A 56386-nucleotide genomic window follows, 5' to 3' on the forward strand; every position below is an offset into this window, starting at 1 on the left:
GCCCGCGAACTCCACGGAGCCCTCAAAGCCGACCTACGAGCACTTGACGCGATATAGGAACGTCCACCCGGCAACGGCTCAGCGTGGACCAACCCCCAGCGACAGCTCAGAGTGGTCTCGATACGTCGCCCCACGCCTCGTCCCTCGGCGGAGCCGACTACTCGACCAGCGGAACGTTCCGCTGGTCGAGTAGTCCGAGCGAGCTTGCGAGGCTCGGACGTATCGAGACCACCCGGCAACGGATCAGCGCGGGCCTGCTCCCAGCGACCGCTTGGAGTGGTCTCGATACGCCGCCGCCCGCTCCTTCGTCGCGGCGTCGACTACTCGACCAGCGGTATCGCCGGTCGAGTAGTAGCGCCAGCGAGCTCGTCTCGACGGAGCGGGACCGCCCGACAGATCAGCGGGGGGCGGACGTGATGCTGCTCGCTCGCGCTGCGGGGGGAGGGGGGCGTGCCTACCGTGGAGGACATGACCACCACCGTCTCCGCCCTGTCCGTGCCCGACGCCGGGAAGCCGTTCGAGACCGTCGACCTCGAGCGACGCGACCTGAAGCCGAACGACGTGCGCATCAAGATCAGGTACGCCGGGATCTGCCACTCCGACATCCACCAGGCGCGCGACGAGTGGGGCGCCGGGATCTTCCCGATGACGCCGGGTCACGAGATCATCGGCTCGGTCGAGGAGGTCGGCTCCGACGTCACCGCCCACGCCGTCGGCGACACGGTCGGCGTCGGCTGCTTCGTCGACTCGTGCCTGGAGTGCGACGCCTGCCAGGACGGCGAGGAGCAGTTCTGCGACCAAGGCGTCGTGCAGACCTACTCCGCCAAGACCTACGACGGCGAGGTGACGTACGGCGGCTACAGCGAGCAGGTCGTCGTCCGCGACCACTTCGCGGTGAAGGTGCCCGACGGCGTCGACCTCGCCGGCACCACGCCGCTGCTGTGCGCCGGCATCACCACGTACGCCCCGCTCGTGCGCCACGGCGTCACGGAGGGCTCCCGCGTCGGCGTCATCGGCATGGGCGGGCTCGGCCACGTGGCCGTCAAGATCGCCGCCGCGCTCGGCGCGAAGGTCACCGTGCTCAGCCGCACCGACGCCAAGAAGGAGGACGGCCTCGCGTTCGGCGCGTCCGAGTACGTCGCCACCGAGGAGAAGGGGGCGCTGAAGAGGCTGCGCGGCTCCTTCGACGTCATCCTCAACACCGTCGGCGCGTCCGTCCCCCTCGACGAGTACCTCGGCCTGCTCGACCGCGGCGGCCGGATGATCAACCTCGGCGCCCCCAGCGACGCGCTCGAGGTCGGTGCCTTCTCGCTGCTGACCATGCGACGCGCCGTCGAGGGCTCGATGGTCGGCGGCCTGCCGCAGACCCAGGAGATGCTCGACTTCTGCGCCGAGCACGACATCACCGCCACCGTCGAGGTCATCTCCGCCGACCAGGTCGACGAGTACTACGACCGGGTCGTCGACGGCGACGTGCGCTACCGCGCCGTCATCGACGTCGCCACCCTCGCCCGGTGAGCCTGCGCACCAGCCTGCGGGTGGGCGACGAGGGCGTCCAGCCGTACCGGTTGATGACCGCCCTCGTCGTCCCCCGGCCCATCGCCTGGATCAGCACCGTCGACGCGCAGGGTCGGGGCAACCTCGCGCCGCACTCGTTCTTCACGGTCGCGTGCGCGGAGCCGCCGATCCTCGCGTTCACGTCGGTGGGCGAGAAGGACACGCTGCGCAACGTGCGCGAGACCGGTGAGCTGGTCGTGAACCTGGCCACGCAGCCCCTCACCGACGCCGTCAACGGGTCGAGCGCGCCGTACGAGCACGGGGTCGACGAGGCGGAGGCGCTGGGGCTGGCGACGGAGCCGAGCGAGCTGGTCGCGCCCCGGCGCGTCGTCGACTCCCCCGCGTCGATCGAGTGCCGGCTGCACTCGACCACCGAGCTCGGCGACTCGACGCTCGTGCTCGCCGAGGTGCTGCTGTTCAGCGTCGCCGACCACGTGCTCGTCGACGGCCACCCCGAGTTCGACCGGCTGGCGCCGATGACTCGCCTCGGCAAGGAGGAGTGGGCACCGCCCAGCGTCCCGTTCACGCTTCCCCGGCCGACGAGCACGCCGTAGGTCGCGGGACCGGTCGGTCCGGGGGCGGTGGGTAGTCTGCCCAGGTGCGCACACCTGGGTTGCTGGTCGCCGGGACGACGTCGGACGCGGGCAAGAGCGTCGTGACGACCGGCGTGTGCCGCGCGTTCGCGCGCCGCGGGCTCCGGGTCGCGCCCTACAAGGCGCAGAACATGTCGAACAACTCGATGGTCGTCCCGCTGGGGGGCGACGCGGACGGCGGCTTCGGCGAGATCGGCCGCGCCCAGTGGGTGCAGGCGCTCGCGGCACGGGCGACGCCCGAGGTGGCGATGAACCCGGTGCTGCTGAAGCCGGGCAGCGACCGTCGCAGCCACGCCGTGGTCATGGGCCGACCGGGCGGGGTCGTGGACGCGACGGACTTCGTCGAGGGACGGCGTCATCTCGCGCAGGCCGCCCACGCGGCGTTCGACGACCTGGCCGGCCGGTACGACGTGGTCGTGGCCGAGGGGGCGGGGTCGCCGACCGAGATCAACCTGCGCGCGTCGGACTACGTGAACCTCGGTCTCGCGCAGCACGCACGGATGCCGGTGGTCGTGGTGGGCGACATCGACCGTGGCGGGCTGTTCGCCGCGCTGCACGGGGCGGTGGCCCTGCTCGACTCCGCCGACCAGGCGCTCGTGGCGGGGTTCGTGGTCAACAAGTTCCGCGGGGAGGTCTCGCTGCTGGAGCCGGGCCTCGACCGGCTCACGGAGCTCACCGGTCGGCCGTTCCTGGGCGTGCTCCCGTGGGACCCGACGCTGTGGCTCGACTCCGAGGACGCGCTCGACCTGGAGGGGCGACGCTCCGGCACGGCGGGGGCCCTGCGGGTCGCGGTGGTGCGCCTGCCGCGGATCAGCAACTTCACCGACGTCGACGCCCTGGGCGTGGAGCCCGGCGTCGACGTCGTGTTCGTGTCGGACCCGCGCGACGTCGCGGACGCCGACCTGGTCGTGCTGCCGGGCACCCGCGCCACCATCGACGACCTGGCGTGGCTGAGGTCGCGGGGCCTGGACCGTGCCGTGGTGGCGCACGCGCGCGCCGGACGTCCGGTGCTGGGGATCTGCGGCGGGTTCCAGATGCTCGGACGCCACGTGCACGACCCTGACGCGGTCGAGGCGCCGACGCCGCGCAGCGTGGAGGGCCTGGGGCTGCTCGACGTGGAGACGACCTTCGGCACGGAGAAGGTGCTGCGGCTGCCGGTCGGGGAGGCGCTGGGCGCGACGACGACGGGCTACGAGATCCACCACGGCCGCATCGCGCGGGGTGCCGACGAGGAGTTCCTGGCCGGCGCGCGACGCGGCGCGGTGATGGGCACCATGTGGCACGGCAGCCTCGAGGGCGACGCGTTCCGGCACGCGTTCCTCGCGGAGGTGGCGGCTGCCGCGGGCACGACGCTCCCGGACTCCGACGTGTCCTTCGGGGCGCTGCGCGAGGCGCGGCTGGACCGGCTGGGCGACCTCGTCGAGGAGCACCTCGACGTCGACGCGCTCTGGACGCTTGCCCGCGACGGCGCGCCCGCCGACCTGCCGCTGCTGCCCCCAGGTGCGGGGAGCGTCGCATGATGCTGCTGCTGGGCGGCACGGCCGAGGCCCGCGCGCTCGCGCGGTCCCTCGAGGGGCTGCGGTTCACGTCGTCGTTGGCTGGTCGCGTCGCCCGCCCGCGGATGCCGGTCGGCGCGACGCGGATCGGCGGGTTCGGGGGTGTGGACGGCCTGCGGGCCTACCTGCGCGACGAGGGGGTGGCCGCGGTGGTCGACGCGACGCACCCGTTCGCGGCCGGCATCTCGCGCAACGCGGCGCTGGCCTGCGCGGCCGAGGGCGTGCCGCTGCTGCGGCTCGAGCGTCCGGGCTGGGCGACCCGCCCGGACGCGGAGCGGTGGCACTGGGTCGACTCCCACGAGGAGGCCGCGACCGCGACGGCGGCGCTCGGGCACCGGCCGTTCCTGAGCATCGGCCGGCAGGGTCTCGCGCCCTTCGTGGAGCCGTTGCGCGACGTCCCGGCCCTCGTGCGGGTGGTCGACGAGCCGGAGGTGCCGCTGCCCCAGGCCTGGACGCTGCTGCAGAGCCGCGGTCCCTACGACCTGGCGTCGGAGCGCTCCCTGCTCGCGGAGCACGCCGTCGACGTCGTCGTGACCAAGGACTCCGGGGGCGACCACACGGTGGCGAAGCTCGACGTCGCCGCGGAGCGCGGTGCCGCCGTCGTGGTCGTGCGTCGCCCGGCACCGCCCGAGGGCGTGGAGACGGTCAGCGACGTCGACGACGCAGCAGCCTGGGCGCGAGCGCACAGCTGAGGAGCGCACCGACGTCGACCAGCCACGCGAGCCGGGTGGCGCGGGCGACGTCGGCGGGGGCGGCCGGGCGACCGTCGCCCAGCGTGTGCCGGTCCTCGGTGCGCCCGAAGTAGACGTTGACGCCGCCCAGCTGCACGCCGAGCGCCCCGGCGAACGCCGCCTCGACGGGGCCCGCGTTGGGGCTGGGGTGGTGCCGGGCGTCGCGCGCCCAGGCACGGACGGCCGCCGAGGGGCTGCCGCCGACGATCGGGGCCGCCACCGCGGCGAGGGCGGCGGACAGCCGGGCGGGCACGAGGTTGAGCAGGTCGTCGAGCCGCGCGGCGGCCCACCCGAACCGCTCGAGACGCGGCGTGCGGTGCCCGACCATGGCATCGAGCGTGTTCGCGGCGCGGTACGCGAGCAGGCCCGGCACCCCGGCCACGGCCCCGGCCACGAGGGGGGCGACGACCGCGTCGGAGGTGTTCTCGGCCACCGACTCGACGGTGGCGCGCGCGACGCCGCCGGTGTCGAGGACGCTCGGGTCGCGGCCGACGAGGTGCGTGACGCGCTGGCGGGCGGCCGGCAGGTCGTCGGCGACGAGGTGGTCGTGCACGGCGAGCGCCTCGCGCTCGAGGGAGCGGCCGCCGAGGACGGCCCAGGTGCATCCGGCCACCACCAGCGTCTCGGCCACGGACCCGCGACGTCTCGCGGCGGCCTGCGCGACGACGCCCGCCAGCGCGCTGCCGCCGACGAGCAGGCCGACGTGCACGACGCCCGCGGCACGCCGGTCGGCGTAGGTCCGACGTTCGAGGGCGGCCGCCGCGCGACCGAACCCGGCGACCGGGTGGAGGCGCTGCGGGTCGCCGAGGAGACGGTCGGCGGCGAAGCCCAGGACGAGTCCGGCGGCCCTGGCGCCCGGTGCCGTCACGACAGCACCGCCAGCACGGCGGCGAGTGCGAGCTCGACCCCGGCACCGAGCACGTCGCCGGTGACCCCGCCGATGCGACGCCGAGCCCTCAGCAGGAGCAGCGTCAGGACGGCCAGGGCCGCCGCCGTGGCCGCGAGGGTGCGCCACCAGGGCACGTCGACCAGCAGGCCGCTGCCCACGAGCACGGCGGTCCAGACGGCCAGGGCGGCCAAGGCGGCGACGACCGGCACGGTGCCCGCGACCACGACGCCCAGCCGGGAGCCCTCACCGGCCGGCACCGGTCGGGCGCAGGCGAGCGCGAGGCTCCCCCGCGAGAGGAGCACGGCCGCGCCGACGAGCAGGGCGGCGTCGGACGCGGCGAGCGCCGCCACGCCCGCGGCCTGCAGCCCGAGCACCAGCACCAGGGCGGCGGCCCCGGCGGGCCCCACGTCGCCCGAGCGCATGACGGCGAGCGTGCGGTCGCGGTCGTAGGACGACGTGAGCCCGTCGGCGGTGTCCGCGAGGCCGTCGAGGTGGAACGCCCGGGTGCCGAGCGCGAGGAGCCCGACGACGAGCAGGCCCGTGACGAGCGGGGCGAGGCCGGCGGCGTCGGCGACCAGCACGAGCAGGGTGGCGGCCACGGCCAGCGGGAGGACGGCGAGCGGCGCGAGCAGCATCGCCCGGCCGGCGACACCGCGGTCGACCGGGCCGGGCGGCCGCACCGGCCAGGCGCTGAGCGTGCCGACGGCGAGCCGCCAGGCGTCGAGGGTCACGACACCGTCACCCGGACCTCGGCGTTCTCGGGCAGGCTAGGCGTGGACCCCGTCAGGAGGGCATGCGCGTAGGCGATGAGGTCGCCGTGGCTGACCACCAGGGTGCTGTCGAGCGGCGGACGGGCGAGGAAGGTGCTGATCCGCTCCACCACGTCGTCGACCGTCTCGTCCAGGCCCCGCTCGACGAGCAGCGGGTCCTCCACGACGTCGAGTCCCAGGTGGGCGGCGACCAGGTCGGCGCTCTCGCGCGCCCGGACCAGCGGCGAGCAGACCACGGCGGTCACGCCCGACTGCGTCAGCGTCCCTGCGGCGGCGACGACCTGGGCACGCCCCCGCTCGGTGAGCGGCGGGTGGGCGGTCCGGCCCTGCTCGCGGCCGGCGACGTTCCAGGTGGACTCGCCGTGGCGCATCCAGAACAGCCGGATCACGACAGGACGTCCACGACGTGCCCGACCACGGTGACGGCGGGTGCGCCGATGCCGCTCTCGGCGACGACGTCGGCGATGGTCGCCACCGTCCCGTCTACGCGACGCTGGCTCGGCAGCCCCGCGTCGGCCACGACCGCGGCGGGCGTGCGCGGGTCGAGGCCGCCCTGCACGAGGGCCTCCGCGATGGCCGGCAGCGTGCGCACGCCCATGAGCACGACGAGGGTGGTGCCGGTGGAGGCGAGCGCCTTCCAGTCGACGGTGCCGTCGGGGTGCCCGGGCGGCACGTGGCCCGAGACGACCGTGAAGCCCTGCGTGGTGCCGCGGTGGGTCACGGGGATGCCGGCCAGCGCGGGCGCCGACACCGACGACGTGACACCGGGGACCACCCGCACGGGGACGCCCGCCGCGACGCAGGCCAGCATCTCCTCGCCGCCGCGTCCGAACACGAACGGGTCGCCGCCCTTGAGCCGGACGACGCGACGACCGGCCTTCGCGTGCTCGACCAGCAGCTCGTTGATGGTCTCCTGCGGCGTGGACCGGCCGCCGGGCACCTTGGCCACGTCGACGACGAGCGCGTCGGGGCGCACGATCTCGAGCGCCGCGAGGGGCACGAGCCGGTCGGTGACGACGACGTCGGCCTCGGCGAGCGCGCGCTGGCCGCCGACCGTCATGAGGTCGGGGTCGCCGGGGCCGGCGCCGACGAGCACGACCTCGCCGACCTGCCCGGGCGGGGTGTCGCCCGACAGGGACGCCCCGGGCGTGACCGCGTCCTCCGGGGAGCCCGACGGCTGGTCCGGGCGACGCAGCACGACGTCGGCGGCGAGCACGTCGTCGAGGACGAGGTCGCGCGCGTGCCAGGCCATGAGGCCCCGGTCGGCGAGGTCCTCGAGGGTGGCGACCAGCTCCTCGGCGACCACCGTGACCGTGTCGCCCTGCGCGAGGTGCGCGGAGACGGCGGCCGCGGCACGCAGACCGCCGCCCACGACGAGCACCCGACTCACGGGCGGACCTCCTGCAGGACGACCTCGAGAGCTGCGAGGAAGCGGCGGGCGACGTCGGGCGCGCGGACGGCGACCCGCACCCAGCGGTCGTCGAGACCGGGGAAGGTGTCGGCGCGGCGGACGGCCCACCCCGCGTCCCGGAGGGCGCCGTGCACGCCCGGCCCGACCTCGGCCAGCACGAACGGCGCCGCGGACGGCAGGTGACGCACGCCGAGGGCGTCGAGACCGTCGGTCAGCACGGCACGGTCCCGGGCGACCTGCGAGGCGCGGCGGGCGGCCTCCGCGCGGGCGTCGTCGGAGGTGCAGGCGACGATCGCGGCGGTGGCGTGCGCCGACACCGACCACGGGGGCTGCTGGGCGCGCAGGTCGGCGACCAGGTCGGCGTCGCCGAGGACGTAGCCGGCGCGGACGCCGGGGATGCTCCAGAGCTTCGTGAGGCTGCGCAGCACCAGCACGCCCGGCAGACGTGCGTCGGCGAGCGAGGCCGACTCCCCGGGCACGGCGTCCATGAACGCCTCGTCGACCACGACGACGCGCCCCGGACGGACCAGCGCACGCAGCGCCCACGCCGGGTGCAGCACGCCGGTCGGGTTGGTCGGGTTGCCGACGACCACGAGGTCGGCGGCGTCGGGGACGGCGTCGGGCTCGAGCGCGAAGTCGTGCCCGAGGAGCACGTGGCGCGGCGTGTGCCCGGCCTGGCGCAGGGCGACGTCGGGCTCGGTGAACTGCGGGTGCACGACCACCGGGTGCTGCCAGGGTCGCGCCCGCGCGAGCAGCGTGAACGCCTCGGCGGCGCCGGCCGTGGCCAGCACCTCCTCGACCGGTCGGGTGTGCCGGTGGGCGACCGCCGCCTCGGCCTCGCGTGCGTCGGGATAGCGGCCGACGTGCTCGAGCGCGCCGCGCAGGGCGTCGTCGAGCCAGGTCGGTCGAGGTCCGTCGTGCACGTTGACGGCGAGGTCGAGGAGGCCCTCCGTCGCCTCCGCGTCGCCGTGGTGGCGGAGGGGGTCCACTGCGCTGGTCGACACGTCGGGACCACTCCAGGCCGTCGCTGGGGGTCGGCTCTCACTGAGCTGTTGCCGGGTGGTCTCGATACGCCGGTGCGAGGCTCGTCCCTCGCCCGCACCGGCTACTCGACCAGCGAGAGCCTCCACGCCACGCGGGAGGGCGTGGACGGCCGCCGCGAAGCGGGCGGCCATGCGGGGGTGGCCGGCCCAGTGGGTGTGCAGGTAGGACGCGTGCAGCGTCGGGCTGGCGAAGCCGGCCGGGCCGTGCGCGCTCGTCCAGGCGACGGAGAGGCCCGCGTCCGGGTCGTCCGCCCCGAGGTGGGCCGGGGTGACGTGCGTGCGGTGGAACTCGTGGCCCGTCACCCGGCCCCCGGTCGGCGCGAGCAGGTGCTCCTCGGGCGCGACGGCGGTGCGGTAACCCAGCGTCAGCCGCGGGGTCATGGCAGCGTCCGCGGGCAGCGCGCCGACCATGGGCGCGCCGTCGAGCGTGCGGCACAGGTACAGCAGACCGGCGCACTCGGCCACGGTCGGCACGCCCGCGGCGACGGCGTCGGCGATGGCGTGCCGCAGCGGCTCGTTCGCCGAGATGGTGGCGGCGTGCACCTCGGGGAAGCCCCCGCCGAGGTAGAGGCCCGACGTCCCCTCCGGCAGCTTCTCGTCGTGCAGCGGGTCGAAGACGCGCACGTCGCAGCCGAGGGCGTCGAGCAGCTCGGCGGTCTCGGCGTACCGGAACGTGAACGACCGGCCGCCCGCGACCGCGACGACGCGACGCTGCGGCGGCACGGCCGACACGTGCGGCGCGGTCTCCGCCGCCGGGTCCCACGCCTCGCCGGTGAGCGGCGGCGCGGACTGCGCGATGCGCACGACCTCCTCCAGGTCGACGGCCTTGGCCACCCGCGCGGCGAGCCGGTCGAGCGCCGCCACGGCGTCGTCGCGCTCCTCCGCCGGCACGAGCCCGAGGTGGCGCGACGGTGCCACCACGCCGTCGTCGCGGTGCACGATGCCCAGCACGGGCACACCCGTGCCCTCCAGCGCGCGGACGACCTCGTCGGCGTGACGGGTGGAGCCGACCTTGTTGAGGATGACCCCGGCGACCCGCACGGACGTGTCGAAGGTGACCATGCCGTGCACCAGCGCCGCGATGGACCGCGACGCCGACGACACGTCGACCACGAGCACCACGGGACTGCGGGTGGCCCGCGCGACGTGCGCCGTCGACGCGTAGCCGTCGGCGCCGAGCATGCCGTCGTGCAGGCCCATGACGCCCTCGACGACGGCGAGGTCGGAGCCCGCGGCGCCGTGCAGCAGCAGCGGCAGCAGCCGCTCCTCGCCCGCCAGGTGCGGGTCGAGGTTGCGGCCGGGCAGGCCCGTGGCCAGCTCGTGGTAGCCGGGGTCGATGTAGTCGGGTCCGACCTTGTGGCCGGAGACGCGGTGCCCCGAGCGCGACAGCGCGGCCATGAGGCCGGTCGCGATGGTGGTCTTCCCGTGGCCCGACGCGGGTGCGGCGACCACGAGGCGGGGCAGGTTCACCACTCGATCCCCCGCTCCGCCTTCTGCCGCCCAGGGCCCGGCACCCCTGCCGGACGTCGGGTCGACCCACGCTGGATGCTCACCACTCGATGCCTCGCTGACCCTTCTGGCCGACGTCCATGGGGTGCTTGACCTTCGTCATCTCGGTGACGAGGTCGGCGACCTCCAGGAGCCGGGGGGCGGCGTCGCGGCCGGTGATCACCACGTGCTGACGGCCGGGGCGCGAGGCGAGGGTGTCGGCGACGTCGTCGACGTCGACCCAGCCCCACTTCATCGGGTAGGTGAACTCGTCGAGTACGTACAGGTCGTGGGTCTCGGTGGCGAGCCGGCGCTTGATCTCGGCCCAGCCCTCGGCGGCGGCGACGGCGTGGTCGTCCTCGGTGCCGGACTTGCGCGACCACGACCAGCCGGACCCCATCTTGTGCCACTCGACGGGTCCGCCGACGCCCTCCGTCTCGTGCAGGCGGCCGAGGTGCTCGAGCACGCTCTGCTCGCCGACGCGCCATTTGGCGGACTTGACGAACTGGAACACGCCGACCTTCCAGCCCTGGTTCCAGGCGCGCATCGCGAGCCCGAACGCGGCGGTCGACTTCCCCTTGCCGGGCCCGGTGTGGACCATGACGAGCGGACGGTTGCGGCGCTGGCGGGTGGTGAGGCCGTCGTCGGGCACGACCAGGGGCTGGCCCTGGGGCATCAGGCCACCTCCTTGACGCTGCGGACGGCGCTGGTGAGCGCGTCGGCGCTCACCTCGCCGAGCGGCAGGTGCTGCGCGCCGAGGCGGTCGGCGAGCACGCCGGCCAGGCCGAGGCGGAAGCCGCCGGTCTCGCAGTCGACGACGACGGACGCCACGCGGGTGGCGCGCACGTGGTCGGCGGCGCGGTGGGCACGGGCCAGCGCGTCGGGGCCCGACGTGGCCCGGCCGTCGGTGACGACGACGAGCAGGGGCCGGCGCAGCGGGTCGCGGATGGCCTCCAGGCGCAGGGCGTCGGCCGCCGTGGCCAGACCCTCGGCGAGCGGCGTGCGGCCGCCCGCGGGCAGTTCCTCGAGCCGGCGCGCGGCGACGTCGACCGACGAGGTGGGCGGCAGGTCGAGCGAGGCGGTGGCGCCGCGGAAGGTCACCAGGCCGACCTTGTCGCGACGCTGGTACGCGTCGAGCAGGAGCGACAGGACGGCGGTCTTGACCTGCTCCATGCGGCGGCGCGCGGCCATCGAGCCGGAGGCGTCGACGCACAGCAGCACGAGGTTGGACTCGCGGCCCTCGCGCACGGCCACGCGCAGGTCGGCGGGACGCAGCAGCACCCGGCCGCCGTCGGCACGGCCGCGGGCGTGCTGGTGCGGGGCGGCGGCGCGCACGGTCTCGACGAGGTGCAGCGAGCCCGAACGACCCGCCGGCGTGCGCGCGCCGATGCGGCGACCGTCGTCGGTGATCGCCCGCGAGCGTCGGCCCGAGACCCCGGCACCGACGCCGTCGACCTGCAGCAGCCGTGCCCGCACGGGCTCGCCGGCTCCCACCGTCGACTCCTGCGCCTGACCGGAACCCTCCGGGGCGTCGCCCCCGGGCGGCGTGGGCGGGGTGGCGGGTGCCGAGGCGTCCGACGCGCTCTCGGGCGTGCCTCCAGGTCCGCCGTCGGGACCCCCACCGTCAGGGCCCCCGTCGTCGGGACCCTCGGGACCGTCGTCGGGCCCGCCTGCGGGCGGCTCGTCCGGTCCGAGCAGGTCGTCGAGCTGCGACTCGTCGAGGCCCGTCTCGTCGAACGGGTTGCGGCGTCGGCGGTGTGGCAGCGCCAGGCGGGCGGCGGCGCGGACGTCGTCGCGGGTGATGGTGGTGCGGCCGTGCCAGGCGGCGTGCGCGGCGGCCGTGCGTGCGGTGACGATGTCGGCACGCAGGCCGTCGACCTCGAAGGCCGCGCACAGCTCGGCGATCGAGAGCAGCGTGGCGTCGTCGAGCGCGACGTCGGCCACGAGCTGCTGCGCGCGGCTGATGCGTTCGGTGAGCGCGGCGTCCTGCTCGGCGAAGCGGGCGGAGAAACCGACGGGGTCGGCGTCGAACGCGAGCCGGCGGCGCACGACCTCCACACGCGCCTGCGGGTCGCGCGGGGCGGCCACCTCGACGGCCAGGCCGAAGCGGTCGAGCAGCTGCGGGCGCAGCTCGCCCTCCTCGGGGTTCATGGTGCCGATCAGCACGAACCGGGCAGCGTGCTCGACGGACACGCCGTCGCGCTCGACCGTCGAGCGACCCATCGCGGCGGCGTCGAGCAGCAGGTCGACGAGGTGGTCGTGCAGCAGGTTGACCTCGTCGACGTACAGCACGCCACGGTGCGCGCGGGCGAGCAGACCGGGCTCGTAGCGGGTGACGCCGCTGCCGAGCGCCTGCTCGAGGTCGAGGGAGCCGAGCACACGGTCCTCGGTGGCACCGACGGGCAGCTCGACGAGCCGCACCGGCCGCGTCTCGGACTCCGGGTCGGGACCGAACGGACCGTCGGGCGAGAGCGGTGCCGGGTCGGCGGGGTCGCTGGAGAACCGGTCGCCCTTCACGACGTCGATGGGCGGGAGCACCGCGGCGAGCGCCCGCACGAGCGTCGACTTGGCCGTGCCCTTCTCGCCGCGCACCAGCACCCCGCCGATCGCGGGCGAGATCGTCGTGAGGACGAGGGCCAGCGCCATGTCGTCCAGGTGGTCGGGCTCGGCACCGACGACGGCGGTGAAGGGGTAGTGCTGTGGCATGAGGGCTCCCGCTCGATCGCCATGGCTGGTGCGGCGCGAGGCCGGTCTTCGGACTTCCACCTCCAGGTGGTCACCGCAGCGGACCCTGTGCCGGACTTCCACCGGCTTCCCGATTCTCCCCAACCGTCTGGGGCACCTCGCGCGTGTGCAGTTTGTCCGAGCCAGGCTACCGGGGCACGCCGGGTCCGTGTGCAGGCACTAGCCTCGCCGGACATGAGCACCCCCCGTCGAGCCACCGGCCCCGTCGTCGTCGTGGGCGTCGGGGCGGACGGCTGGGCCGGCCTCGACGTCGCCCGTCGCGCCGCGGTCGAGGCCGCCGAGGTGCTCCTCGGCGGCGAGCGGCACCTCGCGCTCGTGCCGGCCGACGTCACGGCGGAGCGTCGGACGTGGCCGTCGCCGCTGCGCGAGGGACTGCCGGCGCTGCTCGACGAGCTGGACGGGCGCCGGGTCGTCGCGCTCGCGTCCGGCGACCCGCTCGTCTCGGGGATCGGGACGACCCTCGTGTCGCTGCTCGGCGCCGACCGCGTGGAGGTGCTGCCCGGCGTCTCGTCGGCGGCGCTCGCCCGCGCCCGCATGCGGTGGTCGGCGGAGACGTCGGAGGTGGTCACGCTGGTGGGCCGCGACGTGCACCGCCTCGTCACGCGTCTGCACCCCGGCGCCCGGCTGCTCGTGCTCTGCTCCGACGCGTCGACCCCGTCGCAGGTGGCCGCGCTGCTCGCGTCGCAGGGGTACGGCACGAGCGGCCTCAGTGCCCTCACGAACCTCGGCGCGGACGACGAGAGCCGGGTCGACGGCGTCGCCGCCACGTGGTCGGCGGACGTCGGACCGCTCACCGTGCTCGCCGTGCAGGTCGACGACGGTGCCCGCGTGCTGCCGCTCGTGCCCGGCCTGCCCGACGACGCCTTCGAGCACGACGGCCAGGTGACCAAGCGCGACGTCCGCGCGAGCGCCCTCGCCCGCCTCGCCCCGACCCCTGGGGCGCTGCTGTGGGACGTCGGCGCCGGTGCCGGCTCCGTCGCCGTCGAGTGGTCGCGCACGCACCCGTCGTGCCGGGCGGTGGCGGTCGAGCGCGACCCGGAGCGGGCCGAGCGGATCGGTCGGAACGCTCGCACGCTCGGCGTCCCCGACCTGCGCGTCGTGGCGGGCCCAGCGCCGGACGCGCTCGAGGGTCTCGACGCCCCCGACGCGGTGTTCGTCGGCGGGGGTGCCACCGTCGACGGCGTGCTCGACGCCTGCTGGGCGGCGCTGCGACCCGGTGGACGGCTCGTCGTCCACGGCGTGACGCTCGAGACCGAGCAGCTGCTCGTCGCGTGGCGCGGCAGGGTCGGGGGCGAGCTGGTGCGCCTGCTCGTGGAGACCGCCGCGCCGCTCGGCACCTTCACGTCGTGGACGCCGGCCCGGGCCGTCACGCAGTACTCCGTCGTCAAGGGGGCACAGGCATGACCGTGCACGTGGTGGGGGCCGGACCGGGCGCCGCCGACCTGCTCACCGTCCGCGCCGCGCGGCTGCTGGAGCGGGCCGACGTCGTCGTCTACGCCGGCACCTACGTCGAGGCCGTGCTGGAGCACTGCCGACCCGACGCGCGGCTCGTCGACACGCAGGACCTCGACCTCGACCAGATCACCGAGGTCGTGGTCGACGCCCACCGCGCGGGTCTGGAGGTGGTCCGGCTGTCGTCGGGCGACCCGTCGCTGTACTCCGCCCTCCACGAGCTGACCCGACGCCTGGACGCGGCGCACGTGCCCTGGGACGTCACGCCCGGGGTGCCCGCCTACGCTGCCGCGGCCGCCCGGCTCGGGGTCGAGCTGACCGTGCCCGAGGTCGTGCAGTCGGTCGTGCTGACGCGCACGCAGGCCCGGTCCACGGCGATGCCGTCGACTGAGGAGCTGGAGGCCTTCGCCGCCACCGGCGCGACGCTGGCCCTGCACCTGGCGATCACCCGCACGCGACCCCTGGCTGAGCGGCTCGCCGCGGTCCTCGGGGAGGACACCCCCGTCGCCGTCGTGGCGAACGCGTCGCAGGAGGCCGAGGTCGTGCTGCGCGGCACCCTCGCCGACGTCGCCGACCGGGTCGAGGCCGCCGGTCTGCGCCAGGCCGCGGTCATCCTGGTCGGCCCCGCGGTGGCCCGCCCCGACGGCGCGGAGTCCTACCTCTACTCCCCCACCCGCGACCGCACCTCCAAACGCCGCCCCCCGCCGGTCGAGTAGCGGGCACGCGCGACGAAGGAGCGTCGTGGCCGCGTATCGAGACCACCCGGCAACGGCCCAGCGCGGCCCAACCCCCAGCGAACGTCTGGAGCGGTCTCGATACGTCGCCCCACGCCTCGTCCCTCGGCGGAGCCGACTACTCGACCAGCGAAACGTTTCGCTGGTCGAGTAGCACCGACGGCGAGCGCCAGCGAGCACGTCGATGCGTATCGAGACCACCCGGCAACGGCTCAGCGCAACCCCACCCACGCCGATCCGCCCAGAGTGGTCTCGATACGCACGGGCGACGCTCGTCCCTCGCGCGCCCGCACTACTCGACCAGCGGACGGCTTCGCCGGTCGAGTAGCAACGACGGCGAGCGCCAGCGAGCTCGTCGGTGCGTATCGAGACCACCCGGCAACGGCTCAGCGCGACCCACCTCCCAGCGAACGCCCAGAATGGTCTCGCTCCGTCGCGACTACGCCCCTCGTGCGACGGCTCCAGCACCTCCCCTCGCTAGCGCTCGTGGAGGCACTCGACCAGCGGGATCGCGGGTCGAGCCGCCCGCACGACTCGACCAGCGAGTGCGTCAGGCGGGGACCTCGTCGAGGAGGCGGCGGAGGACGTCGGCGAGGGTCACCACGCCGACGCCGCGCTCGGTGCGGACGACGGCGAGGTGCTGGCTGGTGTCGCGCATGACGGCGAGCGCCTCGTGCACCGGGGTCGACGGGTCGAGGTGGAACGGCTCGCGCACCAGGTCGGCCACGCCCTCGTCGGCGTCGCGCACCAGCGTCTCGCGCACGTGGACGACGCCGGAGACCTCCCCGCCGTCGAGGACGAGGATCCGCAGGTGCCCGCTGCGCTCCGCGGCGGCCTGCACGTCCGCGACCGTGCTGCCCGCCGGGACCGACGTGGGCGTCGAGCCCGGCTTCAGCAGGTCGGCGACGGTGAGGTCGCGCAGGCCGAGGGCGCGCGAGAGCGACGCGGAGTACCCGGCGTCCAGCGCACCCGCCTCCGCCGAGTGCTTCACCAGGTGACGCAGGTCGTCGGGCGTGGACCCGCCGGAGACCGTCTCGACCGGCTGGACGCCGACGATCACCAGGCAGCGGTTCGCGGCCTCGTTCAGCAGCGTGAGGATCGGCCGCGTGAACCACATGAAGCCGCGCATCGGGATGGCGAGCATCGTCGCCGACCGCTCCGGGTGGGCGATGGCCCACGACTTCGGCATCATCTCACCGACCACGAGGTGCAGGAACGTCATGACGACGAGGGCGATGACGAACCCGGCGGCGTCGGCCACCCAGTACGGCATGCCCCAGTCCTCGAACAGCGGCGTCAGCGCGTAGTGCACGGCGGGCTTGGCGGTGGCGCCGAGCGCGAGCACGCAGAGCGTGATGCCCAGCTGCGCACCGGCCAGCAGCACCGTGAGCTCCGACGACGACCGCAGCGCGGCGCGCGCGGCCCGGCTGTGCGGGGCCGCGTCCTCGAGGCGGTGGCGCTTGGCCGCGAGGAGCGCGAACTCGATCGCGACGAAGAACGCGCTCGCCGCGATGATGGCGACGGTGACCGCGAGGACCACCCAGGGGTTGCTCATCATCGGGGCACCTCGGTCTCGTCGGCGGGTCCGGCATCGGGTTGCAGGTCGGTCTCGTCGTCCTCGGACGGCTCCTCGTAGGGTCGGACGACCCAGCTGACCCGCACGGAGGACGGCACGTAGTGCTCGACCTCGAGCACCTCGAGCCGCAGGCGCGGCGCGTCGGGCTGCTCGTCGAGGACGAGCGTCGCGGCGTCGGGCGGCAGGTCGACCTCGACGTGGTGCCCGACCTCGGGCAGGACGCCGGCCTCGGCGATGACCAGGCCGGCCACGGTCTCGACCTCGTCGTTCTCGGGCAGGTCGTGGTCGATCACGCGCTCGACCTCGTCGAGCGGCGCGTCGCCGGAGAACAGCCAGGCGTCGTCGCCGTCGGTGACCGCGAGGGGACGTTCGTCGTCGTGCTCGTCGGTGATCTCGCCGACCAGCTCCTCGGCGAGGTCCTCGATGGTGAGCACGCCGGCCAGGCCGCCGTGCTCGTCGATGACGCAGGCCAGCTGCTGGCGCGCGTCCTCGAGCGTCTGCCGGGCGACCGGCAGCAGCATGACGTCCGGCACCACCACGGGCTCGCGCACGAGCTGGGCCGCGGTGCCGCCGCGGGCGGTCATGACGTCGACGAGGTGCACGACGCCGACCAGCCGGTCGTCGTCGTCCAGTACCGGGTAGCGGGAGTGACCGGTGGCCATCTGCTCGCGCAGCTCGTCGACGGTGTCGTCGGGGCGGACGACGTCGACGCGCGACCGCGGGATCATGGCGTGCTCGACGTCGCGCCGCGGGAAGTCGATGGCGCGGTCGAGCAGCAGCGACAGGTCGCGCGGCAGGTCGCCGCTCTCGCGCGACTCGGCGACGATGTGCTCGAGGTCGCGTGCGGTCGCCGTGCTGTCGACGTCGTGCACGGGCTCGATGCGCAGGGCGCGCAGCAGCACGTTCGAGGCCTGGTCGAAGAACCAGATCAGCCAGCCGAAGACCGCAAGGTAGAGGTTCGTGGAGCGCGCCAGCCAGCGTGCGACGGGCTCCGGCCGGGCGATCGCCAGGTTCTTCGGGAACAGCTCGCCGAAGAGCATCTGCACGAACGTGGCGAAGACGAGGGCGAGCACCGTGCCGATGCCGATGCCGACCGCCGTGGGCACACCGACGCCGCCGAGGATCTCGCCGAACGCGCGGCCGATGAGCGGCTCGGCGACGTAACCGACGAGCAGGCCCGTGACGGTGATGCCGAGCTGGGCGCCGGACAGCATGAACGACGTGCGGTTGGTGACCGCGAGGGCGCGCTGGGCGCCCTTGTCGCCCTGCGCCGCGAGGGAGTTGAGCCGCGACCGGTCGACCGCCATGTAGGCGAACTCCTGGGCGACGAAGTAGCCCGTCGCGGCGGTGATGGCGAGCACGACCAGCAGGCCGAGCAGCAGGAGGAGGACCGTGATCACCGCACGCGCCTCTCCGGGTCGCGGGTGGTCACGGTCTGGGGACTTCGACTGGGGTCCATGGCTCTCTCTGTGGAGGGTCGGGATCAGTGGGGGAACGAGCCGGTAGGGCGGTGAGTTCCCGACGTGCCGATCGTCTCAGCGGTCGACGGACCGCGCCGTCCAGACGGCGCCCGTGGGGCTGACGCGGGTGTGCGACGAGCCGACGACGAGCAGGCACTTCATGTCGATGGACTCGGGGTCGAGGTCGGCGAGGGTGGTCACGTGCAGCGACTCCTCGGCGCGGCCGACGTCGCGCCCGACGACCACGACGGTTCCGGGGTCGCGGTGCTCGAGCAGGATCCGCTGCATGTCGGCGACCTGCGTGGTGCGCGAGCGCGAGCGCGGGTTGTAGACGGCGAGGACGAGGTCGGCGTCGGCCACGGCCCGCAGCCGCTTCTCGACGACAGACCACGGCTTGAGCCGGTCCGACAGGCTCATGACGGCGAAGTCGCCGCCGATGGGCGCGCCGGCGCGGGCGGCCACGGCCTGCACGGCCGAGACGCCGGGCACCACGCGGACGGTGACGTCGTGCAGGTGGGGCTGCGCCTCCTGCGCCTCGAGCACCGCGGTGGCCATCCCGAAGACGCCGGCGTCGCCGCCGGACACGACGGCCACCCGCTCGCCCGACCGCGCGAGCTCGAGGGCGTGCGTGGCGCGGTCGATCTCGACGGTGTTGCCCGACGCGTGGCGCTGGAGCCCGACGCGCTGCGGCACGCGCGCGACGTACGGCGCGTACCCGACGACGTGACCCACCCGCGCGAGCTCGTCGGAGGCCTCGGGGGTGAGCCAGCCGTCCGGCCCCGGCCCGAGCCCGACGACCACCACCTCTCCCCGTTTCGGGACGTCATCGCCCTTCTCGCCGTCCGCAAGGGGCGATGACGTTCCGAATCGTGGGGACTGCTCGTCGTAGCGGGCGCCGTGCCCGTCGCCTGGCACCACCACGAGGGAGAAGTAGGGCACCGACGACGGGTCGACGTCGGCGACCGGGAGCCAGCGCTGCTCCGGCATCGACGCCCGCTCCACGTAGAGCGCGGTGTCGAGCCGGCCGGCCTGCTCCAGCGCCGAGCGGACGGCGGGGAACGTGCGGCCGAGCTTCATGATGATGGCGCCGTCGGTGTCGGCCAGGCGCCTCGCCAGCTCCGCCTCCGGCAGCGTGCCCGGCAGCACCGTGAGCACGTCGGTCTGGCGCACCAGCGGCGTCGCGGCCAGCGCCGTGGCCGCCGCGAACGCCGGCACCCCGGCCACGACGTCGGTCTCGAACTCCTCGGACAGCCGGTCGTGCAGGTACATGAACGAGCCGTAGAACATCGGGTCGCCCTCGGCCAGAACCACGACGTCACGACCCGCCGCGAGGTGCTCGCGCAGCCGCTGCGCGCACTCCTCGTAGAAGTCGGCCATCGCCCCCGCGTAGCCGCCCGGGTGCTCGGCCGTGCCGGTCGTCACCGGGTACTGCAGCACCTCCTCGACGACGTCCGCCGGCACCAGGTCGTCGACGATCCGCCGCGCGTTCGACCGCTTGCCCACGCCCTGGTGGTACGCGACGACGTCGGCCTCGCGGATCAGCCGCGCCGTCTTGAGCGTCACCAGCTCCGGGTCGCCCGGGCCCACGCCCACGCCCCACAACCGACCGGTGCCAGCACCCGGGGCCATGGTCACTCCTTCTCCTGCGCCAGAGCGTTGAGCGCCGACGCGGCCATGGCGGAGCCGCCGCGACGGCCGCGCACGGTCACGAAGGGGACGTCGATGCCGTGCGTCTGCGCGAACGCCGCGAGGGCGTCCTTCGACTCGGCCGCACCGATGAACCCCACCGGCACCCCGACGACCGCAGCCGGGCGCGGCGCACCGTCGGCGAGCAGCTCGAGCAGGTGGAACAGGGCGGTGGGCGCGTTGCCGATCGCGACGACGGCGCCGTCGAGCCGGTCGCCCCACAACGACACGGCGGCCGCGGAGCGGGTCGTGCCCCACTCCCGCGCGAGGTCGGGCACGCGCTCGTCGCGCAGCAGGCACAGCACGTCGTTGTCCTTCGGCAGCCGCGCGCGGGTGACGCCCGACGCCACCATCGTCGCGTCGCACAGGATCGGCGCGCCGGCCTGCAGCGCCTCGCGCGCCGCCGACACGAGCCGCGGGTGCACGACCATGTCGTCGACCAGGTCGGTCTGGCCGGTGCCGTGGATCATCCGCACGGCCACCTTCTCGGCGTCGGCCGGGATGCCCGTCAGGTCGGTCTCGCGGCGGATGGTCGCGAAGGAGTCGACGTAGATGGCAGCGCCGCTGCCCTCGTACTCGAAGCGCCGGGTGGGGGGTCTCATGCGGTCTCCCTCGACAGGTCGGAGGTCACGGTCAGGTCGGGCACGACCACGCTGCGCCACGGGGTCACGAGCAGCTCGCCGTCGGCCAGGGCGAGCAGCCGCTCGACGTCCGGTCGGCGCAGCACGCCCCCCTCGACGGGCACGTGGACGAAACGGCGTCCGTCGTCCTGCAGACCAGGGCCCTCGGGCAGCGGGAGGGCCCGCACCTGCGTCCGCAGGTCGCGGGCGTGCAGGTCGCCGAGGACGGCCGCGCCGCCGCGCGGCAGGTCGTCGACGTGCCACGTGCCGACGTCGGGGCGCATGCGTCGGAAGCGGTGGGCCAGCGCGCCCAGCACCTCGGGCAGCGCCTCGAGCGGCACGACCTCGCCCCAGTGCCGACCGGCGCGCACCTGCGCGTGGGCCGCGTCCACGGCCACGGCGCCGAGGTCGAGCGAGCGGTCGACGAGGTCGCCCCGCCCGTCGTCGAGCACCACGAGGAACCGCGCCGAGAGGTCGGCCAGGTCGGGGTCGGCGCACACGAGCGCGTCGTAGCGCTCGGCCGCCGGACGCAGGTCGGCCCGACCGCCCAGCCGGCCGGACAGCGGCGAGACCATCACGTTGCGCACGAGCTCGTGGCTGCGGCTCGGGAGCAGGCCCGTCGCCGCCAGGTCGGCCACGACCCGGTCCGGCAGCACGCCGTCGACCGGCGCGATGCCGCGGACCTGCAGGTTCGCGCGGCGCGTGAGCCCGACCGTGCCGTCGCCGTGTCGCTCCGCGACGTCGAGCAGGCGCGCGAGCGACGCCGTGGACAGGCGTCCGCCGACGAGCCTCAGCCGCACGAGCGCCCCGTCGTCGGCGATCCACGGCCGGCACACGCCGGGGCACCGGTCGGCGCGGTCACGTGAGCTCGTCACGCCGCCTCCTCACCTGTCCCTCGAGCACCGACGGAGGTCCGGCGGCCTGCCGGACCGCTCCAGGACGGCGTCGATCCTGTCACACCGCACCGACGTGACAGGCCCGCCGTCCGGGAGAGCACGCTCACGCGAGCACCCCGGTGAACCGCACGTGCGGCGCGCCGTCGACGCTGTGCACCTGCGCGTCGACGCCGTAGACGTCGGCGATGAGGTCGGTCGTGAGCACGTCGGTCGGACGCCCCGCCGCACGCACGCGGCCGTCGGCGAGCACCACCAGCGCGTCGCAGTACCGCGCCGCGAGGTTGAGGTCGTGCAGCGCCATCACCGTCGTGGTCGAGGCGGCCCGCACGAGCTCCAGCAGCTCCAGCTGGTGCCGCACGTCGAGGTGGTTGGTCGGCTCGTCGAGCAGCAGCTCGGTCGGCTCCTGCGCCAGCGCGCGGGCGATCTGCACCCGCTGCCGCTCCCCGCCGGACAGCGTCGAGTAGGGCCGCTCCAGCAGGTGCGCCGTCCGGGTGGTCGCCGCCGACGCCTCCACCACGGCCCGGTCCGTGGCGCTCAGCGGCGCCCACGACGGACGGTGCGGGAGCCGGCCGAGGCCCACGACGTCGCGCACGGTCGGGTCGGTGTCGGTCACGACCTCCTGGTCGACCATCGCGAGCCGCCGTGCCACCTGACGCCGACCCAGGGTCGCGACGTCGTCGTCACCCAGGCGCACCACGCCCGACGACGCCGGCCGCAGCCCCGCCAGCAGCAGCAGCAGCGACGACTTGCCCGACCCGTTCGGACCCAGCAGCCCCACCGTGCTGCCCGGCGCGACGTCAAGGCTCACGCCGTCGACCACGACCTTGCCGCGCACGCCCCACCGCACGTCGACCGCCAGGATGCTCATGCCCGTCCCGCCTCAGCCACGACGCCGCCTCCTCACCAGGATCACGACGAACGCCGGCACGCCCACGAGCGCCGTCGCGACGCCGACCGGCAGCTCCTGCGGTGCGATGACCGTCCGCGCGCCGACGTCGACCCACACCAGGAACACCGCCCCCAGCACCGCGGACACCGGGAGCAGCACGCGGTGCCGCGCGCCGACCACCGCGCGGGCCGCGTGCGGCAGCACCAGCCCGACGAAGCCGATCGCCCCCGACGTCGACACGATGACGGCCGTCATGAGCGCGGTGACCACGAGCAGCAGCAGCCGGGTGCGCTGCACGGAGACGCCCAGCGCCGAGGCGGCGTCCTCGCCGAACGTGAACGCGTCGAGCGAGCCCGCCGCGAGCCAGCACAGCAGCAGCCCGACGAGCACCACGCTCCCGCACACGACGACGTCGCGCCACGACGCCGTGCCCAGCGACCCGAGCAGCCAGAACAGCACGCCGCGGGTCTGCTCCGCGTCGGCCGCGGTGAAGACGATGAACGACGTCAGCGCCGAGAACAGCTGCGTCGCCGCGACACCGGCGAGGATCATCCGGTCGGTCGTGCCGCCCGCCAGCGTGCCGAGCAGCAGCACCAGCGCGAAGGCGAGCAGCGCCCCCACGAACGCACCCGAGGCCAGGGTCGCGGCGCCGGCGCCCACTCCGAGCACGACGATGGCGACCGCGCCGGTCGAGGCGCCCGAGGAGACGCCGAGCACGAACGGGTCGGCCAGCGGGTTGCGCAGCAGCGACTGCAGCACCACGCCGCACAGGGCCAGCCCCGCCCCGCACGCGGCCGCCAGCACCGCTCGCGGCAGGCGCAGGTCCCAGATGATCGCCTCCTGGATCCCCGTGAGACCCGACGGCGCCACCCCCAGGCGCGACAGCGCGACCGCGAAGGCGTCGCCCGGACCGAGACCGGACGGTCCGATCGTCGTGGCGACCGCGATCGAGACCAGCAGGCCGACGAGCGCGGCCGACCACAGCAGGGCCGCGCGCCCGACTCGCGCCGGACGCGAACGTCCCGGGGTCGGGGGCGCCGTCCTGCGCAGCGCGGTGGGCAGGAGCGTCACGACGGCTCGAACCCCAGGCGGCGCAGCCCCTCGGACACCGTCTCGACCGCGTCGACGGTGCGGATCGACGGGTTCAGGGCGGCCCCCGGCAGCAGCACGTACCGCTTCTCCCGCACCGCCGTCATGCGTCGGGTGACGGGGTTGGACTCGAGGAAGGCGATCTTGGCGCGCGCCGTCTCGGCGGTCTGGCTCCTACGCGTCAGGTCGCCGACGACGAGCACGTCGGGGTCGGCGGCGGCGATCGACTCCCAGCCGATCTGCGGCCACTCCGCCTCCTGGTCCTCGAAGACGTTCGTGAGGCCGAGCGCGCGGGTGACGATGCCGGGACCGCCGCAGCACCCCGCGCCGTACGGCGCCTCGGCGTTGGCGAACCAGTAGAAGACCGACACACCGTCGAACTGCGCGCGCGACGCCGTCTCGAGCCGCTGCTGGAGCGACGCCACGAGCTCCTCGCCGCGCTCCCGGGTGCCCGTCAGCGCGGCCAGGTCGCGCACCTCGGCGTAGATCGTCGACATCTCCAGCGGCCGGTCGCGGGCACCGTCGCCGCCGCCGAAGTCGGACTTCTCGCACTCCGCGGCCGACAGGTACGCCGGCACCCCGACGTCCGCCAGCTGCCGCGGCGTGGCGACCCCGCCCTCGCTCAGCGTGTTCGCGAACGACGCGGTCACCAGGTCGGGCTCGACGGCGAGCAGCTCCTCGAACGACGGCGCCTGGTCGGCCAGCCGGTCGACCGTCTCGTTCTCGTCGGCCAGCGACGGCAGGATCGGGTCGGTCCAGCCGGCGGCGCCCACCATCCGGTCCGCGAGCCCGAGGCTCAGCAGGATCTCCGTGCTGCCCTGGTTCAACGACGCGATCCGCTGCGGCGGCGCGTCGACCGTGACCGTCCGGTCGCACCGCTCGACGCGGGCGGGGAACCCGGCGGCCTCACCGCGGGCGTCGGACGACGGGGCCGACGTCGTCGAGGAGCCGCAGCCCGCGAGCAGGGGCGCAGCGAGCGCGGCCGTCGCGAGGAGGGAGAGGGGGCGGCGTGGTCGCATCGCGATCCTTCGCTCAGGGGTCCGTGTCGCGAGACCCGTCGGGAGCCCCGCGGCGGACGCCGCGGGTCGCCACCGGGTGTCGGACTCGGGCCGTGGCCCCTACCGTTGCGCGTCAGTCCCGGACTTCGACCGGGTTCCCTCACGTGGCGCTCGCACGGTAGCAGCACACCGTCGGGGCACCCCCTCGCCGCTCCCGTTCGCCACCCGGGGCCCGGCACCCCCGCACCCTCTCGCCGCTCGGGGCCCGGCACCCCCGCGCCCCCTCGCCGTCCGGGGCCCGGCACCCCCGCCGCTGCTACGGTGAGCGCGCCAGTCACCCTCTCGAGGGTCAGGGAACCCGGTGCGACTCCGGGACTGACGCGCAGCGGTGTGGGAGACGTGGCGGACCACGACGCCACTGGGAGCTCGCTCCTGGGAAGGCGGTCCGTCACCGCGACCCCGAGTCCGAAGACCTGCTGGCCGCCACCCCGCCGGGGCGGCGTCACCCGACACGGGGCTCTCGCGCACGGAGCCCCCGGACCCGAGACGAGACCCCATGCCCTCCCCCGTCCGCGTGCGACCGCGCCGCACCACCGCCCTCGTGGCCGCACTCAGCCTCGCCGCGCCGCTCGCCGCCTGCGGCTCCTCGTCACCGGGACCCACCGACGACGCGTCCGCCGCGGCCGGGTTCCCGGTCACCGTCGAGAACTGCGGGCACGACGTCACCGAGCAGGCCCCGCCCCGGCGCATCGTCGCCATCAACCAGCCCGCCACCGAGCTGCTGCTGAGCCTCGGCCTCGCCGACCGCATGGCCGGCTACGGCGTCAGCGACCACGACTTCCTGCCCCAGCTGAAGGCCGAGGCCCGCAGGACGAAGGCCCTCGACGCCGAGTTCCCCGGCTTCGAGTCGATGCTCTCGCTCGAGCCCGACCTCGTCTACGCCACCTTCGCCTACGCGTTCACCGGCGAGGGCGTCGCGCCGCGCGCGAAGTTCGACCAGGTCGGCATCCCCACGTACCAGTCGCCCAGCGAGTGCGGCGGCCAGGACGCCCCGCACGACGAGCCGCTCACCCTCGACGACCTGTACGCCGAGATCGGCGACGTGTCGCGCCTGACCGGCGTCGAGGAGCGCGGCGACCGGCTCGTCGCCGAGCTGCGGGAGCGCGCCCGGAAGGTCACCGTCGACCTCGACGCCGACGACGTGACGCTCGGCTGGTGGTACGCGTCGACGAAGAGCCCGTACATGGCCGGGTGCTGCGGCGCACCGGGCCTGATGACGCGCGCCGTCGGCGCCACCAACGCGTTCGGCGACAACGAGCGGCTCTGGCCCGAGACGAGCTGGGAGTCGATCCTCGACGCCGACCCGACCGTCCTCGTGCTCGCCGACCTCGAGCGCGGCGGCGACGGCGACAGCGCGGCGGCCAAGATCCGCTTCCTCGAGTCCGACCCCGTCGCGCGTCAGCTCACCGCCGTCAAGAAGCGTCGCTACGTCGTGCTCGGCGGCACGACGATGGACCCGTCGATCCGCAACGTCGACGGCATCGAGCAGCTCGCGCAGGGTCTGCGCGACCTGGGCGTCGTGCCCGACCGGCGCTAGCCGAGCACCTCCGACAGCAGGGCGACGTCGCGCAGCAGGAGGGCGGCGGAGCGCACCAGCGGGACGGCCGCGAGCGCACCGCTGCCCTCGCCGAGACGCAGGCCGAGGTCGAGCAGCGGCTCGAGGCCCAGCTTCTCCAGCGCGAGCGACTGCGCCGGCTCGGTCGAGCGGTGCCCGGCGGCGAACCACGCCGACGCACCAGGCGCGAGGTCGTCGGCGGTGAGCGCGCACGCGACGGAGATCAGGCCGTCAAGCAGCACCGGCACACCGGCCTCGGCGGCCGCGACGAGGAACCCCACCGTCGCCGCGAGGTCGGCGCTGCCGAGCGCGGCCAGCCGCTGCACGGGGTCCGCCACGCGGTCGCCCGCGCGGTCGAGCGCCGCCTGCACGACCTCGCCCTTGCGCACCAGCGACGCGTCGTCGATGCCCGTGCCACGTCCGACGACCTCCGCCCCCGGCAGCCCGAGCGACGCGGCGACCAGCGCGGCCGTCGGGGTCGTGTTGCCGATGCCCATGTCGCCCGTGACCAGCAGCTGGGCGCCCGCGGCGATCTCCTCCTCCGCGATCGTCCGCCCCGCAGCCAGCGCCCGGACCGTCTCGTCCATCGTCAGCGCGTCCTCGACGTCGATCGACCCGCTGCCCCGCCGCACCTTGTGGGCGCGCACCGCGTCAGGCAGGTCGGCGAGGTCGTCGTCGACGCCGAGGTCGAGCACGCGCAGGCTCACGCCGTGCTGGGCCGCGAGGACGCTCGCCCCCGCGCGTCCGGCGGCGAACGTGCGGACCATCGCCGGCGTGACGGCGCTCGGGAAGGCGGAGACACCCGACGCGGTCACGCCGTGGTCACCGGCGAGCACGACCGCCCGCACCTGGTCGACGGGACGCGGCGGCACCTCGCCCTGCGTCGCGGCCACCCAGCAGGCGAGGTCGCCGAGCCGGCCCAGCGCCCCGGGAGGCGTGGCCAGGCCCGCGAGCCGCTCGACCGCGGCGGCGTGGACCGCCGGGTCGGGAGGACGGACGGCGGACGGGGTGCTCACGGGCTCGACGGTCACGGGTGAACGGTACGACGTCGTGCCGGCGCGGCGCCGGGGCAGGACGCAGCACCGAACGCCGACCCCGCCCGCGTTCGCACCATGAGACGCGCGCCACACCCCGGTGGCGCGCACCGGCCGATGCCCTACGCTCGGCACGTCGACCACCACGGAAGCCGGTGGAAGTCCGGCGCAGTAGCGCTACTGTGACGTCGCCCCAGCAGCACCGGGGAGACGGAGCCAGACCCTGGTCGTCGACAGCCCTCCATCCACGGGACGCACTCATCCCTCAGGAAAGGCCTGCCATGTCGCAGCTGAACCCCTCCGTCGACACCCCCGCGGTGCCGGTCGTCTCCATCCCGGTCCGCGAGCTCGCCCCCTGGGCGCTGTTCATCGCGCTCCTCGCCGTCGTCGCGCTCTACTTCGTGGGCGCCGAGCAGGGCGCGACCTCCCTCATCTCCGGCACCGGCGTGCACGAGTGGGTGCACGACGGACGCCACCTGCTCGGCTTCCCCTGCCACTGAACGACGCTGCCACTGACCGACCCTGCGGCCGACCATGCCTGAGCCTGGCTGGCCCTGCCTGCGGACCCGGCCTCCGGGTCCCCGCCCCGAGCCCACGGCGACACCGTGGGCTCCCCCGTCGTCGAACCGCGGCCCGAGCGACCCGTCAGTGCGACGGGACGTGTCGCGCTGCTCCCGCTCGGGAAGGACACGACCCATGAGCACCACCCGCACACCCCACCTGACCGCCCGCACCTTCCTCGTCCACGGCCTCCTTGCCGGACTGCTCGGCGGCGTGCTGGCCTTCGCCGCCGCCTCCGTGGTCGGCGAGCCGCCCATCGACCGCGCGATCGCCCTCGAGGAGTCGGGCGGCGCCGCCGCCGACGCGGACCACTCGCACGAGGAGGGTGCGCACTCCCACGAGGAGTCCGGCGGACACTCCCACGGCGACGACGACGCCGCGATCAGCCGCGGCGAGCAGGCCGGCCCCGGCCTCGCGACCGCCACGATCGTGGTGGGCCTCGTCGCCGGCGGCGTCGTGGGCATCGCCTCGGCCTTCGCCGTCGGACGGCTCGGGGGCCTCGGCCCCGTGGGCTCGACCGCCGTCGTGGTGCTGCTGGCCTACCTCGCCTACACGGTCGTCCCGTGGCTGAAGTACCCGCCGAACCCGCCGGCCGTCGGCTCGGCCGACACGATCGGCGAGCGCACCGCCCTGTACTTCGGCTTCGTGGCCGTGTCCCTGCTGGCCGTCGTGGCCGCCGTCCTCCTCGCACGCGCCCTGCTGTCCCGCGGCCCCTGGGTCGCGGTCGTCGCCGGGGCGCTGTTCTACCTGGTCGTGGTCGGCGTCGCCGGACTCGTCCTCGCGCCCATCGACGAGGTGCCGGACTCCTTCCCGGCCACCACCCTCTACGCCTTCCGCATCGGCTCCCTCGCCACGAGCACGGCCCTGTGGGCGGGTGTCGCCCTGGCCCTCACCGGGCTCACGGCGCGCACGTGGCGGGCGCACCAGGCCGACGTCGAGCGCCGGGCGGCCGCCGCCGCGCTCTGACCTCGTCGCGAACGCCGCCTCCCCACGACGCTGGGGAGGCGGCGTTCCCATGAACCCAAGATGTAGGGGTTACATTCGTGTAGTTCCCCGTATATGGTGGGTCGTGCAGCTGGTTCGGCCCGTCAGCCAGACGGGTCGTCGTAAGAGGGAATCCGGTGAGAGACCGGAACTGCCCCGCAGCGGTGAGTGGGAACGAACGGTGTCATCAGCACTGGGTCCCTGTAGAGATACAGCCCTGGGAAGCGACACCCAGTAGGCGGCAGCGATGCCTGGCCCGCGAGTCCGAAGACCTGCCAGTGCTCCACCGCCACCGGTGGAGGTCCGCGACCTCGTGGGAAGGTCCAAGGATCAGACGACGTCGTGGCACGGCCGCGACCCGTCCTCCTCTCCCCGCGTGCCCGTGGACTGCGTCAGTCACGACGAGTTCACGAGGGGTGAACCGATGACCATCACCGTCATCAAGCGCGACGGCAGCCGAGCCGACTACGACGGCTACGAGATCGCGAAGTCCATCGAGGAGGCGGCCACCGGGCTGCCCGACCAGGTCTCCCGGGCCACGCAGCTGCGCGCCGAGCTGGAGATCACGCTGTTCGACGGCATCACCAGCGAGCAGCTCGACGAGGCCGTCATCGGCGTCGCGCTGCAGAACGTCAAGGACGACCCGGCCTTCGACACGATCGCGTCGCGCCTGCTGGTCAAGACGCTCTACAAGAAGATCTTCGGCGAGGGCGTCACCCGCGACGAGGTGTACGCCTTCCACGGTCCGGCGTTCGTGCGCGCGATCCTGCGCGGCGTCGAGCTGGGACTGCTCGACGAGCGGCTGGCCGAGGCGTTCGACCTGGAGCGGCTCGGGTCGGCCCTCGACCCCGACCGCGACGACCTGCTGCGCTACGTCGGCGCGCAGACCATGCGCAACCGCTACATGATCACCGAGCCCGACGGCACGCCCCTGGAGGTGCCGCAGTTCTTCTGGATGCGCGTGGCGATGGGCCTCGCGCTGAACGAGGAGGACGCCACGTCGGCCGCGCTGGCGTTCTACGACAAGATGTCGCGGCTGGAGTACCTCGCCGCCGGCTCCACCCTGGTCAACGCGGGCACGTCCTACAGCCAGCTCTCCAACTGCTTCGTCATGCAGATGGAGGACGACATCGAGCACATCGCCAAGAGCGTCCGCGACGTCATGTGGCTGACGAAGGGCACGGGCGGCATCGGCCTGTCGGTCACGCAACTGCGCGCCGAGGGCTCGCCCATCCGCTCGAACAACACGACGTCGACGGGGCCCATCCCGTTCATGCACACCATCGACTCGACGCTGCGCGCCGTGAGCCGCGGCGGCAAGAAGTTCGGCGCCCTGTGCTTCTACATGGAGAACTGGCACCTCGACTTCGGCCAGTTCCTCGACCTGCGGCAGAACTCCGGCGACCCCTACCGGCGCACCCGCACGGCCAACACGGCGGTCTGGATCTCCGACGAGTTCATGAAGCGGGTCGAGGCCGACGCCGACTGGTACCTCTTCGACCCGCTCGACGTCGGCGACCTGCCCGAGCTGTTCGGCCAGGCGTTCAGCCGCCGGTACGCCGAGTACGCGGCGCAGGCCGAGCGCGGCGAGATCCGGCACAAGAAGCTGAAGGCACGCGAGCAGTTCCGCGCCATCCTCACGACGCTGCAGACGACGTCGCACCCGTGGCTGACGTGGAAGGACACCGTCAACACCCGCGCCCTGAACCAGAACACCGGCACGATCCACCTGTCGAACCTGTGCACCGAGATCTGCCTGCCGCAGGACCGCGAGAACATCAGCGTCTGCAACCTGGCGTCGATCAACCTCTCGCGGCACGTGCTCGGACGCCGTGGCGACGCGCGCGTCGACTGGGACCGGCTCGCCGAGTCCACCCGGCTCGCCGTCCGCCAGCTCGACAACCTCATCGACATCACCATCAGCTCGGTGCCGGAGTCGGAGCGCTCCAACGAGGAGAACCGCGCGCTCGGGCTCGGCGTCATGGGCTTCACCGACGTCGTGGAGCGGTTCGGCTGGTCCTACGAGAGCGAGCGCGCCTACGACCTCATGGACGAGGTCATGGAGTTCGTCAGCTGGCACGCGATCGACGCCTCGGCCGACCTCGCCCGCGAGCGGGGCGCGTACCCCAACTTCGCCGGGTCGCGCTGGAGCCAGGGCCTCGTCCCGTTCGACTCCCTCGACCTGCTCCAGGCCGACCGCGGCGTGCCCGTCGACGTCACGCGCCGCTCCCGCCTGGACTGGGACACGCTGCGCGCCAAGGTCAGCGGCGGCATCCGCAACTCCACCCTCATGGCCATCGCGCCGACCGCCTCGATCGGCCTCGTCGCCGGCACCACGCCCGGCCTGGACCCGCAGTTCAGCCAGATCTTCAGCCGGGCGACGGCCGCGGGCAAGTTCCTCGAGGTCAACCGCAACCTCGTCGAGGATCTGCGCGAACGCGGCCTCTGGGAGACGCTGCGCGAGGACCTGCTGCGCCACCAGGGCGACCTGTCGAAGGTCGAGGGCGCACCCGCCGACCTCGTCGAGATCTACCGGACCAGCTTCCAGCTGTCGCCGTACGCGTTCCTCCAGGTGGCGGCCCGCGCACAGAAGTGGATCGACCAGGCCATCAGCCGCAACATCTACCTCGCCAGCCGCGACGTCGGGGACATGGTGGAGCTGTACGCCGCGGCGTGGCGGATGGGTGTCAAGACCACCTACTACCTGCACATGATGCCGCGGCACACGGCCGAGCAGAGCACCGTCAAGGTCAACAAGGCCGAGGCGGTCACCCCCCAGGGTGCGGCGACGTCGAGCGGACGGGGCTTCGGCGCCCGCCGCGGGTTCGGCGCCGCCACCGCGGCCCCGGCACCGGCCCCGACCCTGACCACAGTCGTCGAGGAGCCGACGCCCGTCGTCCCCGACGCGGTCCAGGAGCTCGACGTCGTCGACGGGTCCGCCTGCCCGATCGACCCGCAGGAACGCCTGCAGTGCGAGTCCTGCCAGTAGCCACCACCCCACCCCACCGCTGAGTGTGACGTTTGCGGGCCGGATCGGCCCCGATCAGCCCGCGAACGTCACGCTCAGGGAGAGAGCGAGACACCCCCATGCCCATCCTCGGCACCGGCATCCAGGAAGGCCTGCTGCTCAAGCCCGTCACCTACCCGTGGGCGATGGAGCTGTACGACCAGGCCGTCGCCAACACGTGGTTCCCCAACGAGGTGCAGCTCGGCGAGGACCTCGCCGACTTCGAGCGCATGAGCGACGACGAGCGCCACGCGCTGACCTTCCTCATGAGCTACTTCAACCCGAACGAGCTGCTCGTCAACAAGGCGCTCGCGTTCGGCGTGTACCCCTACGTCAACGCGGCGGAGTGCCACCTCTACCTCGCGAAGCAGATGTGGGAGGAGGCGAACCACTGCATGAGCTTCGAGTACGTGCTGGAGACGTTCCCGATCGACCGGGTCGCGGCGTACGAGTCGCACGTGAACGTCCCCTCGATGGCCGCGAAGGAGGCCTTCGAGGTGCGCTTCATCCAGCGGATGACCGAGCAGACCCTCGACATCACGACCACCGAGGGCAAGCAGGACTTCGTGCGCAACCTCGTCGCCTACAACGTGATCCTCGAGGGGATCTGGTTCTACTCCGGCTTCATGGTGGCGCTGAGCTTCCGCCAGCGGAACCTGCTGCGCAACTTCGGCTCCCTCGTCGACTGGATCGTGCGCGACGAGAGCCTGCACCTGAAGTTCGGCATCAACCTGGTCCTCACGGTCCTCGACGAGAACCCCGAGATCGCCACCGAGGAGTTCGCCGCGGAGATCCGGCAGATGATCCTCGACGCGGTCGCGATGGAGGAGGCCTACAACCGCGACCTCCTGCCGCACGGGATCCTCGGGCTCAACGCCGACTACATCAACACCTACGTCCGCTACCTCGCCGACCGGCGCCTGGAGGAGCTCGGCTTCGAGCCGCACTACGGCGTGGCGAACCCGGCCAAGTGGATGGCAACCGCCAACGACACGCTGCAGCTCGTCAACTTCTTCGAGTCGATCAACACCTCCTACGAGGTCAACGCCCGCGCGGGTTCCTGAGGGGCGGGCGAGCATGTCGTGCATCGGGTTCTTCACCGCGGAGCAGCTGGCCCGGGTCAGGGCGGCGGGCGACGACCCCCGCCCGGTCTCGACGTTCCGCTCGCCGGAGGCGTCGGCGTCGAAGCGGCGACGGGTGGCCGACATGGCCACGTCGCCCGACGCCGCGGTGCGGGCCGCGGCGGCGGGCTCGTCGCTCGCGTCGCCGGAGGCGCTCGGCCGGCTGGCCGACGACCCCGACGTCGGCGTCCGGTGCGCCGCGGCCCGCAACCCCTCCGCGTCGCCGGACCTGCTCGGTCGCCTCGCGACCGACGCGCACGAGACGGTCCGCGGGTGGGTGGCCGCGAACCCGGCAGCACCCTCCGAGCTGCTCGCGCGGCTCGGCACCGACCCGTCGGCGACCGTGCGGTCGGTGGCCGCGTGGGCCCGGCGTTGGTGAGGGTGGTGCTCGTGAGGGAGGGGCTGGTGACGGTCCCCTCGCGCCGGCGCGGCGACGGCGCCGCGGGTAGCCTCCCGTCCATGTCCCGAGCCCTCACCGTCAGCGACACCGTGGTGGTCGGCGTCCAGCCCGACGTGGTCTACGCCGCGCTCAGCGACGTCCGGCAGATGGGGCGCTGGAGCCCGGAGAACACGGGCGCCGAGCTCGCCGACCCCGCCGCACCGATCGGCGTCGGCACGGTGTTCGTCGGCACCAACCGGCGCGGTCGCGCCCGCTGGCACACGCGCTGCGTCGTGACGGCCGCCGACCCGGGTCGACGCTTCGCGTTCGACGTCCGCGCGTGGGGCCCGGGTCGACGACTGCTGCCGGTGCGCGTGGCGTCGTGGGAGTACACGTTCGAGCCGGCCGTGGGCGGCACGCTGGTGACCGAGACGTGGCTCGACGGTCGCACCGGCTGGCCGGACTGGACCGCGTCGGTGTTCGACCGGGTGGCCACCGGGCGCGACTCCTTCGCGACGTTCCAGCGCGGCAACATCCGGCGCACGCTCGACCGGCTCAAGCGCGAGCTGGAGCGGGAGCGCGACCGCGAGCAGGCCACCCAGGACCGCACCGACGACGACGCGTCGTGAGCAGCGGTCGTGGCTGAGCTGGACCGCCTCGGCGAGTTCTTCGCCGTCGAGCGGACCGTCGAGGGCGACGGCTGGCACCCCCTGGCCGACCTCGTGGGCGGCAGCTACCTGCACACGCGCGTGGTGGCGACGCACCTCGCGCTCGCGGAACGGTCCCCGGCGGCGGTTCCGGGCCACGGGCGGCAGGCGGTGGAGCCCCGGGTCGCGGCGTCGGTGGCGTCGCTCGGCCTGTTCGCGCGCCTGCTGTCGCCGACCCTGGGCGCGATGCTCCTCGACGTCGACGCGCCGGCTGACCTGCACTGGCGCGAGCGTCCGACGGGCACGCTCCCCCTCGCCGCGGGCGCGTGGTCGCGGCCCGACCTCGACGCCGTCCTGGACGACGTCGTCACCCCGCTCGCAGCGCGCCTGCGTGCGGAGCACTCGGTCTCGGCGAAGGTGCTGGCGGGCAACGCGGCCTCGGCGGTGTTCGGCGCGCTGCGCATGGCCACCCTCGCGCGCCCCGACCTCGCCGACCGCGCGCTCGACGTGGGCGCCCGGGCGCTCGCGCACCCGTACCTCGACGGCACCGGAGAGCCCGACCTGCCGTTCCGACGCCGCTCCTGCTGCCTCTTCTACCGGATCCCCGGCGGCGGCACCTGCGGCGACTGCGTCCTCAGTAGTGGTAGCGGGCCTGCAGGATGACGATCGCGTCGTCGGCGACGAGGTAGACGAGTCGGTGCTCCTGGTCGATGCGTCGCGACCAGGCGTTGGCGACGCCGTACTTCAGCGGTTCGGGCTTGCCGATGCCGGAGAACGGATCCCGCACGGCGTCCTCGATGAGCCGGTTGAGCCGCTTCAGGGTCTTGCGGTCGGTGACCTGCCAGGACACGTAGTCCTCCCAGCCCTGAGGCGTGAAGGAGATCAATCCACCAGCCCGTGCCGCTCGACCTCTCCGACCCGGGCGGCGTCGGCGGCGTCGAGCAGACGACGCGCGTTGGCGGGCGAGCGGAACAGGTAGGCCGTCTCGACCCACGCGTCGTAGTCCTCGGTGGCCATGACGGTGACCGATCCGTGCTTCGACGTGACCTCCACCGGCACACGGTCCTCGTTGATCGTCTTGATGAGCGGGAAGAGCTCCCGCCGCGCCTCGCTCGCCGTGATCGCCATGACGCCTCCTTCGGTGGTACGAGAAAGCGTACCACTCGTGGGCGGCGTCAGCCGTCGTCGTCGCCCACCGATAGGGGGTTCGGGCGGTCCGACGACTAGGCTGGCCGGGACCCGTCGCCGCGGGTCGGGGAAGCCGGTGCGAGTCCGGCGCGGTTCCGCCACTGTGACGCCTGCGAGCAGGTAAAGCCAGACACCCTTCGCGGCGACTCCCGCCGTCCGGGGCGAGAACCCCGAGGAGGAACCCCGATGACCCGCATCGCGCTGCTCTCGACGTCCGACACCGACCTGCTCTCGGCGCGCGCCAGCGGCGCCGACTACGTGTACGCGAACCCGGCCAAGCCGGGTCACACCGACATGGCCGCCGCGATCGAGGCGGCCGACCTCGTCGTCGCGCGCATCCTCGGCTCGCCGCAGGACCTCTGCTCCGGCTTCGCGCGCATCCGCGCCACCGGCAAGCCGATGGTCGTGCTCGGGGGCGAGCAGTCGCCCAGCGCCGAGCTGATGGAGCAGTCGACGGTGCCGATCGGCGTGTGCGCCGACGCCCACGTGTACCTCGCCGAGGGCGGTCCGGAGAACCTCGCCCAGCTGCACGCCTTCCTGTCCGACACCGTCCTGCTGACGGGTGAAGGCTTCGAGCCCCCGAAGGTTCTCCCGGAGTGGGGCCTGGCCCCCCGCCCGCAGGGCGCCGACGCCGCGGAGAACGCCGGCAAGGCCCGCATCGGCGTCCTCTACTACCGCGCCCACGAGGCGAGCGGCAACAGCGGCTTCGCGCACGCGCTGGCCGATGCGATCGACGCCACCGGCGACGCCGTCGGCGTCCCCATCTTCAGCTCCTCCCTGCGCGCCGCGCCGGACGCCCTCTTCGAGGAGATGGCGAGCCTCGACGCCCTCATCGTCACCGTGCTCGCGGCCGGCGGCACCAAGCCCGGCACCGTCAGCGCCGGCGGCGACGACGAGTCGTGGGACGTCGCGCGGCTCAAGGCCCTCGACATCCCGATCCTGCAGGGCCTGAGCCTCACGTCGAGCCGCGCCGAGTGGGAGGCGTCCGACGACGGCGTCTCGCCGCTGGACTCCGCGAACCAGATCGCCATCCCGGAGTTCGACGGCCGGATCATCACCGCCCCGTTCTCCTTCAAGGAGGTCGACGAGGACGGGCTGCCCCGCTACGTCGCCGACCCCGAGCGCAGCGCCCGCGTGGCCGGCATCGCCGCGGCGCACGCCCGCCTGCGCCACACGCCGCCGGCCGAGCGCAAGGTCGTGCTCATGCTGTCGGCGTACCCGACGAAGCACAGCCGCGTCGGCAACGCCGTCGGCCTCGACACCCCCGCCTCGACGATCCGCCTGCTGCGCGCCATGCGCGACGCCGGCTACGACCTCGGCGCCCCGGGCGAGATCCCGGGCCTCGAGCTCGACGACCTGACCGAGGCCGGCGACGCGCTCATCCACGCGCTCATCGACGCCGGCGGCCAGGACGAGGAGTGGCTCACGCACACCCAGCTCACCGAGAGCCACGTGCGGATCCCCGCCGGCCGGTACGCCGAGTGGTTCGATCGCTTCCACCCCGACCTGCGCGACGCGATGCTCGACGCGTGGGGGCCCGCGCCGGGCAGGCTCTTCGTGAACGGTGAGCAGGAGATCGTCCTCGCCACGATCCGCGCCGGGAACGTCGTGCTGATGATCCAGCCGCCCCGCGGCTACGGCGAGAACCCGGTCGCGATCTACCACGACCCCGACATGGCGCCGTCGCACCATTACCTCGCCGCGTACCGCTGGGTGGAAACTCCGCCGTCAGGAGGGGGGTTCGGGGCGCACGCCGTCGTCCACCTCGGCAAGCACGGCTCGATGGAGTGGCTGCCGGGCAAGAACGCGGCGCTGTCGGCGTCGTGCGGCACCGACGCCGCGATCGGCAACCTGCCGCTGATCTACCCGTTCCTCGTCAACGACCCGGGCGAGGGTGCGCAGGCCAAGCGGCGCGCGCACGCCACGATCGTCGACCACCTCATCCCGCCGATGGCGCGTGCGGAGAGCTACGGCGACATCGCCAAGCTCGAGCAGCTGCTCGACGAGTACGCCAACATCGGCGCGATGGACCCGGCCAAGCTCCCGGCCATCCGCGAGCAGATCTGGACCCACATGCGGGCCGCGGAGATGCACCGCGACCTCGGCCTCGACGACCAGCCCGACGACGAGGGCTTCGACGACTTCATCTTCCACGTCGACGGCTGGCTCTGCGAGATCAAGGACGCCCAGATCCGCGACGGCCTGCACGTCCTCGGCCAGGCGCCGGGCGGCGAGGCGCGCGTGAACCTCGTGCTCTCGATCCTGCGCGCGGCGCAGATCTGGGGTGGCGAGACCGGTGCCGTCCCCGGCCTGCGCGCCGCGCTCGGCCTGCAGGGCGACACCGAGGGGCAGGACCGCGAGTCGCTGCAGCGCATCGACGCCGTCGAGGAGCAGGCCCGCGCCCTGGTGCAGGGCATGGAGGACGCCGGCTGGGACACCGCCGCCGTCGACGGCCTGCACGACGACCCGGTCGTCCGCGACGTGCTGCGGTTCGCCGCCGAGCAGGTCGTGCCGCGCCTCGCGCAGACCACCGACGAGCTCGACCACGTGCTGCACGCGCTCGAGGGCGGCTTCATCCCCGCCGGTCCGTCCGGCTCGCCGCTGCGTGGCCTCGTCAACGTGCTGCCCACCGGCCGCAACTTCTACACCGTCGACCCCAAGGCCGTGCCGTCCCGACTGGCCTGGGAGACCGGCCGCGCGATGGCCGACTCGCTGCTCGAGAAGCACCTGTCCGACACCGGCGAGTACCCGCGCTCCGTCGGCCTCTCGGTCTGGGGCACGTCGGCCATGCGCACGTCGGGCGACGACGTCGCCGAGGTGCTGGCGCTGATCGGCGTCGAGCCCGAGTGGGACCCGGCCTCGCGCCGCGTCAACGGCCTGCGCGTCGTGCCGCTGGAGGAGCTGGGCCGCCCGCGCATCGACGTCACCGTCCGCATCTCCGGCTTCTTCCGCGACGCGTTCCCGCACGTCATCGGCATCCTCGACGACGCCATCCGCCAGGTGGCCGAGCTCGACGAGCCGCTCGAGCAGAACTACGTCCGCGCACACACGGAGGCCGACCTCGCCGAGCACGGCGACCAGCGTCGCGCCACGACCCGCATCTACGGCTCCAAGCCGGGCTCCTACGGTGCGGGCATCCTGCAGGTCATCGAGGCCGGCAACTGGAAGACCGACGACGACCTCGCCGAGGTCTACACGGCGTGGGGCGGGTTCGCCTACGGCCGCGACCTCGACGGCCGGCCCGCCGCGGAGGACATGCGCGCCAACTACCGGCGCATCGCGGTCGCCGCGAAGAACATCGACACCCGCGAGCACGACATCGCCGACTCCGACGACTACTTCCAGTACCACGGCGGCATGGTCGCGACGGTCCGCGCGCTCACCGGCGCCGAGCCGAAGGCGTACGTCGGCGACTCGACCACGCCCGACGCGGTGCGCACCCGCACGCTGCAGGAGGAGACCACGCGCGTGTTCCGCGCCCGCGTGGTCAACCCGCGCTGGATCTCGGCCATGCAGCGCCACGGCTACAAGGGCGCGTTCGAGCTGGCGGCCACCGTCGACTACCTCTTCGGCTTCGACGCGACGGCCGGCGTCGTGCACGACTGGATGTACGAGAAGCTCGCCACCGAGTACGTCCTCGACGAGACCAACCAGGAGTTCATGCGGACGTCGAACCCGTGGGCGCTGCGCGGCATCGTCGAGCGGCTGGGCGAGGCGGCCGAGCGGGGTCTGTGGGCCGAGCCCGACCCGGAGGTCGTCGCGGCCATGCAGCAGGTGTACCTCGACCTCGAGGGCGACCTGGAGGACCGGCACGCGTGACCCGGCTGGGCGGTGCGCGGCGGCTGACCCCGGCGGGGGTGCCGGGGCTCCATGACCGCGGGGGGCGGCGACTGACCCTGGTCGGGATCGGCCTGGGCCATCCGGACCACCTGACGCTGGAGGCCGTGGCGACGCTGCGGTCGGCGTCGGTGGCGCTGGTGACGGTGAAGCGGGCGGGCGACCCCCTGGCCGCCGCGCGTCGTGAGCTGATCGCCCACCACGCACCCGACCTTCAGGTCGTGGAGGTGATCGACCCCGAGCGTGACCGGTCGGCCGCGTCGACGTCGACCGCGGCGGGCTACGAGGGCGTCGTCGGCGACTGGCACGAGGCGCGGGCCGAGGCCTGGGAGCGGGCGCTCGTCGAGCACCCGGACGGCGACGCCGTCGTCCTCGTGTGGGGCGACCCGGCGTTCTACGACTCGACCGTCCGCGTGGTGGAGCGGGTGCTCGCGCGCGGTGCGGTGACCTTCGACTGGTCGGTCCTCCCGGGCATCTCCGCGCTCCAGCTGCTGGCCGCGCGGCACCGGATCGTGCTGCACGAGGTCGGGCAGCCCGTGCACGTGACGACCGAGCGGCGCCTGCGCGAGGCGGTCGAGCAGGGCCAGCGCAACGTCGTCGTGTTCCTGACCTCCGGGACCGACCTGACCGGCCTCGACGACTGGCACGTCTGGTGGGGTGCCAACCTCGGGTCGCCGTCGGAGCGGCTCGTGGCCGGCCGGGTCGCCGACGTCGCGGACGAGGTCGCCCGCGCCCGGGCAGCCGCCAAGGACGAGGCCGGCTGGGTCATGGACCTCTTCCTCCTCCGCCTCTCCCCTTCCCTTTCCCGCTGAGTGTGACGTTTGCGGGCCTGATCGCGTCGATCGGGCCCGCAAACGTCACACTCAGCGCAGGTGGGAGGTGGGAGGTGGGGTCAGGCCTCCTCGGTCTCGTGGGAGTCGGTGAGGGTGCTCGCGCCGTAGGCGGCGATCGAGCCGGCCACGACGGCCAGCACGAGGAAGACGATCCGCTCGCCGTGGAAGAACGACGCCACGAGCTCGGGCGTCCACGCGCCGGTCGGCAGGACCTGCACCACGAGCGCTGCCAGCAGCGTGCCGACGAGAGCCGTGCCGACGCTCGTGCCGAGCTCCTGCGCGGTGTCGTTCAGCGCGGCGCCGAGCGACGTCCGGTTGCCGGGCATCGCGCCGATCAGCGCGACGGCGCAGGTCATCATGACGGTGCGCAGGCCGATCACCATCACGACCATCGCCACGAGGATGGCGAGGTACCCGTGCTCGACGGCGTACCCCATCCCGAGCAGGCCGACGGCGAGCAGACCGGCGCCGACGAGGCACGCGACGCGGTGCCCGAACCGCTTGACCATGGTCTCGGTCAGCGGGTTCGACAGCAGCATCGTGACGATCATCGGCAGGTTCGCCAGGCCGGCACGGACGGGACTCCAGCCGTAGGCGTACTGGAAGTGCAGGACGAGCGAGAACATCACGCCGGTCATCGCGACGGAGGTGCCGAGCTGCGCGATCGTCGCCCCGCGCACCGTGCCGCGGCGGAAGACGTCGAGGTCGAGCATGGGCGAGGCGGTGCGGCGCTCGTGCCGGACGAAGAGGATCGCGGCGGCGACCGACCCGAGCACGCAGGCGAGGGTGACGGCCGACAGCCAGCCGCGCTCGACGCCGCTCGTCAGGGCGTACGCGCCGAGACCGATCGCGGCGACGCTGAGCACGGCACCGGGCAGGTCGAGCGCGTCGTCGGTGAGGTCGTCGGCGTGGTCCGCGGCAACGCCGACGCGCACCCCGACCCAGGCGACGAGCGCGATGGGCGCGTTCACGGCGAGCAGCCACTCCCACCCCACGTGCTCGAGCGCCGTGCCGCCGAGCACGGGTCCGAGCACGAAGCCGGCCATGCCGACCATCATCATGATCGGGAACGCGCGACGCCGCAGCGCCTCGTCGTCGAAGAGGCGGAACACGAGCGAGTTGGTGATCGGCGCCATCGCGGCGGCGCAGAGCCCGAGCGCGGCGCGCAGGGCGATGAGCTCGGCCGTCGAGCCGACGAGCAGCGCGCCCAGGCTGATGGTGCCGAAGGCAGCGAGCCCGACGAGGAGCACGCGGCGGCGGCCGAAGCGATCGGCGACCGACCCGGCGGTGAGCATGAGGCCGCCGAAGGTGAGGGCGTAGGCACCGGTGACCCACTGCAGCGACGTGGTGGTGCCGTGCAGGTCGCGGCCGATGGTGGGCAGGGCGATCGACAGCAGGGTGTTGTCGACCATCTCGACGAAGAACGCGAGGCAGAGGGCGGTGAGGGGGATCCAGGCGGCGCGCAGCGAGGGGTAGGTGCGGGTCGTCGGAGCTGTGGTCGTGGTCGTCATGAGCCACCTCCGGAAGCATCGAACAGCGTTCGACTGTCGAACGCTGTTCGAGACGATAGAACATCGTTCGATAGGATGCAAGGGTGAGTCCCCGACGACCTGCCGCCGGCGCGCCCCGCCAGCCGCGCCCACCCGGCCCGCCGCGACGTCAGCCGCCCCCGCGCAGCCGGACCACCCACTCGATGGAGTCCGTCCTCACGGAGGCGGTCAGGCTCCTCGATGAGGCCGGCGAGCCCGCCCTGACGTTCCGCGCGCTCGCCGCACGGCTGGGCGGCGGCGTGGCCAGCATCTACTGGTACGTCTCGAGCAAGGACGAGCTGCTCGAGCGCGCCGCCGACTTCGTCCTCGAGGGCGTCCTCGACGCCACGGACGGCTTCGTCGACGGCGACCCGGTCGACGACCTGCGCCGTACCGCGATCGCCCTCTTCGACGCCGTGGCCGACCGCCCGTGGCTCGGCGCCTACTTCATGCGCAACACCGGGTCGCAGCCCAACTCGCTGCGCTACTACGAGCGGGTCGGCCAGCACGTGCTCCGCCTGGGCCTGGACCCGCTCGAGACGTTCAACGCCGCGTCGGCCGTCATCGGCTACGTCATCGGCATCGCGGCCGACCTCGGCCAGCAGCCGCCCGAGGAGGTCGTCGACGGCAGCACCACGCGCTCGGACTACCTGGCCCGGACCGTGGCCGAGTGGCGCGAGCTCGACCCCGACGAGTGGCCGTTCCTGCACACCATCGTCGACGTGTTCGCCGACCACGACGACTCCGACCAGTTCCGGGCCGGCCTCGACCTCCTCCTCGCGGGCCTGAGCCTGCGAGCGGGCCACCACCCCCCTCCCCCACCCCGCTGAGCGTGACGTTTCGGCCCCGATCCGCGGCGGATCGGGGCCGAAACGTCACGGTCAGCGGGGGACGAGGTCGGCGACGGTCGTGCGGGCGAGGGTCGCCTCGGTGGCTCGGGCGACCTCGGCGTCGACCCGGGTGAGACCGTCCTGGATGCTGCGTCCCACGGGGCAGCGGGGGCTGGGCAGGTGGATCGCCAGCACGGGCTCCTCGCCGCGCACGAGCCGCCAGACCGTGTCGAGCCGGATGTCGGCGGGGTCGACCAGCAACCGCCAGCCGCCGCGCGCACCGGGCGTCGAGGCCAGGAGTCCCGCCTCGCGCAGCGGCGCGAGCACCCGACGGACGTGCACGGCGGTCACCTGCGTGCTGGCCGCCAGCTCGGTGGCCCCGACGAGTCGACCCGTCCGCGACCCCGGCCCCGCCCCAGCACCGGCGAGGTAGGTGAGCACGTGCACCGCCACGGCGAACTGGGTGCTCTGCGGACTGGCCATGCCCCCAGTCTGGCACATCCATCATCAGCGTGGTTATAGTTACAACAACCGCAATCACTCTGCACACGAATGGGGACACCATGACCACCTACGCCATCACCGGAGCCTCGGGCCAGCTCGGCTCGCTCACCGCCGACCACCTCCTCGAGCAGGTCGACGCGTCCGACGTCGTCCTGCTGACGCGCTCCCCCGAGAAGATCGACCGCCCCGGCGTCACCGTGCGCGCCGCCGACTTCGACGACCCGACCACCCTCGCCACCGCCTTCGAGGGCGTCGACGAGCTGCTGCTCGTCTCGACCGACGCCGTCGGCAGCCGCGTCGAGGGCCAGCGTCGTGCGATCGAGGCCGCGAAGGCCGCCGGCGTGCGCCGCGTGCTGTACACGTCGGTCACCTCACCCACGGAGGACAACCCCGCCGCCGTGACGCCCGACCACCGCGCCACCGAGCAGGACCTGCGGGACAGCGGCCTGCGCTGGACGTTCCTGCGCAACAACCTCTACGCCGACATGCAGGCCGACACCGTCGCGCAGGCGGCCGCCTCGGGCCAGCACGTCACCAACACCGGCGACGGTGGCGCCGCGTACGTGACCCGCGCCGACTGCGCCGCCGCGGCGGTCGCCGCCCTCCTGAGCACCGAGCTCGACGACGTCGCCCTCGACGTCACGGGTCCGCGAGCGGTCACCGCCGACGACATCGCGACGCTCGCGGCCCAGCGCCGGGGCGAGCCGGTCGAGGTCGTCCACGTCGACGACGCCGCCTACGTCGCCGGTCTCGAGCAGGCCGGGCTGCCGACGCCGGTCGCCCAGCTCCTCGCCTCGTTCGGCACGGCCATCCGCGAGGGCCGGCTCGCCGCCGTCTCCTCGGCCGTGGAGGACCTCACCGGCCGTCCGGCGAGGCCGCTCGAGGACGTCGTCTCCTGACGCGCGACCGTGCGGCGCCGGGACAGGAGTCCACGGCGCCGCGCGCGCAGCGGGTCAGCAGGGACGCGTGAACGTCTGCGCGTCCGTCTTGTCGTAGTTGAACGCGTGCCCGTTGAGGATCACCGGGCGCAGGACCGACCGCCCGTCCACCACCTGGCGCTGCTCGTAGTGCAGGTGCGGTCCGGTGCTCTTGCCGGTGCTGCCGACGCGGCCGATCTGCGTGATCGGCGAGACCTGCTGCCCCACCGAGACGGTGATGCTCTTCTCCTGCAGGTGGGCGTAGAAGCTGCGCCAGCCGTTCCCGTGGTCGATCTCGACGGCGTGGCCGTAGCTCGAGAAGCGCTGCGAGACGCCGATCACCTTGCCGGAGGCGCTCGCCAGCACGGGACGCCCGGCGTCGGACGACCCGGCGATGTTGAAGTCCACCGCCAGACGGTTGGGCGTGTGGTTGCTGTACGTCTTCACCGGCCAGGCCTCGCCGCAGCGGAAGGGCACCTGCAGCGGTGGCCGGGCCTGCGACGCAGCCGCCTCGCTCGCGGTGGGTGCCGCGGTGGCGGCAGCCGCGAGCGAGCCGGCCAGCAGGGTCGCGGGCGCAGCCGCTGCGACCGTCAGGGCGATCGTCCGTCGTCGGTTCATCAGTCCTCCTGGTGTCGTGGCGCGACCCCCGTCGCACCGATGCCGAGAGCCTGTCGACGAGCCCTGCGATCACGCTCCGAGTCGTTCGCAGCGACTTCGCAGCGGCCCCCGGCAGGCTCGGGCACGGCGCCGACCGGCGTCGCCAGGCACCCACGAACCGAGGTCACCTCATGAAGCGCACCCGTCTCGCCGCCGCGGCCCTCACCACAGCGGCCCTCCTCGCCGGACCGGCCGTCGCCGGGTCCGCGCACGCCGACACCGCCGGCACCAGCTCCACGTCGTCCGCCACGGCGATCTCCGCGAACCGCCAGGCCGTGGTGGACCGCGCGATGTGGGCGCTCGGCAAGCCCCTGCCGTACATCGACCGCTACGGCACGAAGCGCAACAGCACGCCGGTCGAGAACCGCAACCTGTTCGAGTACGGCGGCAGCAACACGAACAAGAACCTGTTCAACGACTACAACGGCGACGAGTGGTGCGGGTACTTCGCCGCCTGGGCCTGGACCAACCGCCTCGTTCCGTCGAAGGACGACTTCCCGGCCATTCCGCGGTCCTACCCCGCCTCGCAGAGCTGGGCAGACCAGACCGGCTCGCGCTTCAAGGCCTTCTCGGCGTCGTCGACCGCGCGTCCGCTCCCCGGCGACGTGCTCGTGTGGAGGAACAACAGCGGAACCGGCGGGCACGTCGGCGTGGTCGTCGACGTCAACGGGAACAAGATCTACACCGTCGAGGGCAACGTCGGCGGCGACGAGATCGCCTTCAAGTACTACCCCTGGGACGCCGACGGACCGACGATCAACAACAAGACGTTCCGCGGCTTCACGTCGGTGGAGTGAGGGCGGGGGCCGCGCCAGGAGGCGGGCCCACCGCCTGAGCAGCCGCGGAGGCCTCCCGCTCGAGCCGGAGAGCCTCCGCGGCCTCCTCGGCACGTCCGACGTCCTGCAGCAGCGCGCCGAGGGCACGCCAGGCCGCGGCAGCACTGAGCTGGCGGCCCAGCGCCGTCAGCTCGGCCACCGCGAGCCGCAGCTCCACCTCCGCCTCGGCGTCGCGGCCCTCCAGACGCAACGCTCCCGCCAGCGTGCGACGAGCCCGCGCGGCGACGAACGCGTCACGCGACCGGACCGCCCACTCCCGCGCGCTGCGCGCGAGCTCGACGCCGTCGGCACCCCGGCCGAGCGCGACCGCGACCTCCGCCTGGGCGTCCAGCACGTACCCGCGGTCGTAGTCGTCCCCGTCGTCCTCGAGCAGGCCGACCACCTCGAGGATGAGGGTCTGGGCCTCCCCCAGCACACCGAGGCGACGGTACGACCGCGACAGCTCAAGCGTGGCCTGCCGGTACCCGGCCCGGGCCGCGGTCGGCTCGAGCAGGGCCCGCGCGTGCGCGAAGGCCACCGCGGCGGCCTCGTTCTCGTCGTAGTCGTTGTGCACGGTGCCCCGGCCGTTCGCCACCCAGCCGGCGAGGACCGGGTCGTCCACGCCCTCGAGCGCCTCCGTCGCCGCGTCGAGCGCCGCCACGGCCGCGACCCGACGACCGAGCGCGAGCGCGGCCGACGCCGTCACCACGTGGGCGGCCGCCGCGGCACGCGGGTGGCCGGCGGCGAGCAGACGGCCCGCCGCGGACTCCGCCAGCTGCGCGGCCTGCTCCGACGACGACGCCCGGGCCTGCAGGTGCCAGGCACGGCACAGGTCGAGGTGCGCACGACCCGTCGCCGCGTCGAGGTCGTCGGACGCGGCTGCCTCGAGGACACCGCCCACGAGGTCGAGGCAGGTCACCCACTCCTCCTCGGCCGGCGCGCCGTGGTGCGCGGGCGCCACGAGGACCAGGAGCCGCCAGGCGAGGTCGGGCCGGTGGTGGGTCAACGACGCGGCCAGGACGCGCGCCGTCGCGTTCTCCGTCGCGAAGAACCGCACCGCCGACGTCCGGTCCCAGGTCTCCCGATCCCCGCCCTGTCGAGCCCCACCCTGTCGAACACCAACCTGTCGAGCCCCGTGCGACGGCGTGGTCGAGGCTGCCGAGCGCGCCCGGTCCGGGGGCTCCGGGACGAGTTGCGTCGGGTGGGCCCGGTGCGCCGGACGTCCCCGGTCGAGCAGCAGCTCCGCCACCCGCACCGCCGGCGACGGGTCGTCGTCGTGGGCATCGGTGCCGCGCAGGAAGCCTGCGACGACGTCGTGCAGCCGGAACTGGGTGGTCTGCCCGAGGTGCCGGACGGGCTCGACGAGGTGCAACGCGCTCAGGGCGTCGATCGCGCGGTCCCCCGCGTGGTCGTCGCCGAGCAACGCCCCGAGCACCCAGGCGCTGAACGCGGGCAGCCGCAGCCGCGCGACGCGGTGCGCCGCCTCCTGGACCTCGTCGGGCAGCTGCTCCCACACCTCCGCGAGGCTCGCCGCGATGGAGGCCATGGTCCCGTCGTCCCCGGTGGACAGCCGGTCGGCCAGGCGCCCCAGCGCGACGTCGGGACGCTGCCGCGCGCGACCCGCCGCGAGCCGCAGAGCGAGCGGCGTGGCACCGAGGGCGGCCACCAGCCGGTCGGCGTCCGCCTGGTCGCGCTCGACCCGCTCCCTGCCGAGCTCGCGGACGAGCAGCTCGCGCGCCGCGCCCGTCGAGAGCGAGCCGACCGGCACGCGCACGTCGGCGTCGAGCCACGGCAGCTCACGGCGCGAGACCACGAGGGCCATGCAGCCCGCCGACGCCGGCAGCAGGTCGAGCAGGGTCGACGCCGCGACGTCGGCTCCCACGTCGTCGAGCACGACGAGCACGCGACGCTCGTGCAGCAGGCTGCGGTAGAGGGCGGCCCGTTCAGCGACGTCGGCCGGGACGGCCTCCGGGTGGGTGCCGAGCAGGCGCAGGAAGGTGCCGAGGGCCGCCGCGGCGTCCGGCCCGGTCGGCGTGCGACCGGCGTCGAGGTGCAGCGATCCGTCCGGGAACCGGTCGCGCAGGCGGTGGCCCACCTCGACCGCGAGCGTCGACTTGCCCATCCCGGGCAGACCGGTCAGGTGCACCACCACCGGTCCGTCGTCGACGTGCCGCGCGGCGTCGAGCACGGCCTCGAGCTCGCGCGTGCGGCCGACGAAGCCCGGTGAGCGCCGCGGGAGCGTGCGGGGTGCCGTCGGACGTCGAAGCGCGCTCTCGGCTCCGGGCAGCGCCACGGCGTCGGACGCACGGACCGGGACGACGTCGCCGTCCAGCACCCGCGCGTGGGCGGATCCCAGCAGGTCCGACGGCTCGACCCCGAGCTCGACGTCGAGCCGCTCGAACGCCTCGCGGTAGACGCGCAGCGCCTGCTCACGGCGTCCGACGGACGCGAGCGCGAGCACGTAGTGGGCGAGCAGGCCCTCGTGGAACGGGTGGAGGGCGGTCAGCAGCCCCAGATCGGCCACGACCGTGTCGGCCCGGCCGAGCGCGACGGCCGCAGCCACGTGCTCCTCCCACAGACCGAGCCGCTCGGCCGCGAGGCGCGTCCGTTCGAGCTCGACGGCCGACGTCGAGCGGACGTCGAGCAGGATCTCCTCGGGCACCAGGTCCAGCGCGGCACGGAAGTCGTCGAGACAGCCGACCTCGGAGCGTTGCGCCCGCGCCCGCGCACGGGCGCGGCACGCTCGCAGCCGACCGACGTCGGTGTCGACGCCGTCGTCCAGGAGGTAGCCGTCCGCCGCCGTGCGCACCAGCGGGGCGGCGCACTTGCGTCGCAGCCCCGAGACGAGCGCCTGCACCCGGTTCCTGGCCGACGTCGGCGGGTCGTCGTCGTAGAGCCAGCGGACGAGCGTGTCGCTCGAGGACCCGGCGCCCACGGCGAGCCCCGCGAGCAGGGCGCGTTCGAGGCTCGACAGCGCGACCGGCCGGCCGTCGCACTGCAGCGCGACCCCAGCGAGCACGGTCAGCACGACCCTGTCCCCCGAGGAGTCCACGGCAGGACCCTAGCCGCATGTCGCCCCGTCGCCCCAGTGCGGATCCGCTCCCTGGGACGCCCCGTCGGTACTGGCGGGCGCTCTCCGGTACTGGCGCGGGGTAGGGTCGGGGCATGGTCCGACCGACGAGCGTCGCCGCTCGTGACGACGCGCGCCGCCAGGCGCTGCTCGACGAGCTGATCCCGCTGTTCCACGCCGAGGGCTTCCTCGCGTTCAGCCTGGAGGACCTCGCCCGCCGGCTCGGCTGCTCGAAGACGACGCTCTACGTCGTCGCGCCGAGCAAGGAGCAGATCATCCAGGCCACGGTGCGCGAGTCCTTCCGACGTTCGACCGACGCCGTCGAGCGGCGGGTGGCGGCCGAGCCCGACCGCGGCCGACGGATCAGCGTCTACCTCGACGCCATCGCCGAGGAGCTCGCACCCGCCGGCCCCACCTACTTCGCCGACCTCGACGCCTACGAGCCTGCCCGCGAGGTCTACCGCAACAACGTCCGACTCGCCGCCCAGCGGGTCAAGGAGCTGGTGGAGGCCTCGGGTCGACGTCGGCTCGACCCACGCTTCGTCGGGTCGGTCGCCGGGCTCGTGCTCGAGGCGATCCACCGCGGAGCCGTGGAGGCCGACACCGGCCTCGACGACGCCGCCGCCTTCCACCAGCTGGCCGTGCTCGTCGACCACGCCACCCGCTCCGACTGATCCTTCCTTTCGCCGCGTTCTGTGGAGTTCGCGACGGAATCTCCGCGGAAAACCGTCGTCAACCCCACACAACGCGGGGAAAGGAGGGGGAGGGGAGGGGTCCTAGCGGTCGCGGGAGAGGAACCGCGTGATGAGGGCGGCGCTCTCGGGCTCCGCGACCGATGTGGCGATGGTGCGCGCCTCGCGGTCGAGCTGGTCCGACAGCGACGTCTCGAAGGAGCCCCGCACCAGCCGCCGCGCCCGGCCGAGCGCCCGCGCGGGACCGTCGGCCAGCCGCCGGGCCAGCGCCTGCGCCTCGTCGACCACGGCCTCGTCGTCGACGACCCGCGTGACGATCCCCCACTCCTGCGCCTCCTCCGCGGAGAGCCGACGCGGCGTCAGCGTGAGCTCCAGCGCGCGCTGCAGCCCGACGACGCGCGGCAGCAGCCACGACTGCCCGCCGTCGGGCGTCAGGCCGACCGACGTGTAGGCGGTGACGAACGCCGCCGAGCGCCCCGCCACCACGAGGTCTCCCCCGAGCACGAGCGACAGACCGGCCCCCGCGGCCGCACCCTGCACCCCCACGACGACCGGCTTCTCGAGCCCGTCGAGCAGCCGGACACCGACGTGCAGCGCGTCGGCGAGCTCCTGCAGGAAGGCCGACGAGTCGGCGGCCGCGTCCATGGCGCCGAGGTCACCACCCGCGCAGAACATCCGACCCCGACCCGTGAGCAGCACGACGCGCACGGCGTCGTCGTCGCGCACCTGGGTGAGCACGTCGGCGAACGCCGCCGTGAAGGGCAGGTCGATCGTGTTCGACGCGGCGGGACGGTTCAGCTCGACGTGGGCGACGCCGTCGTCGACCGTGAGCAGGACGGGGGCATCAGTCATGGCGTCAGTGTCCCGGTCAGCCGCGCGTCCCGCTCATCGCGGGGCCATCCGCAACGAGCCGTCCATGCGGATCGTCTCGCCGTTGAGGTAGTCGTGCTCGACGATCATCCGGACGAGCTGGGCGTACTCGTCGGGACGGCCGAGGCGCTGCGGGAACGGCACGCCCTTCGCGAGGGCGGCGCGGATCTCCTCGCCGACCGTGGCGAGCATCGGCGTGTCGATGATGCCCGGCGCGATCGTGTTGACACGGATCCCGTACTGCGCGAGGTCGCGGGCTGTGGGCAGGGTCATGCCGACGACGCCGCCCTTGCTCGCCGAGTACGCGGCCTGCCCGATCTGGCCGTCGAACGCGGCGATCGACGCGGTGTTGACGACGACACCGCGCTGGCCGTGCTCGAGCGGCTCCGTGGCGGCCATCGCCTCGGCGGCGACCGCGAGCACGGTGAAGGTGCCCACGAGGTTGACGTTGACGATGCGCGCGAAGAGCCCGAGGTCGTGGATCCCCTGGCCGCCCTTGCCGAGCACGCGACCGGCCGTGCCGATGCCGGCGCAGCTGACCGCGACGCGCAGCGGTGCCTGCTCGGACGCGGCGGCGACGGCGTTGCGCACCTGCGCCTCGTCGGTCACGTCGGCCTCGACGTACGTGACGCCGGCGACGTCGGGCGCCTGCTCGATGGACTGCGCCAGGTCGACCGCCACGACGGCCGCACCGGCGGCGGCCAGCTCGGCGGCCGTGGCGGCGCCGAGGCCCGAGGCGCCGCCGGTGACGACGGCGGAGGTTCCGGTGAGCTGCATGTCTCTCTCCTACTTCAGGTGGCGGCTGATGACGAGCCGCTGGATCTGGTTGGTGCCCTCGAAGATCTGCATGACCTTGGTCTCGCGCATGAAGCGCTCGACGGGGAAGTCCTTGGTGTAGCCGGCACCGCCGAGCACCTGGACGGCGTCGGTGGTCACCTGCATGGCGTTGTCGGTGGCGACGAGCTTGGCGACCGACGCGGCCCGTCCGTACGGACGTCCGGCGTCCTTGAGCCGGGCGGCGTGCAGGTAGGTGGCCCGCGCGGAGTCGACGGCCGCGGCCATGTCGGCCAGCACGAAGCCGAGCCCCTGGTGGTCGATGATCGCCCGGCCGAACGCCTCGCGCTCCTTGGCGTACGCGACGGCGGCGTCGAGGGCGCCCTGGGCCACGCCCACGGCGACCGCGGCGATGCCGAGCCGCCCGGCGTCGAGGCCCGCGAGGGCGATGGGCAGGCCCTGGCCCTCGGCCCCGAGGCGTCGCTCGGCGGGCACGCAGACGCCGTCGAACAGCATGGTGGCCGTGGTGGACGACATGAGGCCCATCTTCTGCTCGGGCACGTCGGCGGTGAGCCCGTCAGCGTCGGCGGGCACGAGGAAGCAGGAGATGCCCCGGCCTCCGTCGTCGCTGGTGCGGGCCATGACCTTGTAGAAGTCGGCCTGGCCGCCGTGGGTGGTCCAGGCCTTCGCGCCGCTGATGACGTAGTCGTCTCCCTGGCGCACCGCCTTCGTGCGCATGGCGGCCGGGTCGGAGCCGGCATGGGCCTCGGACAGGCAGTAGGCGCCCAGCAGCTCGCCACCGAGCATGTCGGGCAGCCAGCGCCGCTTCTGCTCGTCCGTGCCGGCCTCGAACAGGCCGAAGCAGGAGAGCGCGTGCACGCTCACCCCGACGCCGACGGCCGCCCAGGCCGACGCGATCTCCTCGACGACCTGCAGGTAGACCTCGTACGGCTGCCCCCCGCCCCCGAGCTCCTCGGGGTACGGCAGGCCGAGCAGACCGGCGCGACCCAGCAGCGCGAAGACGTCGCGCGGGAAGGTCGCGGTGCGCTCGGCCTCGTCGACCCGCGGGCGCAGCTTGTCGTCGACGAGCTCGCGCGTGAGGGCGATGAGGTCGGCCGACTCGGAGGTCGGCATCAGACGATCGGCGGGCATGGCGACCTTTCCGGCGACGGGGACGACACCGCGAGCGTACCAGGACGGATACTGTCGCTCTCTTCCTGGTACTGGTTCCGTCGACTTGCCCGGCGGACCGCCGGAATCTTGACAGGATGGAGGCCATGGAGCCGCTCTCCCCCGTCACGGGGACCGACACCTTCAGCGCCGTCGCGAACCGTGTCGTGGACTACCTGAGGCGCAGCACGCCGATCAGCGACTGGTCGGTGAACCGGCGCATCGAGGCCGAGCAGGTCTTCCTGCACACGACGAGCGGCACCCTCGTGGCGGTCGGCGACCGCCGGCCGTGGGACCAGTCCTACTGCCACCGGGCCTTCGACCTCGGAGCCGACGCGATCGTCGACGACGTCACCACGCACCCGCAGTACAGCGACCTGCGCATCGGGGCCACGCGCAGCTACGCCGGCGTGCCCATCCGGGACCGCCAGGGCGAGATGTTCGGCATGCTCTGCGGCCTGGGCGTCGACCCGCTCGAGGGCGCCGAGGTCGACGCCGAGCTGCTCGCCGTCCTCGGCGACCTGCTCGGGGCCCACCTGTCGCTCGCCCGCCGGGCCGAGAGCGGCGACCGGGAGCGACGCACGGCGGAGGCCCTGGCGCAGACCGACGCGCTCACCGGCCTCGTCAACCGACGCGGCTGGGACTCCGTGCTCGCCGACGCCGCGGTCCGCGCCAGCGCCTACGGCGACCTCGCGGCGGTGGTGCTGTGCGACCTCGACGGGCTGAAGGAGGTCAACGACCGGGAGGGGCACGCCGCGGGCGACACCCTCCTGCAGCGCGCCGCGCTCGCGCTGACCAGGGCCCGCGGCGAGCACGACACCATCGCGCGGTACGGCGGCGACGAGTTCGTCGTCCTGGTGGAGGACGTGTCGCCGCGGCTGCTCAACCGGACGCTGCGGCGCTACCGCGACGCGCTCGAGCGCGAGGGTGTGGAGGCCTCCTTCGGGTGGTCGCTCGTGTTCCCCGGCGACGAGCCGGTCGACGCGGCGTTCCAGCGCGCCGACCAGTCGATGTACGAGGACAAGCGGGCCCGCCGCACGGCGCGTCGAGGGCCCGACTCCGCCGCCGGGTAGCCTGCGCCGATGGACGAGCGGCACAGCGGCGAGGGGTGGCGAACGACCCCGTACCTGGTCGCGTTCGTCGCCGTGCTGGCCGTGCACCTGGTGCTCCTGGCCGCCGACCTGGCCCCGTGGGACAGCGTCACGAAGTGCCTGCTGGCGCCCGTCCTCGTGGCGTGGGTCCTCGCCGAGCGGGGCCCGAGGCTGCTCGTGGCAGCGCTCGTCCTGTGCCTGGGCGGCGACCTCCTGCTCGAGGTCGACGGCCTGTTCGTCGCCGGCATGGCGTCGTTCGCCGCCGCCCACGTCTGCTTCGTCGCGCTCTTCGTCCGCGCGGGCGCGGTCCGCGACCGCCGTCCCCGTGCCCTGCTGGTGTCCGCGTACGTCCTGGCGGGGGTCGTGCTCGTCGCGTGGGCGTGGGGCAGCCTCGCCGCCGACCTGCGGCCGGTCGTGCCCGTCTACGCCGTGCTGCTGCTCGCGACCGCCGTCACGTCCTCGTGCGTCGACCGGCTGGCGGGTGCCGGCGGGGCCCTGTTCCTCGTCTCCGACGGCCTGATCGCCCTCGGCGAGGCGGGCCGCGTGGACCCGGGGACGGCCCCGGTGTCGGTGGCCGTCATGGTCCTCTACGGCGCGGCGATAGCGCTGCTCACGGCGGGTGCGCTCCGGGTGTCGAGCGGCCCGCTCGCGAGCAGCCCCGTCCTTCGACGGCCCAGCGGCGAACCCTCGACGTGAGACCCGACCCGACCCCCGCCGCGCGAGCGTCCCGCAGCGACCGGACCTACCGCTGGGTGAACCGCGCCGGGGCGCTGCTGCTGCGCGGCTGGGGCGTGCGCCTGCGCGCCCGCGGCCTCGAGCACCTCCCGCGCGACGGCGCCGCGGTGCTGGCCGCCAACCACACCGGCTACCTCGACTTCGTGCTGCTGGAGTGGGCGGCGCGCCGGCGGGGACGACTGGTGCGCTTCATGAGCAAGGCCTCGGTCTTCGACGCTCCCGTCGTGGGCTGGCTGATGCGGGCGATGGGCCACGTGCGGGTGGAGCGCTGGACGGGCGCGAGCGCGTACCGCCACGCCCGGCGCCTGGTGACGTCGGGCGAGGTCGTGGGGGTCTTCCCCGAGGCCACGATCTCGCGCTCGTTCCGCGTCAAGCGGCTGAAGCCGGGGGCAGCGGCCCTCGCCCTCCACGCCACCCGGACGACGGGGTCCGTCGTGCCGCTCGTGCCCTGCGTCGTGTGGGGCGGGCACCGGCTGCTCACGGTCGACGGACGGCGGACCCTGCGCCGCGGGGTGGCGGTCGACGTCGTGCTCGGTGAGCCGCTGCTGCCCCGTGAGGACGAGTCGGTGGCGGAGCTGACCGCACGGCTGCGCGAGGCCCTGGAGCGGCTGCTCGACGATGCCGTCGAGCACTACCCGCAGCGCCCACGGTCCGACGCCGACCGCTGGTGGGTCCACGCCGACCGGGGCGGCACCGCGCCCGACGTGGCCACCGGAGCCGCGCTCGACCGCGCGGCCCTGGAGCGGGCGGGGGCACCCTCGGACTGAGCCGCCCATCCCGTCCGCGTGTCCTGGGGACGAGGAGGCGCGCAGTCCCCCGTCGTGCGCCACGATGTGCTCATGGCCTTCTCCGAGACCACTGCCGTCGCGGTCGGTGACCTCACGTTCGACGTCCGGCTCGCCGGGCCGGAGGACGGGACTCCCGTCGTGCTCCTGCACGGGTTCCCGACCACCTCGCTCTCGTGGTCGTCCGTGGTGCCCGCGCTCGCCGACGCCGGCCTGCGCGTCGTCGCCCCCGACCAGCGGGGCTACTCCCCGGGCGCCCGGCCGACGGACGTCGCCGCCTACGCCACCGACCGGCTGGCGCAGGACGTCGTGAGCCTCGCCAACGCGCTGGGGCTGGGCCGCTTCCACCTGGTCGGGCACGACTGGGGCGCCGCCGTCGCCTGGTACGTCGCCGCCCACCACGGCCACCGGCTGGAGACGCTCACCACCTTCTCGGTGCCGCACCTGGCCGCCTACAACGCGGCACTGGCCCACGACGCCGACGCACGCGAGCGCGGCTCCTACATCGGTCTGTTCCGCCAGGAGGGGACGGCCGAGGACCTGCTGCTCGCGGACGACGCCCGACGACTCCGCGCCATGTACCAGGACGTCGTGCCGCGCGACCTGGTCGACGCGTACGTCGCGCACCTGCAGCAGCCGGGGGCCCTCACCGCGGCGCTCGCCTGGTACCGGGCGATGACGCCGGACCTGGCAGGCCTGCCGTCGGTCGACGTGCCGACCACCTTCGTCTGGAGCGACGACGACCTCGCCATCGGTCGGGCCGGTGCCGACGCCTGCGGCGCGCACGTCAGCGCCGACTACCGGTACGAGGTGCTCCAGGGCGTGACCCACTGGATCCCGGAGCAGGCGCCCGACGCGACCGCGACGGCGATCCTGGCCCGCGTGCGGGGTGAGACGCCTGGCCGGCGGCCGGGCACGTCCGCCCCTCCGTCCGCCTAGCCGACCAGCGGCCATCCGGCGGGGTCGTCGAGGTCGCGACCGACCCGCCGGGCGTAGGCGTTCCAGTCCTCCGCGCGCTCGGCATACCAGCCGCGCTGGGCGTGCATGAGCTGCTCGAGGTCGAGCGTGCCCACGTCGGCGTGACGGGCGGCCAGCTCGACCGCCACCTGCCGTGCGGCGACGGCGTCGCACGTGGCGTCGTGCGCCCCGTCGAGCGAGACGCCGTAGTAGGCGGCGACGTCGCCGAGGCGACGACGACCCAGCGCACCGCGCTCGATCCCCCAGTCGACGACGTAGGGGTCGACGACGAGAAGCCGCTCCCAGTCCGGTTCCGCGAGCCCGTGCCGACGCGCCTCGGCCCGCAGCATCGACAGGTCGTAGCAGGCGTTGAAGACCACGAGCCCGACCCGACGCTCGACGACCGTGGCGAGCCAGTCGAGCACGACGGGCAGCGCCTCGGCCGAGGTCGGGGCGTCCTGCAGCATGGCGTCGGTGATGCCGTGGACGGCGGCTGCCGCCTCAGGCACGGGGACGCCGGGGCGGACGAGGCCGGTGATCTCGAAGCCCGGCTCGTCGAGCAGCGCGAAGCTCACCACGCGGTCGTGCAGCGCGTCGGTGCCGGTGGTCTCGAGGTCGAGCGAGGCGAGCGGCAGCCGGTGCCACCCGTCGTGCCCGCCTCGCGCCGGCGGACGGGGCGCGCAGGCGACGCACCACGTGCGCCAGGCGCCCGGCGTGCCGGTGAGCCGGCCGGCACCCGCGAGCACGTGGAGGGTGCAGGCGGTGCAGAAGCCCTCGAACCGGTTGGTGCGCACGCCCCGACGCTAGGTGGCGGGACGGACAACTCCGGGGAGGCTCACCGGCCGTCGGGCTCCAACGCGTCGACCACGAACGCCCGGGCCGACGTCGCCCGAGGGGCCTGGCAGGTGAGGACGGCGGCCTCCCGCTGCACGGCGCGCACGTCGGCGACGACCCGGGCCGGGAGGGGGCCGTCGCACGCCAGCCGCACCCGCCAGCGGTCGTCGGCGAGAGCGTCGACCGCGACGCACCGCACGTCGCGCGGGCCGGCGGGGCCCCATCGCTCGTGCACGGCGACCGCGGCGGCCTGTGCGACGGGTGGCATGGCACTGCTCCCGCGCAGCGCCCGGGGGGTCACGCGCCCCGCGAGGTGCTCGGCGACGACGTCCAGGGACGTGTCGTCGTCGAGCCCGCCGTAGTAGGTGGTGTCGGGCACGACCACGACGTTCGCCGCGAACCGGTCGCCGCCGACGTGGCTGCACTCCCACACCGCGTCGCCGAACCGCTCGGCGAGCGCGGCCGCCACGGGTCGGCCGCGCACGGCGCAGCAGGTGTCGTGCCGTCCGTGCGCGCACACCAGCACGGCCGACTCGTCGGTCCAGCCGTCGTGGTCGGCGGGCTCGCGCAGCACGGGGCACGAGTCGAGCAGGTCGGCCGGCTCGGTCCAGGTGCCCCAGCGCAGCCGCCCGGCCGGGACGTCGACGACGGCCCACGCCCGCGGACCGGTGGTGTCGGTCCGGCGCCCGGGCCGACGGATCAGGACCGTCCGGCCTCCCGCCTCCCGGGTGGCCTCGACGAGCCGGGCCACGACGTCAGGGTCGAGC

At 74.2% G+C, this 56386-nt stretch carries 51 protein-coding genes and 4 riboswitches (1 of these 55 cut by a window edge); of the genes, 24 read left to right on the plus strand and 27 right to left on the minus strand.

Annotated elements, in window-relative coordinates:
- The first annotated feature begins 468 nt into the window (after positions 1–468).
- From AC3WRM_RS15300 to AC3WRM_RS15315, 4 genes are read left to right on the plus strand one after another with little or no spacing between them, the layout of a single operon-like run.
- A complete protein-coding gene (locus AC3WRM_RS15300; RefSeq protein WP_492249442.1) occupies positions 469–1518 on the plus strand; it encodes an NAD(P)-dependent alcohol dehydrogenase in 1050 nt (349 codons plus the stop codon).
- Complete coding sequence (locus AC3WRM_RS15305) at positions 1515–2111, plus strand: flavin reductase family protein (protein ID WP_492249441.1); 597 nt, start codon at positions 1515–1517, stop codon at positions 2109–2111. The genes AC3WRM_RS15300 and AC3WRM_RS15305 overlap by 4 nt, the downstream gene beginning before the upstream one ends.
- A gap of 44 nt (positions 2112–2155) precedes the next feature.
- Positions 2156–3670, plus strand: a complete 1515-nt coding sequence (locus tag AC3WRM_RS15310; protein ID WP_492249440.1) for a cobyric acid synthase — start codon at positions 2156–2158, stop codon at positions 3668–3670.
- Positions 3667–4398: a cobalt-precorrin-6A reductase gene (locus AC3WRM_RS15315; RefSeq protein WP_492249439.1), complete on the plus strand. Its 732-nt coding sequence runs from the start codon at positions 3667–3669 to the stop codon at positions 4396–4398. The genes AC3WRM_RS15310 and AC3WRM_RS15315 overlap by 4 nt, the downstream gene beginning before the upstream one ends.
- On the opposite strand, the gene AC3WRM_RS15320 is transcribed toward AC3WRM_RS15315, so the two are convergent.
- From AC3WRM_RS15320 to AC3WRM_RS15350, 7 genes are all read right to left on the minus strand, one after another.
- A complete protein-coding gene (locus tag AC3WRM_RS15320; protein WP_492249438.1) occupies positions 4352–5305 on the minus strand; it encodes a cobalamin biosynthesis protein in 954 nt (317 codons plus the stop codon). The genes AC3WRM_RS15315 and AC3WRM_RS15320 overlap by 47 nt on opposite strands.
- On the minus strand, positions 5302–6057 hold the full coding sequence (locus AC3WRM_RS15325) for an adenosylcobinamide-GDP ribazoletransferase (RefSeq protein ID WP_492249437.1): 756 nt from the start codon (positions 6055–6057) through the stop codon (positions 5302–5304). Before AC3WRM_RS15325 ends, AC3WRM_RS15320 begins: the two co-directional genes overlap by 4 nt.
- Positions 6054–6485 carry a histidine phosphatase family protein gene (locus AC3WRM_RS15330; RefSeq protein ID WP_492249436.1) on the minus strand — a complete coding sequence of 144 codons (432 nt, stop codon included), beginning with the start codon at positions 6483–6485 and terminating at the stop codon, positions 6054–6056. The genes AC3WRM_RS15325 and AC3WRM_RS15330 overlap by 4 nt, the downstream gene beginning before the upstream one ends.
- Positions 6482–7486 carry a uroporphyrinogen-III C-methyltransferase gene (cobA, locus tag AC3WRM_RS15335; RefSeq protein ID WP_492249435.1) on the minus strand — a complete coding sequence of 335 codons (1005 nt, stop codon included), beginning with the start codon at positions 7484–7486 and terminating at the stop codon, positions 6482–6484. The genes AC3WRM_RS15330 and cobA overlap by 4 nt, the downstream gene beginning before the upstream one ends.
- Positions 7483–10020 (minus strand): bifunctional hydrogenobyrinic acid a,c-diamide synthase/histidinol phosphate aminotransferase CobBC, encoded by a 2538-nt coding sequence (cobBC, locus tag AC3WRM_RS15340; protein ID WP_492249434.1) that lies wholly within the window; start codon positions 10018–10020, stop codon positions 7483–7485. Before cobBC ends, cobA begins: the two co-directional genes overlap by 4 nt.
- Before the next feature lie 79 nt (positions 10021–10099).
- On the minus strand, positions 10100–10714 hold the full coding sequence (gene cobO / locus AC3WRM_RS15345; protein ID WP_492249433.1) for a cob(I)yrinic acid a,c-diamide adenosyltransferase: 615 nt from the start codon (positions 10712–10714) through the stop codon (positions 10100–10102).
- Positions 10714–12744, minus strand: coding sequence for a magnesium chelatase subunit D family protein (locus AC3WRM_RS15350; protein WP_492249432.1), 2031 nt, complete (start codon positions 12742–12744; stop codon positions 10714–10716). Before AC3WRM_RS15350 ends, cobO begins: the two co-directional genes overlap by 1 nt.
- Before the next feature lie 22 nt (positions 12745–12766).
- Positions 12767–12899, minus strand: a riboswitch (cobalamin riboswitch).
- 58 nt (positions 12900–12957) lie between these two features.
- Here AC3WRM_RS15350 and cbiE point away from each other — a divergent pair.
- Together cbiE and AC3WRM_RS15360 are read left to right on the plus strand one after the other, a co-directional pair.
- On the plus strand, positions 12958–14187 hold the full coding sequence (gene cbiE / locus AC3WRM_RS15355) for a precorrin-6y C5,15-methyltransferase (decarboxylating) subunit CbiE (RefSeq protein ID WP_492249431.1): 1230 nt from the start codon (positions 12958–12960) through the stop codon (positions 14185–14187).
- Entirely contained in the window at positions 14184–14951 is a 768-nt protein-coding gene (locus tag AC3WRM_RS15360) for a cobalt-precorrin-4/precorrin-4 C(11)-methyltransferase (protein ID WP_492249430.1), read from the plus strand. The genes cbiE and AC3WRM_RS15360 overlap by 4 nt, the downstream gene beginning before the upstream one ends.
- Before the next feature lie 568 nt (positions 14952–15519).
- Here the strand turns inward: AC3WRM_RS15360 and AC3WRM_RS15365 are convergent.
- From AC3WRM_RS15365 to AC3WRM_RS15400, 8 genes are all read right to left on the minus strand, one after another.
- On the minus strand, positions 15520–16527 hold the full coding sequence (locus AC3WRM_RS15365; RefSeq protein ID WP_492249429.1) for a hemolysin family protein: 1008 nt from the start codon (positions 16525–16527) through the stop codon (positions 15520–15522).
- Positions 16524–17945 (minus strand): hemolysin family protein, encoded by a 1422-nt coding sequence (locus tag AC3WRM_RS15370; protein ID WP_492249428.1) that lies wholly within the window; start codon positions 17943–17945, stop codon positions 16524–16526. The genes AC3WRM_RS15365 and AC3WRM_RS15370 overlap by 4 nt, the downstream gene beginning before the upstream one ends.
- 135 nt (positions 17946–18080) lie before the next feature.
- A complete protein-coding gene (locus AC3WRM_RS15375) occupies positions 18081–19634 on the minus strand; it encodes a precorrin-2 C(20)-methyltransferase (protein ID WP_492249427.1) in 1554 nt (517 codons plus the stop codon).
- A 2-nt stretch (positions 19635–19636) separates the two neighbouring features.
- A complete protein-coding gene (locus AC3WRM_RS15380; RefSeq protein ID WP_067860235.1) occupies positions 19637–20293 on the minus strand; it encodes a precorrin-8X methylmutase in 657 nt (218 codons plus the stop codon).
- Complete coding sequence (locus tag AC3WRM_RS15385; protein WP_492249426.1) at positions 20290–21186, minus strand: ferredoxin-like domain-containing protein; 897 nt, start codon at positions 21184–21186, stop codon at positions 20290–20292. The genes AC3WRM_RS15380 and AC3WRM_RS15385 overlap by 4 nt, the downstream gene beginning before the upstream one ends.
- A 124-nt stretch (positions 21187–21310) precedes the next feature.
- Entirely contained in the window at positions 21311–22075 is a 765-nt protein-coding gene (locus AC3WRM_RS15390) for an ABC transporter ATP-binding protein (protein ID WP_492249425.1), read from the minus strand.
- Between the two features lie 12 nt (positions 22076–22087).
- The gene (locus AC3WRM_RS15395; protein ID WP_492249424.1) at positions 22088–23167 is read right to left on the minus strand and encodes a FecCD family ABC transporter permease; all 1080 of its coding nucleotides are present in this window, start codon (positions 23165–23167) and stop codon (positions 22088–22090) included.
- Entirely contained in the window at positions 23164–24204 is a 1041-nt protein-coding gene (locus tag AC3WRM_RS15400) for an ABC transporter substrate-binding protein (RefSeq protein WP_492249423.1), read from the minus strand. The genes AC3WRM_RS15395 and AC3WRM_RS15400 overlap by 4 nt, the downstream gene beginning before the upstream one ends.
- Positions 24205–24512: 308 nt before the next feature.
- Positions 24513–24664: riboswitch (cobalamin riboswitch) on the plus strand.
- Positions 24665–24739: 75 nt separating this feature from the next.
- Between AC3WRM_RS15400 and AC3WRM_RS15405 the strand changes: the two genes are divergently transcribed.
- Positions 24740–25780, plus strand: a complete 1041-nt coding sequence (locus AC3WRM_RS15405) for an ABC transporter substrate-binding protein (RefSeq protein WP_492249422.1) — start codon at positions 24740–24742, stop codon at positions 25778–25780.
- Here AC3WRM_RS15405 and cobT read toward each other — a convergent pair.
- Positions 25777–26829, minus strand: coding sequence for a nicotinate-nucleotide--dimethylbenzimidazole phosphoribosyltransferase (gene cobT, locus AC3WRM_RS15410; protein WP_492249421.1), 1053 nt, complete (start codon positions 26827–26829; stop codon positions 25777–25779). The genes AC3WRM_RS15405 and cobT overlap by 4 nt on opposite strands.
- A 284-nt stretch (positions 26830–27113) precedes the next feature.
- Between cobT and AC3WRM_RS15415 the strand changes: the two genes are divergently transcribed.
- The 7 genes from AC3WRM_RS15415 to AC3WRM_RS15445 all read left to right on the plus strand — a co-directional run bounded on the left by AC3WRM_RS15415 (position 27114) and on the right by AC3WRM_RS15445 (position 34194).
- Positions 27114–27332, plus strand: coding sequence for a CbtB domain-containing protein (locus AC3WRM_RS15415; protein WP_492249420.1), 219 nt, complete (start codon positions 27114–27116; stop codon positions 27330–27332).
- Between the two features lie 196 nt (positions 27333–27528).
- On the plus strand, positions 27529–28359 hold the full coding sequence (locus tag AC3WRM_RS15420; protein WP_492249419.1) for a CbtA family protein: 831 nt from the start codon (positions 27529–27531) through the stop codon (positions 28357–28359).
- A gap of 92 nt (positions 28360–28451) precedes the next feature.
- Positions 28452–28671: riboswitch (cobalamin riboswitch) on the plus strand.
- Between the two features lie 130 nt (positions 28672–28801).
- Positions 28802–31366, plus strand: coding sequence for a ribonucleoside-diphosphate reductase subunit alpha (locus AC3WRM_RS15425; protein WP_492249418.1), 2565 nt, complete (start codon positions 28802–28804; stop codon positions 31364–31366).
- Positions 31367–31464: 98 nt separating this feature from the next.
- Positions 31465–32448 carry a ribonucleotide-diphosphate reductase subunit beta gene (locus tag AC3WRM_RS15430; RefSeq protein ID WP_492249417.1) on the plus strand — a complete coding sequence of 328 codons (984 nt, stop codon included), beginning with the start codon at positions 31465–31467 and terminating at the stop codon, positions 32446–32448.
- A gap of 13 nt (positions 32449–32461) precedes the next feature.
- Positions 32462–32884 carry a HEAT repeat domain-containing protein gene (locus AC3WRM_RS15435; protein WP_492249416.1) on the plus strand — a complete coding sequence of 141 codons (423 nt, stop codon included), beginning with the start codon at positions 32462–32464 and terminating at the stop codon, positions 32882–32884.
- Between the two features lie 80 nt (positions 32885–32964).
- The gene (locus AC3WRM_RS15440) at positions 32965–33513 is read left to right on the plus strand and encodes an SRPBCC family protein (protein ID WP_492249415.1); all 549 of its coding nucleotides are present in this window, start codon (positions 32965–32967) and stop codon (positions 33511–33513) included.
- A 9-nt stretch (positions 33514–33522) separates the two neighbouring features.
- Positions 33523–34194 (plus strand): (2Fe-2S)-binding protein, encoded by a 672-nt coding sequence (locus tag AC3WRM_RS15445; RefSeq protein ID WP_492249414.1) that lies wholly within the window; start codon positions 33523–33525, stop codon positions 34192–34194.
- Here the strand turns inward: AC3WRM_RS15445 and AC3WRM_RS15450 are convergent.
- Positions 34166–34381, minus strand: coding sequence for a Txe/YoeB family addiction module toxin (locus AC3WRM_RS15450; RefSeq protein ID WP_492249413.1), 216 nt, complete (start codon positions 34379–34381; stop codon positions 34166–34168). The genes AC3WRM_RS15445 and AC3WRM_RS15450 overlap by 29 nt on opposite strands.
- A 32-nt stretch (positions 34382–34413) precedes the next feature.
- The gene (locus tag AC3WRM_RS15455) at positions 34414–34659 is read right to left on the minus strand and encodes a type II toxin-antitoxin system Phd/YefM family antitoxin (protein WP_492249412.1); all 246 of its coding nucleotides are present in this window, start codon (positions 34657–34659) and stop codon (positions 34414–34416) included.
- A 90-nt stretch (positions 34660–34749) separates the two neighbouring features.
- A riboswitch (cobalamin riboswitch) is annotated at positions 34750–34875 on the plus strand.
- A 30-nt stretch (positions 34876–34905) separates the two neighbouring features.
- On the opposite strand from AC3WRM_RS15455, the gene cobN reads away from it, so the two are divergent.
- Both cobN and cobF read left to right on the plus strand, forming a co-directional pair.
- Positions 34906–38538 (plus strand): cobaltochelatase subunit CobN, encoded by a 3633-nt coding sequence (cobN, locus tag AC3WRM_RS15460; protein ID WP_492249411.1) that lies wholly within the window; start codon positions 34906–34908, stop codon positions 38536–38538.
- Entirely contained in the window at positions 38535–39368 is an 834-nt protein-coding gene (gene cobF / locus AC3WRM_RS15465; protein ID WP_492249410.1) for a precorrin-6A synthase (deacetylating), read from the plus strand. The genes cobN and cobF overlap by 4 nt, the downstream gene beginning before the upstream one ends.
- Positions 39369–39448: 80 nt before the next feature.
- Here the strand turns inward: cobF and AC3WRM_RS15470 are convergent, their stop codons facing one another.
- On the minus strand, positions 39449–40900 hold the full coding sequence (locus AC3WRM_RS15470) for an MFS transporter (RefSeq protein ID WP_492249409.1): 1452 nt from the start codon (positions 40898–40900) through the stop codon (positions 39449–39451).
- Between the two features lie 83 nt (positions 40901–40983).
- Between AC3WRM_RS15470 and AC3WRM_RS15475 the strand changes: the two genes are divergently transcribed.
- A complete protein-coding gene (locus AC3WRM_RS15475; RefSeq protein WP_492249408.1) occupies positions 40984–41748 on the plus strand; it encodes a TetR/AcrR family transcriptional regulator in 765 nt (254 codons plus the stop codon).
- A 51-nt stretch (positions 41749–41799) separates the two neighbouring features.
- Here AC3WRM_RS15475 and AC3WRM_RS15480 read toward each other — a convergent pair whose 3' ends face one another.
- Positions 41800–42231 (minus strand): Rrf2 family transcriptional regulator, encoded by a 432-nt coding sequence (locus AC3WRM_RS15480; protein ID WP_492249407.1) that lies wholly within the window; start codon positions 42229–42231, stop codon positions 41800–41802.
- A gap of 80 nt (positions 42232–42311) precedes the next feature.
- Between AC3WRM_RS15480 and AC3WRM_RS15485 the strand changes: the two genes are divergently transcribed.
- Complete coding sequence (locus AC3WRM_RS15485) at positions 42312–43151, plus strand: NAD(P)H-binding protein (protein ID WP_492249406.1); 840 nt, start codon at positions 42312–42314, stop codon at positions 43149–43151.
- Between the two features lie 54 nt (positions 43152–43205).
- Here the strand turns inward: AC3WRM_RS15485 and AC3WRM_RS15490 are convergent, their stop codons facing one another.
- Positions 43206–43787: a M23 family metallopeptidase gene (locus AC3WRM_RS15490; protein ID WP_492249405.1), complete on the minus strand. Its 582-nt coding sequence runs from the start codon at positions 43785–43787 to the stop codon at positions 43206–43208.
- A gap of 170 nt (positions 43788–43957) precedes the next feature.
- On the opposite strand from AC3WRM_RS15490, the gene AC3WRM_RS15495 reads away from it, so the two are divergent.
- Positions 43958–44623: a CHAP domain-containing protein gene (locus tag AC3WRM_RS15495; protein ID WP_492249404.1), complete on the plus strand. Its 666-nt coding sequence runs from the start codon at positions 43958–43960 to the stop codon at positions 44621–44623.
- Here the strand turns inward: AC3WRM_RS15495 and AC3WRM_RS15500 are convergent.
- Positions 44607–47693, minus strand: coding sequence for an AfsR/SARP family transcriptional regulator (locus AC3WRM_RS15500; protein WP_492249403.1), 3087 nt, complete (start codon positions 47691–47693; stop codon positions 44607–44609). The two genes, AC3WRM_RS15495 and AC3WRM_RS15500, sit on opposite strands and share 17 nt — an antisense overlap.
- 113 nt (positions 47694–47806) lie before the next feature.
- Here AC3WRM_RS15500 and AC3WRM_RS15505 point away from each other — a divergent pair, with 113 nt between their 5' ends.
- Positions 47807–48385, plus strand: coding sequence for a TetR/AcrR family transcriptional regulator (locus AC3WRM_RS15505; RefSeq protein ID WP_492249402.1), 579 nt, complete (start codon positions 47807–47809; stop codon positions 48383–48385).
- A 102-nt stretch (positions 48386–48487) separates the two neighbouring features.
- On the opposite strand, the gene AC3WRM_RS15510 is transcribed toward AC3WRM_RS15505, so the two are convergent.
- Genes AC3WRM_RS15510 through AC3WRM_RS15520 form a run of 3 tightly spaced genes read right to left on the minus strand, consistent with a single transcriptional unit; the run spans position 48488 to position 51199 of the window.
- Positions 48488–49255, minus strand: coding sequence for an enoyl-CoA hydratase/isomerase family protein (locus AC3WRM_RS15510; RefSeq protein ID WP_492249401.1), 768 nt, complete (start codon positions 49253–49255; stop codon positions 48488–48490).
- 33 nt (positions 49256–49288) lie between these two features.
- Positions 49289–50050, minus strand: a complete 762-nt coding sequence (locus tag AC3WRM_RS15515) for an SDR family NAD(P)-dependent oxidoreductase (protein WP_492249400.1) — start codon at positions 50048–50050, stop codon at positions 49289–49291.
- 9 nt (positions 50051–50059) lie between these two features.
- Entirely contained in the window at positions 50060–51199 is a 1140-nt protein-coding gene (locus AC3WRM_RS15520) for an acyl-CoA dehydrogenase family protein (RefSeq protein ID WP_492249399.1), read from the minus strand.
- A 125-nt stretch (positions 51200–51324) separates the two neighbouring features.
- On the opposite strand from AC3WRM_RS15520, the gene AC3WRM_RS15525 reads away from it, so the two are divergent.
- From AC3WRM_RS15525 to AC3WRM_RS15540, 4 genes are all read left to right on the plus strand, one after another.
- The gene (locus AC3WRM_RS15525; protein ID WP_492249398.1) at positions 51325–52290 is read left to right on the plus strand and encodes a GGDEF domain-containing protein; all 966 of its coding nucleotides are present in this window, start codon (positions 51325–51327) and stop codon (positions 52288–52290) included.
- 9 nt (positions 52291–52299) lie between these two features.
- The gene (locus AC3WRM_RS15530) at positions 52300–53004 is read left to right on the plus strand and encodes a lysoplasmalogenase family protein (protein WP_492249397.1); all 705 of its coding nucleotides are present in this window, start codon (positions 52300–52302) and stop codon (positions 53002–53004) included.
- The gene (locus tag AC3WRM_RS15535; protein WP_492249396.1) at positions 53001–53810 is read left to right on the plus strand and encodes a lysophospholipid acyltransferase family protein; all 810 of its coding nucleotides are present in this window, start codon (positions 53001–53003) and stop codon (positions 53808–53810) included. Before AC3WRM_RS15530 ends, AC3WRM_RS15535 begins: the two co-directional genes overlap by 4 nt.
- A 72-nt stretch (positions 53811–53882) precedes the next feature.
- Positions 53883–54767, plus strand: coding sequence for an alpha/beta fold hydrolase (locus AC3WRM_RS15540; RefSeq protein ID WP_492249395.1), 885 nt, complete (start codon positions 53883–53885; stop codon positions 54765–54767).
- Here the strand turns inward: AC3WRM_RS15540 and AC3WRM_RS15545 are convergent.
- Together AC3WRM_RS15545 and AC3WRM_RS15550 are read right to left on the minus strand one after the other, a co-directional pair.
- Positions 54764–55579, minus strand: coding sequence for an exonuclease domain-containing protein (locus tag AC3WRM_RS15545; RefSeq protein ID WP_492249394.1), 816 nt, complete (start codon positions 55577–55579; stop codon positions 54764–54766). The two genes, AC3WRM_RS15540 and AC3WRM_RS15545, sit on opposite strands and share 4 nt — an antisense overlap.
- Positions 55580–55620: 41 nt before the next feature.
- Positions 55621–56386, minus strand: the 3' portion of a protein-coding gene (locus tag AC3WRM_RS15550) for a sucrase ferredoxin (RefSeq protein WP_492249393.1). 140 nt of this gene lie beyond the right edge of the window; only the last 766 of its 906 coding nucleotides appear in the window; the start codon falls outside the window, past its right edge; it ends in the stop codon at positions 55621–55623.

The organism is Aeromicrobium sp. EU05-FHT14F07 (genome assembly GCF_058790455.1).

Excerpts from the sequence above, each read along its gene's own strand:
- AC3WRM_RS15300 (WP_492249442.1), top strand. The coding sequence starts at position 469 with ATGACCACCACCGTCTCCGCCCTGTCCGTGCCCGACGCCGGGAAGCCG.
- AC3WRM_RS15315 (WP_492249439.1), top strand. The coding sequence starts at position 3,667 with ATGATGCTGCTGCTGGGCGGCACGGCCGAGGCCCGCGCGCTCGCGCGG.
- cobO (WP_492249433.1), bottom strand. The coding sequence starts at position 10,714 with ATGCCCCAGGGCCAGCCCCTGGTCGTGCCCGACGACGGCCTCACCACC.
- AC3WRM_RS15350 (WP_492249432.1), bottom strand. The coding sequence starts at position 12,744 with ATGCCACAGCACTACCCCTTCACCGCCGTCGTCGGTGCCGAGCCCGAC.
- cbiE (WP_492249431.1), top strand. The coding sequence starts at position 12,958 with ATGAGCACCCCCCGTCGAGCCACCGGCCCCGTCGTCGTCGTGGGCGTC.
- AC3WRM_RS15360 (WP_492249430.1), top strand. The coding sequence starts at position 14,184 with ATGACCGTGCACGTGGTGGGGGCCGGACCGGGCGCCGCCGACCTGCTC.
- AC3WRM_RS15365 (WP_492249429.1), bottom strand. The coding sequence starts at position 16,527 with ATGATGAGCAACCCCTGGGTGGTCCTCGCGGTCACCGTCGCCATCATC.
- AC3WRM_RS15375 (WP_492249427.1), bottom strand. The coding sequence starts at position 19,634 with ATGGCCCCGGGTGCTGGCACCGGTCGGTTGTGGGGCGTGGGCGTGGGC.
- AC3WRM_RS15380 (WP_067860235.1), bottom strand. The coding sequence starts at position 20,293 with ATGAGACCCCCCACCCGGCGCTTCGAGTACGAGGGCAGCGGCGCTGCC.
- AC3WRM_RS15390 (WP_492249425.1), bottom strand. The coding sequence starts at position 22,075 with ATGAGCATCCTGGCGGTCGACGTGCGGTGGGGCGTGCGCGGCAAGGTC.
- AC3WRM_RS15400 (WP_492249423.1), bottom strand. The coding sequence starts at position 24,204 with ATGCGACCACGCCGCCCCCTCTCCCTCCTCGCGACGGCCGCGCTCGCT.
- AC3WRM_RS15405 (WP_492249422.1), top strand. The coding sequence starts at position 24,740 with ATGCCCTCCCCCGTCCGCGTGCGACCGCGCCGCACCACCGCCCTCGTG.
- AC3WRM_RS15415 (WP_492249420.1), top strand. The coding sequence starts at position 27,114 with ATGTCGCAGCTGAACCCCTCCGTCGACACCCCCGCGGTGCCGGTCGTC.
- AC3WRM_RS15420 (WP_492249419.1), top strand. The coding sequence starts at position 27,529 with ATGAGCACCACCCGCACACCCCACCTGACCGCCCGCACCTTCCTCGTC.
- AC3WRM_RS15425 (WP_492249418.1), top strand. The coding sequence starts at position 28,802 with ATGACCATCACCGTCATCAAGCGCGACGGCAGCCGAGCCGACTACGAC.
- AC3WRM_RS15430 (WP_492249417.1), top strand. The coding sequence starts at position 31,465 with ATGCCCATCCTCGGCACCGGCATCCAGGAAGGCCTGCTGCTCAAGCCC.
- AC3WRM_RS15435 (WP_492249416.1), top strand. The coding sequence starts at position 32,462 with ATGTCGTGCATCGGGTTCTTCACCGCGGAGCAGCTGGCCCGGGTCAGG.
- AC3WRM_RS15440 (WP_492249415.1), top strand. The coding sequence starts at position 32,965 with ATGTCCCGAGCCCTCACCGTCAGCGACACCGTGGTGGTCGGCGTCCAG.
- AC3WRM_RS15455 (WP_492249412.1), bottom strand. The coding sequence starts at position 34,659 with ATGGCGATCACGGCGAGCGAGGCGCGGCGGGAGCTCTTCCCGCTCATC.
- cobN (WP_492249411.1), top strand. The coding sequence starts at position 34,906 with ATGACCCGCATCGCGCTGCTCTCGACGTCCGACACCGACCTGCTCTCG.
- AC3WRM_RS15470 (WP_492249409.1), bottom strand. The coding sequence starts at position 40,900 with ATGACGACCACGACCACAGCTCCGACGACCCGCACCTACCCCTCGCTG.
- AC3WRM_RS15480 (WP_492249407.1), bottom strand. The coding sequence starts at position 42,231 with ATGGCCAGTCCGCAGAGCACCCAGTTCGCCGTGGCGGTGCACGTGCTC.
- AC3WRM_RS15485 (WP_492249406.1), top strand. The coding sequence starts at position 42,312 with ATGACCACCTACGCCATCACCGGAGCCTCGGGCCAGCTCGGCTCGCTC.
- AC3WRM_RS15490 (WP_492249405.1), bottom strand. The coding sequence starts at position 43,787 with ATGAACCGACGACGGACGATCGCCCTGACGGTCGCAGCGGCTGCGCCC.
- AC3WRM_RS15495 (WP_492249404.1), top strand. The coding sequence starts at position 43,958 with ATGAAGCGCACCCGTCTCGCCGCCGCGGCCCTCACCACAGCGGCCCTC.
- AC3WRM_RS15505 (WP_492249402.1), top strand. The coding sequence starts at position 47,807 with ATGGTCCGACCGACGAGCGTCGCCGCTCGTGACGACGCGCGCCGCCAG.
- AC3WRM_RS15510 (WP_492249401.1), bottom strand. The coding sequence starts at position 49,255 with ATGACTGATGCCCCCGTCCTGCTCACGGTCGACGACGGCGTCGCCCAC.
- AC3WRM_RS15515 (WP_492249400.1), bottom strand. The coding sequence starts at position 50,050 with ATGCAGCTCACCGGAACCTCCGCCGTCGTCACCGGCGGCGCCTCGGGC.
- AC3WRM_RS15520 (WP_492249399.1), bottom strand. The coding sequence starts at position 51,199 with ATGCCCGCCGATCGTCTGATGCCGACCTCCGAGTCGGCCGACCTCATC.
- AC3WRM_RS15525 (WP_492249398.1), top strand. The coding sequence starts at position 51,325 with ATGGAGCCGCTCTCCCCCGTCACGGGGACCGACACCTTCAGCGCCGTC.
- AC3WRM_RS15530 (WP_492249397.1), top strand. The coding sequence starts at position 52,300 with ATGGACGAGCGGCACAGCGGCGAGGGGTGGCGAACGACCCCGTACCTG.
- AC3WRM_RS15540 (WP_492249395.1), top strand. The coding sequence starts at position 53,883 with ATGGCCTTCTCCGAGACCACTGCCGTCGCGGTCGGTGACCTCACGTTC.